The organism is Halopseudomonas litoralis, assembly GCF_900105005.1.
In the GTDB taxonomy this organism is placed as follows: Bacteria; Pseudomonadota; Gammaproteobacteria; order Pseudomonadales; family Pseudomonadaceae; genus Halopseudomonas; species Halopseudomonas litoralis.
Window position 1 is genome coordinate 2229049 of sequence record NZ_LT629748.1, and the last position, 57671, is coordinate 2286719.

Here is a 57671-nt window from a genome sequence, read left to right on the forward strand (position 1 = left end):
CATCATGGCACAGGCGAAGCAGACCACACCATCCATCGGACCCTCAGCTTCGGCCAGTCCGGTATTGGCCAGCGTCACCTCCGCGCCGCAGCGCTGCAACGCGCCCAGGGCCATCTCCCGGGCGACCTCTTCGCTGGTCAGGCCGTAGGTGTCAATGGTTTGTAGATTGACGCCTAGCATGTCACGTTTGGCGCGTACGGCATAAACCACATAACCACATTCCATAACCGCCCCGCTGCCGGAAATATCCGCCACCAGCGAGGCAATAAGCCCCGCGGTGCAGGACTCGGCCGTCGCCAGAATCAGGTTGTTGCGTTTGAGAAAATCCACTGTCTGCTGCAGGCTCTGCATGGTTGGCTCCAATTCTGCTCTGACTGACTCATATCGCTTCTCAGCGTAGACAACAGAGCGCTTCAGCGCCTGTTTCCAACGACAACTCCAGCGCAAGCCAGCGGCAAAAAAAGTCGAAACTTCTGTAAAACCAACCGGTCACTATTTTGAGGGATAGATAACAAGTCTTCTGATCTGTTACGGCGAGGGTGCCGGCAAAGGCGTCTGTGCGATAGAGGAACCGATCCTGATGGTTTCCAGAGGTTCCTCTCAAACCAGCGCTCTTCCAGAGAATCAGTGAACGGTGAGGAGGATGCCATGGGAAATGCTGCGGCGGCGGTTCTGCCGGAGGAATTGTTCAAGCGCGCAGCGACAGGGGTGAATTTGCGCCCCACACCGCCTGCTGAAACGGGTCACAATATACTTTTCGTTACCTCCGAAATCACCGACCTGCTCAAGGTTGGCGGGCTGGGCGATGTTTCCGCCGCCCTGCCCCGTGCGCTACAGCCACATCATTCGGTACGGGTGTTGATCCCCGGTTACCGCCAAGTGATTCAAAGTGGTCGCCCGATCCGAGTCGTCGGCAAACTCCCCGGCCACGCTGCCATCCCGCCCTGTCTGATCGGGCAGATGGCTCTGGATGACGGACTGATCGTGTATGTGGTGCTCTGCCAGGAACTGTACGATCGTGACGGCAATCCCTACGGCGACAGTGAAGGCATCGATTGGCCGGACAACCATATCCGCTTCGCCCGCCTCGCCCTGGCAGCGGCCAAGATTGCCGATGGTCTGGGCGTACGCAACTGGCGCCCCGATCTGGTCCATGCCAATGATTGGCCCGCCGGCCTTACCCCGGCCTACATGGCTTGGCGCGGGCAATCGACGCCCTGCGTATTCACCATCCATAATCTCGCCTACCAGGGCTTGTGCCCGCCCGCCTGCAGCATCGAACTCGGCTTGCCGGACGATGCGCTGCACCCGGAAGGTATGGAATATTACGGCAAGCTGTCCTTTCTCAAGGCGGGCATCAATTACGCCACGCAGATCACCACAGTCAGCCGTACTTATGCCCACGAAATCACCTCACCGGCCTTTGGTTGCGGGCTTGAAGGCCTGCTCAGGCGCAAGGCTGAAGAAGGTCTGCTCAGCGGGATCGTCAATGGTATCGACGACAGCTGGCAATCGAAGACCGACCCGCGGCTGATTCAGGGTTTTGCGCCGAACGACTGGAGCGGCAAGGTAGCCAATACCCGATACGTCGAACAAAGCTACGGCTTTGCCCGGGAAGACGGCCCGCTGTTTGCCGTGGTGTCGCGCCTGGTGCACCAGAAAGGCATTGATCTGACCATCGCCGCGGCGGATACCATAGTGGCCAACGGCGGGCGTGTGGCGGTCATCGGGCAGGGTGAGCGGGAGCTGGAACAGCGGATGCTGGAGCTTACCAGGCGTCACCCCGGTCGGATCGGCGTAAATCTCGATTTCGATGAAACCGAAGCGCGCCGCATCATTGCCGGCAGTGACTTCCTCTTGATGCCTTCACGTTACGAGCCCTGCGGGCTCAGCCAGATCTATGCCCAGTGTTACGGCTCGCTGCCGATCGCCCGGCGCACCGGCGGGCTGGCCGATACCATTGAAGATGGGGTTTCCGGCTTCCTGTTCCGCGAGCCGACGCTGGACAGCTACCTGCAGGCGATCCGCCGCGCGCTGAACGTGCATCGGCGCCCGCTCTTGCTCAACGCCATGCGCTGCAAGGCTATGGCAGCGCCGCTGTACTGGCACCAGTCGGTGCGGCCCTATGACCGCCTGTATCGAAGACTGATCGAAGGTACCTATGACTCTTTTGCCTTGACCGGCAGGAGATCACGCACATGTTCGAAATAACCAGACTGCATGGAGCAACTCTGCAAAGCGATGGTGCCACCTGCTTTTCACTCTGGGCACCAGATGCCGATACGGTGGCCGTTCGATTGGGGGATGGCAGCGTTCACACGCTGCACCACCAAGCCAGTGGCTGGTACAGCGCCCGTGTCCGCTGCGGCGCAGGGTCCGCCTATCGGTTCCTGATCAACGGCCAACTGTCGGTGCCGGACCCCGCTTCCCGCCATCAACCCCAGGGCGTGGACGGTCCCAGCTGCGTGGTGGACCCGGATGCCTTTGCCTGGCAGATTAATGAATGGCGGGGCCGACCCTGGCACGAGACTGTCATCTATGAACTGCACCCCGGCGCCTTCGGCGGCTTTGGCGGTATCCAGGCCAAGCTGCCGGAGCTGGTTGAACTCGGCGTAACGGCCATCGAGCTGATGCCGGTGAATGAATGCCCCGGCAAGCAGAACTGGGGTTATGACGGCGTCTTCCCCTTTGCGCCGCAATCCAGCTGCGGCACGCCAGACGAACTGAAACAGCTGATCGATGCGGCCCATGCCAATGGCCTGATGGTGTTCATGGATGTGGTCTACAACCATTTCGGCCCACACGGCAATTATCTCGGCGACTATGCCAGCAGCTTCTTCCGCCAGGACTTATCCACACCATGGGGACCGGCCATCGATTTTCGCAACCCCCAGGTCTGCGATTTCTTCTGTGAAAACGCGCTGATGTGGATTCTCGACTACCGCATCGATGGTCTGCGCCTGGACGCCGTGCACGCCATTAGCGAGATGGATTTTCTCATCAACTTCGAACGTCGGATTCGCAGCGCCGTACCCGAAGGGCGCCACGTGCATCTGATGCTGGAGAACGAGCACAATCAGGCCAACCTGCTCACTGAAGGCTACGATGCACAATGGAATGACGACGGTCATCACGCCTTGCATGTCCTGCTCACCGGCGAGAACGAAAGCTATTACAAGGATTTTGCCGAGGACACCACCATCAAGCTTGCCCGCTGCCTGAAGGAAGGTTTCATCTATCAGGGTGAAACCACCCGCAAGGGTGTCAACCGAGGCGAACCAAGCGGCCATCTGCCACCAACCGCCTTTATTCTGTTCCTGCAGAATCATGACCAGGTGGGCAATCGCGCCTTCGGTGAACGGCTGATCACCCTCGCCGACCACCGCGCAGTCAAGGCCGCCTTGGGACTGGTGCTGTTGTGTCCGATGATCCCGCTGCTGTTCATGGGTGAGGAATGGGGTTGCGAACAGCCGTTCCTGTTCTTCACCGATCATCATGATGAGTTGGGCCAGGCCGTGCGCGAGGGACGGCGCAACGAGTTTGCGGATTTTGCCGCGTTCGCCGATGAAATGATCCGCCAGCGCATCCCCGACCCCAATTCACACAGCACCTATGTCAGCTCGGTGCCTGATCGTACCGGCGGCAATCCCACCGTGCAGGACGACTGGCTGGCCTATTACCGAAGTCTGCTGCGCCTGCGCCATGCGCATATTATGCCGCGTCTGCCCGGCACTCTGTCCGATGGCACCAGCATCCCCGGCGAAAAAGCTGTGTCCGCCTGCTGGCGGTTGGGTGACGGCAGCAGGCTGCGTATCGATCTCAACCTGTCGGATACGCCGGTGGTGGTCACGGCTCCGGACCCCGGCACGACCATCATTCACGATTATCGCGCCAGTCTGTCCAAGGACGCGACCATCCTGCCGGGTTACAGCTCGCGAGCGATTCTGGATCAGGCTACATGATCACCGAATCATTGCAGAAGCTGGCCCAGGAAGCCGGCATCAGCTGCGAATGGACTGATGCCCACGGCAACCTTGCCAGCCTCGACGAATCCACTCTGCGCGGCGTGCTGGCGGCGCTTGATCTGCCCGCCGAGACGGATAGCCAGATCCGCGACAGCCTGGTGCAGACGCGCCAGTTCAGACAGGAAGCGGACGACGGCCCGTTACTCATCTGCGACGCCCAACAACCGATAGACCTGCGTGGCCGTCTCGCTGCCGGCAGCCGCTGCGATATCGTTCTGGAAGATGGCCAACAGCAGAGCCTGCAGGTAGATGCAGGCGGATGTCTGCCCGCCCTGCCCTGTGGGTATCATCAGTTGCAGTGTGGCGAGCAACAGCTTTTGCTCGCCTGCGCCCCCCATGCCGCGTTGTCGGTCGCCGAATTGACCGGCAACGACCAGCCTATCTGGGGATTGTCCGCGCAGGTCTATTCTCTGCGGCGAACCGGCGATGGCGGCCTCGGCGACACCGCGGCGCTGGAGTATCTGGCACTCGCTGCAGCGCACAAAGGCGCCGCAGCCCTGGCCATCAGCCCGCTGCACGCCATGTTCAGCGCTCGGCCAGAGCAATACAGCCCTTATTCACCGTCCAGCCGCTCGTTGTTCAATATTCTGCATGCAGCGCCAGCGCAGGTGCTCGGCGTCGATGCTGTGGAGCGCGCTATCCATGAATGCGGTCTGCAGTTCGACCTGCAGACAATGGAACAGTCGGAGCTGATCGACTGGCCCGCCGTCTCGGCGCTGCGCCTGCGTCTGCTACGGCAACTGCATACCGACTTCTCCCAGGCTCCCGACCGGCTGCAAGCCGATTTTCACCAGTTCCGCACCGCCGGGGGTGCTCGCCTTGAACAGCACTGCTGCCACGAAGCCCTGCAACAGCACAGACTCGATCAGGACCTGAGCGGAGATTGGCGGGAGTGGCCGACCACGCTGCGCGACCCGAACTCGCCACAGGTAGCTGAGTTCGCGCGCCAGCATGCCCCTGAACTGGACTTCCAAGCCTTTTGTCAGTGGTTGATCGACCGCTGTCTGGGCCATGTGCAAAGCCAATGTCGCGACGCCGGCATGGCGATCGGTCTGATCGCCGACATGGCTGTCGGTGCGGACCCCAGCGGCAGTTTCGGCTGGTCGCACCAACAGGAGTTATTGAACCAGGTCAGCATCGGCGCACCGCCGGATCTACTCAGCCGCGACGGCCAGAACTGGGGCGTGGCGGCGTTTTCGCCTCTCGGCCTGAAACGCAGCGGCTATCACGCCTTCATAGAAATGCTGCGCGCCAACCTGGCACATGCCGGCGGCATACGTATCGATCACATCATGGGTCTGCAACGCTTGTGGATCATCCCGGAAGGTGCCAACGCGCAGGACGGCGCGTACCTCAATTACCCGCTGGATGATTTTCTACGCCTGTTGGCGTTGGAATCCTGGCGGCACCGCGCACTGATCATCGGCGAGGATCTGGGTACCGTTCCCGAAGGGCTGCAGGACGCACTGGCCGAGCGCAATATCCTTGGAATGCGCGTGTTGCTGTTCGAACAACAGAACGATGAACTGCCGGCGCCGGCGCAATGGTCCGACCGCGCCCTGGCCACCACTACTACTCATGACCTGCCGACGCTGACCGGTTGGCAATCGGGACGCGACATTGCCTGGCGCGAGCACGTCGGCCAAAGCAGCGTCGAACAGGCCGAGCTGGACCGCCAACATCGTAGTGAGGAAGTCCAGGTATTGCGTGAGGCGCTGCAGCGTGAAGGCCTGCTCGGCACAGAGAAGGACCCGCAGGCGCAGCTTGATGCCAGCATCCGGTTTCTCGGCCGCACCCCTGCGCCGCTGGTATTGATACCTCTGGAAGATATTCTCGGCGCGACCGAGCAACCCAACCTGCCCGGCCCCGGCGATATGCACCCCAATTGGCGCCGACGCTGGTTGCAGCCAGCCGCACAGATGCTCGACGCGCCCGCACCCGTCCGCCGCCTGCAATATCTGCACGAAGCGCGCCTGGCCCATAAAAGGAATGCCCGCCATGGTTGAACTGCGTGCCACCGTGCGTCTGCAATTTCATGCCGGCTTCAGCCTCGACGATGCCGTGCCACTGGTGGATTATTTTGCCCGTCTGGGCATCAGCCATATCTATGCCTCCCCTTTACTCAAGGCGCGTCCCGGCTCTTCACATGGCTACGATGTGATCGACCCGACCTGCGTCAACCCGGAGCTGGGCGGGGAACCGGCGCTACGTCGTCTGAGCGCCGCCCTGCACCAGCGGGACATGGGCCTGATCATGGATATCGTGCCCAACCACATGGCCGTGGATAGCGCCAACCCCTGGTGGCAGGACGTTCTTGAGTGGGGCGCAGCAAGCCCCTATGCCGGATTCTTCGATATCACCTGGCGCTCCCAGGATGAGTTCATGCGCGACCGCCTGCTGTTGCCGATCCTGCGCAGCGATTATCTGGAAGTACTCAAGGCCGGCGAAATACAGCTGATGTTCGATGCCCCGTCCGGCCGTTTTTTCTTCACCCATTTCGATCACCGCATGCCACTGGCGATGGCCTGCTATGCCGAGATCCTCCAACGGACCGGCACTGATGCGCTGGCCCGCATCGCCGACCGCTGCGCGGCGCTGACTGAAGAGTTCGGCGCCCACGCGCTGGCGGTACAGATCCGCCAGGATCTGGCGGCCATCGCCGAGGATGAATCAGCAGCGGCAATTCAGCAGGCGCTTCAGCACTTCGACCCCGGTACAGCGGAAGGCTGCCAGCGCCTGCACGGCCTGCTGGAATGCCAGCATTACCGCCTGGCCAGCTGGCGCACGGCCAATGATGACATCAACTGGCGGCGTTTCTTCGATGTCAACGAACTGGTCAGCCTGCGCGCCGAGCAACCCAGAGTTTTCGAGGCCACTCACAGCAAGATATTCGAACTGGTCGAAGCGGGCATCATTGACGGACTGCGCATCGACCACATCGATGGCCTCGCCAACCCACGCGCTTACTGCCGCCGACTGCGCCGTCGTGTCGATCGACTGTTAGGCAGCGAACACCCGCATTTTCCCATTCATGTGGAGAAGATCCTCGCCGCCGACGAACGTCTGCCTCTCGACTGGATGGTCGATGGCACCACCGGTTACGAATTCATGAACCGGATTTCCCTGTTGCAGCATGACCCCAACGGCCAGACCGATCTGGCGGAACTCTGGGGCAGCCTCAGCGGCCGCAGTATCGATTTCACAGAAGAAGTTCGCGAAGCTCGCGGCCTGGTATTGAGCAACTCGCTGGCCGCCGACTTCGAGATTCTCTGTCAGGCGCTGCTGCGCCTTGCGCGCTGCAGCCTGCGCACCCGGGATCTGACCCTGGGCGCGATACGCCGAGCATTGCGGGCACTGATCGTGCATTACCCGGTCTACCGCACCTACACCAATGTGTGTGCGCGCTCCGCCACCGACCAGTACTTCTTCGACCGCGCCCTTGCCGGGGCACGCACCGAACTGAGCAGCAACGACTGGCCAGTGCTGGAGCAGATCGATCGCTGGCTGGGCGGCGAGCCACTGCATGCCAGCCCGCCGGGACCGAAACGCCGTGTCCAGCAACGCCTGCTGTCCCGCTTCCATCAACTGACCTCCCCGGTGGCAGCCAAAGCGGTCGAAGATACCGCCTGCTACCGCTCGGCCATTCTGCTGTCACGCAATGATGTCGGCTTCGACCCGCAGCGTTTCAGCGCCAGCCTGGACTGGTTTCACAGCCAATGCATTGAACAGGTGCAGCGTTTTCCGCTGGGCCTGTTGACCACCGCCAGCCATGACCACAAGCGCGGCGAGGATGCCCGCGCCAGGCTTGCCGTGATCAGTGAGCATGCACCCTGGTTCGGCATTCAGGTACGTTTCTGGCGCAATCTGGCGGAGCCATTGCGGTCGGTGGTCCACGATCAGCCGGCGCCCGCGCCAGCTGATGAACTGATGCTCTATCAGACCTTATTCAGCAGTTGGCCTCTGGGCCTGAGTGCCGATGACAGCAGTGGCTGCGCCGCCTTCGCTGAACGTGTTCTGGCCTGGCAGCGCAAGGCTTTGCGCGAAGCCAAACTGCGCAGCAGTTGGGCGGCACCTGACGATGCCTATGAAGAGGCGTGCCACGACTTCCTGCAGCGCTTGATGACCGGCCACGAGGCAGTTGAACTGCGTCGCGCGTTGGTGCACGCCGTGGAGCTGGCAGCCTGCAACGGTGCGCTGAACAGTCTGAGTCAATGCCTGCTGCGCATGACCGCACCCGGCGTACCCGATCTGTATCAGGGCTGCGAGTACTGGGACTTCAGCATGGTCGATCCCGACAACCGCCGGCCGGTTGATTACGCCTTGCGCGAAATGAGTCTGAGACAAAGCGACCCCGTCACCGACCTGCTGCGCCAGTGGCGCGACGGGCATATCAAGCAATGGTTGATCACCAGGGTACTGAATGCCCGGCGCCGTCAGCCCGAGCTGTTCCGCCAGGGCAGCTACCAGCCTCTCACCGTGCATGGCCGCCATGCCGATCGGCTGGTTGCCTTCTGTCGGCGCCATGGCGATCAGTTGGCCATCTGCATCGCCCCGCGCCTCGCCGCGCCATTGCTCGGCGACAGCGAGGTGCCGCTGATTCCGGCGCAGCGCTGGGATGACACCCTGATCGACCTTCCCGCAACCTATCTGACCAGCGTTCTGACCGGAGAAGCCGTAGCCAGCGGGCCTGCTGTACTGGTGAGTGAGCTGCTGTCCGCCGTCCCCGTGAATCTTCTTGTGACCACCCAGCATCAGGAATCCACACCATGACCAACGACGAACAACGTATCCGTGAACTCGCCCATCAGATCTGGGAAAGCGAAGGCAAACCCGAAGGCCAGAGTGAGCGTCACTGGCAGATGGCCTGCAAGTTGCTGCAGAGCGAACAGCAGGGAGACCTGCAACCCAGCCCCGCGAAGACCCGCAAGCCGCGCAAAAAGGCGGCGTCAGAGCTGCCCCCGGAAGACGAAACCCAACTGGAAAAACCTGCCCTGCTGGGCAAACCGGCCGGCGCAAAGAAACCCGAGCGAACGCCGCGCCAACCAGGCAGCACGGCGGCAAAAGCCACCAAGGCCAGCAAACCCGCTGCGAAGCGGAGCAAAGAGTAAACCATCATGAATGCGAAGAAACAGGCTGCGCAATCAGCTCCCCAGATCATGCAAACCTCCCGGGTCTCCGAGGGCAAACCTTTCCCCCTCGGCGCCACCTGGGACGGACTGGGAGTGAATTTTGCGCTGTTTTCCGCGCATGCCACCAAGGTGGAGCTCTGTCTTTTCGACAGCGATGGCAAGCAGGAGCTGGAGCGTATCGAACTGCCCGAATACACCAACGAGATCTGGCACGGCTATCTGCCTGACGCTCACCCCGGGATGGTCTACGGCTATCGCGTGTACGGTCCCTACGAACCGGATGCCGGGCACCGCTTCAATCCCAACAAACTGTTGATCGACCCCTACGCCAGACAGCTGGTTGGCGAAATAAAATGGTCGGACCGGCTGTTCGGTTATACCCTCGGCTCGGCCGATGCCGACCTCAGTTTCGACGACCGTGACAGCGCCGCTCATATCCCCAAGGCCAAGGTCATCGACCCGGCATTCACCTGGGGCCGACATACTCATCGCCACACGCCCTGGGCTGAAACCATCATCTACGAAGGCCATGTGCGCGGCCTGAGCATGACCCATCCAGCCGTGCCAGAATCGGTGCGTGGTACCTTCGCCGGACTCAAACACCCGGAATTGCTCAAGCACATCCGCTCGCTCGGCGTCACCAGTGTCGAGCTGCTGCCGGTGCATGCCTTCGTCAATGACCAACATCTGCTCGACAAGCAATTGAGCAACTACTGGGGCTACAACAGCATTGCCTTCTTCGCCCCGCACCAGGCCTACCTGGCTACCGGCAATATCAATGAATTCAAGGAAATGGTCGCTCACCTGCATGCCGCGGGACTGGAGTTGATCATGGACGTGGTCTACAACCACACCGCCGAAGGTAATGAGCTGGGCCCGACCCTGTCCATGCGTGGCATCGACAATGCCACTTATTATCGGCTGATGCCCGATGAGAAGCGCTACTACATCAACGACTCAGGCACCGGTAACACCTTGGATCTGAGTCATCCCTGCGTGCTGCAGATGGTCACCGACTCGCTGCGCTACTGGGCCACCGAAATGCAGGTCGACGGCTTCCGTTTCGACCTGGCGACCATTCTCGCCCGCCATGCCCACGGCTTTGATGAGCGCCACGGATTTTTGGTCGCCTGCCGGCAGGACCCGGTATTGAGTCAGTGCAAATTGATTGCCGAGCCCTGGGACTGCGGCCCCGGTGGTTATCAGGTCGGCGGCTTCCCACCCGGCTGGGTGGAATGGAATGACCGTTTCCGCGATACCGCGCGGGCATTCTGGATGGGTGAGGAAGGCCAGATAGCCGATCTGGCAAACCGTCTCACGGCCTCCGGTGACCATTACAACCAGCGCGGCCGCCGCCCCTATGCCTCGGTCAACTTCGTCACCGCGCATGACGGCTTCACCCTGCGCGATGTGGTCAGCTATGAACAGAAACACAACGAGGCCAACGGCGAAGACAACCAGGACGGCAGCGATCACAACATCTCGCGCAATCACGGCTGCGAGGGGCCGACTGAAGATCCCGAGATCAATGGTCTGCGCATGCGCCAGATGCGCAACCTGCTCGGCACTTTGATCTTCTCCCAGGGCACGCCCATGCTGCTGGCTGGCGACGAGTTCAGCCGCACCCAGCAGGGCAACAATAACGTCTATTGTCAGGACAATGAGCTGGGTTGGATTGATTGGAATATCGACCAGGACGGCCGCGACTTGCTCAAGTTCACCCGCCGGTTGATAGCGCTGCGCCGCAGCTATCCGATCCTGCGGCGCGGACGTTTTCTGGTTGGCGAATACAATGAGGAGCTGGGCGTCAAGGATGTGACCTGGCTCTGCCCTACCGGCGAAGAGATGACCGCAGAGCAATGGGACGATCCCCATGCCCGCTGCCTCGGGATGCTGCTTGACGGTCGCGCTCAGCCCACCGGCATCCGCCGCAGCGGGGATGATGCCACCCTGCTGCTGTTGTTCAACGCTCACCATGATGCGGTCAATTTCTGCCTGCCCGAGGTCGCCCAGGGCAGCTGTTGGCACTGCCTGATCGATACGCACCGCCCCGAGCTGCGCAAGCGGGAAATCCATGAGTTCAACAGCGAGTTTCTGATGACCGGTCACTCCCTGCTGTTGTTCGTATTGGAGTTGGAGGATGACAGCTGACCAGTCTGCCGCTGTTGCCGCTTCGTAAAAAGGCTGAACCAAGCGACTACCGTTCAGTCGGAACAAGTAAGACCTGAAAACGCAGCGCAGCAGTTTCCAGCCCCCAAGGGAGGACAGAGTATGAAGGCCGTCGTATTTCATGATGTCGGTGATATTCGCCTGGAAGAAGTCGCCGACCCGGTGTTGCATGAGCCCACAGACGCCATCATCCGCCTGACCGCCTCCGCCATCTGCGGTACCGACCTGCATTTCGTGCGCGGCAGCATCAGCGGTATGCGCAAGGGCACCATTCTGGGTCACGAAGGGGTGGGGGTGGTCGAAACTCTGGGTACTGATGTACGCAATCTGAAGGTCGGCGACCGGGTGATCGTTGCCTCAACCATCGCCTGCGGCAACTGCTCATATTGCCGCGCCGGCTATTATGCACAGTGCGACACAGCCAATCCCCAAGGCCCTCAAGCCGGCACCGCCTTCTTCGGTGGTCCGGAAGCCAACGGCAGTTTCGATGGGCTGCAGGCGGAAAAAGCCCGTATTCCTCACGCCAACATCGGCCTGATCAAGATTCCCGATGCGATATCCGATGACCAGGCGATTCTGCTGTCCGACGTATTTCCCACCGGCTATTTCGGCGCGGAAATGGCGGAAATCACCCCTGGCGATACCGTTGCGGTATTCGGTTGTGGCCCGGTCGGTCAATTCGCCATTGCCAGCGCACTGCTATTGGGCGCGGCGCGGGTGTTCGCCATCGATCATCTACCCGACAGGCTGGACATGGCGCGCTGTCAGGGTGCCGAAGTCATCGACTTTGATAAGGAGGATCCGGTCGCTACTCTGCAACGCCTGACCGGCGGTATCGGTGTGGATCGAGCCATCGATGCTGTCGGCGTGGACGCTGAACATTCCTGCCTGGATGCCGACTTGATGCACAAAGGTCATTTTCGCCAGGAAATGGCCGACAATGCGCCGCGAACCAATCCGGACGGTAATAACTGGCACCCCGGCGATGCGCCGAGCCAGGCACTGCAATGGGCCGTAGCCGGGCTGGCCAAAGCCGGTACCCTGTCAATCATCGGTCTGTACGCACCGCAATCGCGCACCTTCCCGATCGGCCTGGCCGCCAGCCGCAATCTGACCGTGAACATGGGCAATTGCCATCACCGGCGCTATATCCCGCAGCTGCTGGAACTGGTACTCAGCGGCCGGGTCGATCCTGCCCAGATCCTCACCAAGGTCGAGCCCATGACGGACAGCATCGAAGCCTTCAAGGCCTTTGACCGTCGCGCCTGTGGCTGGGTCAAAGTAGCCCTGCAGCCGGAGGGCAGTCATGCCGAAGAGCAACTGGACGAAGCTCTGGATGAGTCATTCCCGGCCAGTGATCCGCCTGCCATGGCGTCCCCGAAAGGCTGAATGGACAATCAATGAGTAATGGAATCCGTATCGGTATTTCCGGCTGGCGTTATGAGCCCTGGCGCGGCGATTTCTATCCCGAGGGGCTGGTGCAGCGCCGCGAGCTGGAATACGCCTCACGCACGGTCAGCAGCATCGAGATCAATGGCTCCTTCTATGCCTTGCAGACACCGGAGCGCTATATCAATTGGGGCGACGCCACGCCGGATGATTTCGTCTTCAGCGTCAAGGCCCCACGCTATATCACCCATATCAAACGTCTGCGGGAGCTGACCGAGCCACTGGCCAACTTCTTCGCCTCCGGCCCCTTGCAGCTGGAACATAAACTCGGCGCGTTCCTCTGGCAGTTTCCGCCCAGCTTCAAATATGACCCCGCATTATTTGCCGAGCTGTTCGAGCGGCTGCCTTGCACCTTCGGCGAGGCCGAGAAATGTGCGGCGGGCAGTCCGCGTGTTGTCGAACAGCCGAGTTTAACCACGGCGGCCGATACCAGGCTGCGCCATGCGGTGGAAATCCGCCATCAGAGTTTCATGCAGGAGGACTTCATCGAGCTACTGCGCAAGCACCGTATTGCCCTGGTGGTCGCGGACACGGCCGGCAAATGGCCGTTGATAGAGGAGCTGACTGCCGAGTTCATGTACCTGCGTCTCCATGGTGACAAGGAGCTGTACAGCAGCGGCTATGACGAAGCTGCCCTGAGCGACTGGGCGCGCCGCATTCGCGCCTGGAGCAAGGGGCAACAACCAAAAGATGCCCGACGCCTGTCCGACCATGAGGACAGCTCAACCGCTTCTCGGGATATTTATTGCTATTTCGATAACGACATCAAGGTCCGTGCGCCCTACGACGCCCGCCGGCTACTGGAAAAGCTCAACAAGGCCGGCTCACTCGAGATCATGCCGGGCCAATTGCCGGAGAGTTTTTTGTGACACCACTCAGCTCCACCCAGGAGCACCTGACCAATCAGGCCCCACCGGTTCACTCGATCAGAGTGCTCACGGTCAATACCCACAAGGGTTTCAGCTGGCTCAACCGACGTTTCATTCTGCCGGAGCTGCGCGAGGCTGTGCGTACCCAGTCGTCCGATCTGGTATTTCTGCAGGAAGTGCTGGGCGTTCATGAGCGCCACGGCCAGGCAATCGATAACTGGCCGGAGGCACCGCACTATGAGTTCCTCGCCGATACCATGTGGCCGGAATTCGCCTATGGCCGCAATGCGGTTTACCCCGATGGGCACCATGGCAATGCGCTGCTGTCAAAATTTCCGATACTGCATTACGAGAATCTCGACGTGTCGATCAGCGGCACTGAGGAGCGCGGCTTGCTGCATGCCATTCTAGACGTGCCGGGTCAGGCGGATCTGCACGCCATCTGCGTTCATCTGGGCCTGCGTGAGCGTCATCGTCGGCGCCAGCTGCGCCTGTTGTGCCGCTTGCTCGACCGCTTGCCACCGGACGATCCAGTGATTATCGCCGGCGACTTCAATGACTGGCTGCAGCGCGCCGGGCCACGCTTGAGCCGCTGCGGACTCAAGGAAGCATTTGTCACCGCCAATGGATCACCGGCGAAAAGTTTCCCGGCGCAATGGCCGTTGCTGTGTCTGGACCGGATCTATGTCCGCAACCTGACCACCCATGGACCGGAAACCCTGATTCGGCGCCCCTGGTCGCACTTGTCCGACCATGCGCCACTGTCTGTCGAGGTACGTTTCTGATGAGACCCATCTGGCGTGAAGGCAATGAAGCGGAATTGCTGATCAACGGCGAAGAATTCTTTCCCCGCGTATTCGAAAAGATTCGTCAGGCGCGGCAGGAAGTCCTCCTGGAGACCTTCATCGTGCTGGAAGACAAGGTCGGCAAGGAATTGCAGCGGGCTTTGATCTGCGCGGCGAACAATGGCGCCCACGTGGAAGTCATCGTCGATGGCTACGGTACCGTCGATCTGAGCGATGCCTACCTCGGTGAAATGCTGGCGGCAGGCATTCATGTGCACGTGTTCGATCCACAGCCGAGGCTGCTCGGCATGCGCACCAACCTGTTCCGCCGTCTGCATCGCAAGATCGTCGTCGTGGATAGCGAAATCGCCTATGTCGGCGGTATCAACTTCACAGCAGTGCATCTGGGTGACTATGGTCCCGGCGCCAAACAGGACTATGCCGTTGAGGTGCGTGGGCCGGTTGTGCACGATATCCGCCATGCCAGTCTCAATCTGTTTCGTCATGCCCGCCGCGAATTGCCTCTGCCTTTGAATCTCGGGCGCGGAATTCAGTCCCGCCATGCCGGCAGTGCCCGGATCATGCTGGCAATCCGCGATAACAACCGCCATACGTCGGACATCGAAGATCATTATCTGCGAGCGATCCGCTCAGCCAATTATCGACTGGTGATCGCCAATGCCTATTTCTTCCCCGGTTATCGCATGCTGCGGGAGCTGCGTAACGCCGCTCGCCGTGGCGTGCATGTCACGCTGATTCTGCAGGGCGAACCGGATATGCCCTGGGCGCGTCACTTCTCAACCTTCCTGTACAGCTATCTGCTGCGTAGCGGCGTGGTCATCCACGAATACTGCGAGCGCCCCTTGCACGGCAAGGTGGCCCTGATGGACCGCGAGTGGGTAACCGTCGGCTCAAGCAATCTCGACCCACTGAGCCTGGCATTGAATCTGGAAGGCAACCTGTTCATTCGGGACCCGAAGCTCAACCAGCAGTTGTATGATCATCTGCATTCGCTGGCCGGCCAGCATTGCAGTGAGATCACCGAAGCCAAGGCCACACGCGGATTCTGGTGGCGAGCGCCGATGACCTTTCTGTTCTTCCACTTCCTGCGGCACTTCCCGGCCATCGCCGGCAACCTGCCTGCCCATACCCCACGCCTGGAGCCGTTGCTGCCGGTGGAGGAAGAACCTGAAGATGAACAGCTCGCACCGCTGGAACAGGAGAAGTTGCTATGAGCGACGCTAAGGAATCCAAGCCAGCCAACCGCCGCATGCGCTGGGCCAAGGGCGCGCTGACACTGTTCTTTTTCATCGCCATTCCGGTATTGCTGTATTTCCAGCTACGCAATATCGACTGGCAGGAGGTGTCGGGGGCACTGCGCGATTATCCGATCTGGTTGTTGGTCGGGGCTTTCGGTGTGGCCCTGCTCAGTTATCTGACCTACTGCTGCTATGACCTGCTCGGCCGTTATTACACAGGGCACAAGCTGCCGGTACGCCAGGTGATTCCGCTGGTATTTGTCTGTTACGCATTCAACCTCAATCTTAATGCGCTGGTGGGCGGCGTGGCCCTGCGTTTTCGACTGTATTCACGCCTGGGGCTGGATGTACCCACCATCGCGCGGGTGTTCAGCCTGAGCATCATCACCAACTGGGTGGGCTATCTGTGGTTGGCCGGCGCGGTGTTCGCGCTGGGCATGGTCCAGCTGCCGGAAGGCTGGGCCATCGGCAACGTCGGCCTGCGCCTGATCGGCGTGGCCATGGTCATCGCCGCTGTCATGTATGTGCTGGCCTGCGCCTTTTCCACTCGGCGCAGCTGGCAGATCCGCGACCAGACCATTGAGCTGCCGTCATGGAAGCTGGCATTGGTGCAGGCTGCTGTCGGTGCACTCAATTGGTCACTGATGGCTGTGATCATCTGGCTGCTGCTGCCCGCTGAAGCCTTTTATCCCAGCGTGCTCGGGGTGCTGCTGATCAGCAGCATCGCCGGCGTCATCACCCACATCCCCGCCGGTCTCGGCGTGCTGGAAATGATCTTTCTCACCCTGCTGCAGGATCAGATGCCGAAAAGCAGCCTGCTCGCCGCCTTGATCGGCTACCGGGCCATCTACTTCCTGATGCCACTGGGCATAGCCCTGTGTGTGTACCTGGTACTGGAAAAGCGCGCCAAGACGATGCGCAGTGCCAATACAGTACCGGATGGTTGATCGGGTCAGCCTCAGGCGATGTCGGCGTTTTGTGGGAACGTCCTTGGGCGCGAGGGTTTTCTACAGACCATTCGCGGTCAAGACCGCTCACGCATAAGTCCGTTGCGCTTCAATCAGATCCCGCGGGCTCAAGGATCAGCGTTGCCAGTGGCGGTAGGTCCAGGCGCAGGGAGCTGGGTTGGCCGTGGCTGTCCTGCTCTTCTGCCACGAGCTCGCCATGACTGCCAGCACCTGAACCGGAGAACATGTGGGCGTCGCTGTTGAGCAGTACTCGCCACTGCCCGGACCGGGGCACGCCGACCCGATAATCACTGCGTACCACCGGGGTGAAGTTGTGTACCACCAGCACCATGGCTCCGTCGTCACCCCGCCGCAGCCAGGCGTATACGCTGTTGCTGCTGTCGTCACCGATCAGCCATTGGAAGCCGTCCGCACTGTCGTCACGTTGATGCAGCGCCGGATGTTCGCGGTAGAGCCGGTTGAGGTCGCGCAGCAGATCATGGGTCCCGCGATGCTCGTCATAATTGAGCAGGTACCAGTCCAGCTGCCGGTCATGGCTCCATTCGCGCCACTGGCCGAACTCACACCCCATGAACAGCAGCTTCTTGCCCGGATGGCTCCACATGAATGAAAGATACAGGCGCAGGTTGGCGAATTGTTGCCAGCGATCGCCAGGCATCTTGCCGAGCAGCGAGCCCTTGCCATGTACCACCTCATCGTGTGACACCGGCAGAATGAAATGTTCGGTGAAGGCATATAACAGGCCGAAGGTGATCTGCTGATGATGGTAGCGCCGGTTCAGCGGGTCTTCGCCTATATAGCTGAGGGTGTCATGCATCCAGCCCATATTCCATTTGCCGGCAAAGCCCAGACCGCCCTCCCGGGTAGGCTGACTGACACCCGGCCAAGCGGTGGACTCTTCGGCGATCATGAGTGCGCCCGGAACCTCGGTGGCAACCACATCGTTCAGGTGACGCAGAAAGTCGATAGCCTCCAGATTCTCCCGTCCACCATGCCGGTTGGGAATCCACTCGCCGCTCTTGCGTGAATAGTCCCGGTACAGCATGGAAGCCACCGCATCGACGCGCAAACCATCAATGTGGTATTCGCGCAGCCAGTGCAGCGCCGAAGCCAGCATGAAGCCATGCACTTCAGTGCGTCCGAGGTTGTAGATGTGCGTATCCCAATCCGGATGCCAGCCCTCGAAGGGATGCGCGTACTCATAAAGCGCCGTGCCGTCAAACCGGCCCAGGCCGTGAGCATCGCCGGGAAAATGCGCCGGCACCCAATCGAGAATGACGCCAATGCCAGCTTGGTGGCAGGCGTTGATGAAGCCGGCGAAATCCTCCGGGGTGCCATAGCGCGCTGTCGGTGCAAACTGCGATAGCGGTTGGTAGCCCCAGGAACCACCGAAGGGATGTTCCATCACCGGCAGCAGTTCGATATGGGTAAAGCCCATGTCCTGCACGTAAGGAATCAACTGCTCGCTCAATTCTGCCCAGCTCAGCGGCTCACCATCGATATCGTTGCGGTGTCGCCAGGAGCCGGCGTGAACTTCATAGATCGACAGTGGCTTGGTACGCGATTGCGCGTCGTTACGCTGCGCCATCCACTGCTGATCATCCCACTGGAAATTCACTCCGGCGGCGACCACCGAGCCGGTCGCGGGCGGTTTTTCGGTAGCCTGAGCCACCGGATCGGCCTTGAGCGGCAGCAGCCCTTCACGGCCAAGAATCTCGTATTTGTAGACCTCGCCCGGCCCGAGCCGGGGAATGAACAGCTCCCAGATACCCCCGCTCGGATGCAGGCGCATGGGGTGCCGGCGGCCATCCCAGCTGTTGAAATGCCCTACCACGGAAACCCGACGTGCGTTCGGCGCCCAGACCACGAAGCGCACCCCGGGAATGCCGTCTGCCTGCCATGGTTGGGCACCAAAGCAGCGACCGAGATGACGGTGATTACCTTCACCGAACAGATAGATATCCAAGTCGCCCAGCTGCGGACCGAAGGCGTAAGGGTCTTCGGTTTCCTGCACGCCACCGCTCCAGTGAATGCGCAGGCGATAGGGTCGACGCTGCTCGATGGTGCGGGTGAACAAGCCTGGCGTGTGTTCGTCCATGCGGCCCACTGATTGACCGTTTTCATCCAGCAGCTCTACGTCCAGCGCACCCGGCTGCCAGGTACGGATGATGATGGATCCGTGCTGCTCGTGCGGGCCGAGAAAGGCAAAGGGATTGCCGTGCTCGGCGCGGATCAGCGCCTGAATATCCAAGTTCGGGTCATGCGCATTATCAGTACCGGTCGTCCCGTTGTTCATCAGTGCCGTTCTCCATCAGCGATTTGCATAACATCGTCAGTCCATCAAGAGGAACATCCAGCCATTCCGGACGATAACTGGCCTCGTAGCGTATTTCATAAGCTGCCTTTTCGATGCTGAACAGGGTCAGCGCAGCCTGTTCGCCCTGCTCCGCTCGCCAATCGTGTGGCAGCTCGGCACTGGCCTCCATGTAGGCTGCCAGAAACGTCTGAGCAGCCTGCTCTCGATAAGTCGTGCAGATATGCTGTCGCGCCTGCTGCGCCTCATCGGAATGGTCGGTGCCATGCACACTGCGCAGCGCCATCTCGGCAGCATAATCGAACGAGCGCAGCATGCCGGTGACATCTTTCATCGGGCTCAGCCGCCTGCGTCGTTCTTCCAGACTTCGGGTTGGCTCGCCTTCAAAGTCAATGAAACAGGCATCACCCTGCACTACCAACACCTGCCCCAGATGCAGGTCCCCGTGCACCCGAATGCGCGCACCGCCTTCGCAGCGCCGCGCCAGCGCAGCCACTGCTTCATTCAAGTCCTGACGCCGCGCCAACAGCCAATCGGCGTTGTCGGCGGCAGCGGCATCGAGTTGATCGCGGTGGCCATCAATGTCATCCAGCGCAACCAGCAACTGCTCGCCTATCTGCTCGGCCCAGCGTTCACAATCGGCCTGCGTGGTGACAGCGAAACCGAAACCCTCACCACCCTGCGGATCTGCCAGCAACAGATGCATTTGGCCCAGTCGCTGGCCAAGAGTTCCGGCAAAACTTTGCAGCTCGGCCAGGGCGGTGTACTGGTTCTCCTGTTCCGAGAAGCCGCCCACCAGCTGGTCGCGGATGGCGCGCTCCAGCGTATCGCGCGTCCATTGCCAGGCATCGCCCTGACTGTCGACATAGCCCTGCAGGATCATCAGAGTGTGCGCCGCCCCGGCATCGTCGACGCGGCGCACCTCACCAAGCAGGGGCGCAATGGCCGGGAACTCGCGCTCGGTGAGAAACCCACCCATCTCGATCTCCGGATGTGCGCCGGGCATCACCCGGCGGATGACTTTCAGCATCATCCGCTCGCCGATGAGGATCGAGGTATTGGACTGCTCCACCGCCAACGCCTGGATGTCTTCCTCGGGATGCTCTTCCAGCTGCAGCAATTTCGGTCCCGGCAAAAATTGGATTTCGCCTCCCTGCGCCGGCAGCACCGCGCTCTGGCGCAGGCTGCTCAATACCTTGCGAGTGAATCCGGACAGGGTCGAGGCATCGGTCAACAGCCCCAGCCGCGGACCACGGCGCAAGCGCGCCAATGCAAAGGCGGCGGCCGAATGGCCGGACGGCTCGGTAGCGTCGGTATTCTGCAGATAACCCATAGGCACCTGATAATGCTCTTCCCCCACGGTCACTTCACAGAGCACACAGGGCTCACTCTGCTCGCAGAAGGGAACTGCATACAGCAACCGGATCGGCGCCTCGTCCTCCGCCGTTCCCGAGAACCAGCGACGTTTGGCCAACCACTGCAGCAGGATTTCATGCTCCAGTACCCGACGACAGGCCGGCTTCAGCAGCTCCGACATGTCCTGCTTGATGACCAGGGTCGCCAGCTCCGGCAATGCCTGCACCGGTTCGATGTGCCAGCTGGGCATCTGACTCTCGTCTGCCAGCACGAACCAGTAGAAGCCATAGGGCGGCAGGGTCAGCAGATAGTGCAATTGGCCGATGGGCGGGAAACTGCTGCCGCCGAGCATCTCCACCGGGACCTTGCCTGACCAGGCGGATAGCTCCAGCTCGGTTGCCTGGGCGGCGCGGGACAGGTTGGCGACACAGAGAATGATCTCCTGCCGGCCAGCATCGGTAGTGAATTCACGCAGATAGGCGATGGTCTTGCGGTTGGCCGGCGACAGCATCTTCAAGGTACCGCGACCGAACGCCTGCTGCTGTTTACGCACCGCCAGCATGCGCCGGGTCCAATTCAGCAGCGAATGTGGGTCACGGGCCTGAGCCTCGATGTTGATGGTCTGATAGCCATACAGCGGGTCCATGATCGGCGGCAGTACCATGCTCGCCGGATCGGCGCGGGAGAAACCGCCATTACGGTCTGTCGACCACTGCATAGGTGTGCGCACCCCATCCCGATCGCCGAGAAAGATGTTGTCGCCCATGCCGATCTCGTCACCGTAATACAGCGTCGGCGTGCCCGGCATGGACAGCAGGAGACTGTTGAGCAGTTCGATACGCCGGCGGTCACGTTCCACCAGCGGCGCCAGTCGCCGGCGAATGCCCAGATTGATCCGTGCCCGGCGGTCTGCGGCATAGTAATTCCACAGATAATCGCGCTCCTGATCGGTGACCATTTCCAGGGTCAATTCATCATGGTTGCGCAGGAAGATCGCCCACTGGCAGTTGTCGGGAATCTCCGGTGTCTGGCGCAGAATATCGGTAATCGGAAAGCGGTCTTCCTGGGCGATGGCCATGTACATGCGGGGCATCAGCGGAAAGTGGAAGGCCATGTGGCACTCGTCACCGGGGCCACCATCCTCGCCGCCGAAGTACAGTTGAGTGTCCTCGGGCCACTGATTGGCTTCGGCCAGCAGCATGCGATCGGGATAGGTGGCATCCAGTTCGGCGCGGATCTTTTTCAGCACCACGTGGGTTTCGGGCAGATTCTCGTTATTGGTGCCGTCACGCTCGATCAGATAGGGAATCGCATCCAGACGCATGCCGTCCACGCCCATATCCAGCCAGAAACGCATGACCGACAGCACCGCCTTGAGCACCTGCGGATTATCGAAATTCAGGTCGGGCTGATGGGAATAAAAGCGATGCCAGAAAAACTGCCCGGCGACCGGGTCCCAGGTCCAGTTGGACTTTTCGGTATCAAGAAAGATGATACGTGTGCCCTGATACAACTGATCGGTGTCGGACCACACGTAGAAGTTCCGCTCCTTCGAGCCCTTCGGCGCCAGCCGCGCCCGCTGAAACCAGGGGTGCTGGTCGGAGGTATGGTTGACGACCAGCTCGGTAATCACTCGCAACCCGCGCTTATGCGCCTCACGGATGAACCGGCGTACATCCGCCATGCTGCCGTAGTCCGGATGCACGCCACGGTAATCGGCAATATCGTAGCCATCGTCACGCCGTGGCGACGGGTAGAACGGCAGCAACCAGACCGTGTTCACACCCAAATCGACTATGTAATCCAACTTCTCGATCAGACCGGGGAAGTCACCGATGCCGTCGTTGTTGGCGTCGAAGAAGGACTTCACGTGAATCTGATAGATGATCGCATCTTTGTACCAGCACGGGTCATTGATAAATGCCGATGCTCGCGTTCGCCTTGCCATAATCACCTCAGGCCATGGAGCGGATACGCCAGATACCGAACGGCAGATGCCAGGGTTCGATGCGCATCCATTGGTTTTTTCCGTGCCATGTCCAGGTATGGCCGTTCATCAGGTCTTCGCCGTGGGTACTGGCCCCGTCCTCCAGCCCCATTTCCCACAGCGGCAATTCGAAATGAGCTTCCTGTGCATTGAACGGGTCCAGACAAACGGCCACCAGAATGAAATTGGACAGGTCCTGCGTACGTTTGCCGAAGTACAGAATGTTGTCGTTCCATACAGTGTAGGACTGAAATCCAAGATGCGTCTGCAAGGCAGGATTGTGCCGACGTATGCGATTGAGCCGGGTAATCTCGGCGACAATATTGCCTGGGGCATGCCAATCGCGCGGCCGCAGCTGGTACTTCTCCGAATTCAGATACTCCTCGCGCCCCGGCAGCGGCTCCGCCTCGCACAGCTCGAACCCCGAATACATGCCCCACAGCCCGGAGCCCATGGTCGCCAATGCGGCGCGGATCAGGAACCCGGCGCGCCCGGAGCGCTGCAGAAAGTACGGGTTGATATCCGGTGTATTGACGAAGAAGTTCGGGCGGTAGCAATCACGCCATGGCGGCTGATTCAGTTCGGTGAAATAGCTTTCCAGTTCCGGTTTGGTATCGCGCCAGGTGAAGTAGGTGTAGCTCTGGCTGAAGCCGATCTTGCCCAGGCGCGCCATCATCGCCGGACGGGTGAAGGCTTCGGCGAGAAAGATCACGTCAGGATGCTGCTGACGGATATCGGCGATCAGCCACTCCCAGAACGGCAGCGGCTTGGTATGTGGATTGTCGACCCGAAACAGGGTCACGCCCTGCTCGACCCAGAACAGCACCACGTCGCGCAGAGCCAGCCATAGACCCGGCATGGCCTCTTCGGTGTAGAACTCCACATTGACGATGTCTTCGTATTTTTTCGGCGGGTTCTCCGCGTAGCGGATGCTGCCATCCGGACGCCAGTTGAACCAGCCGGGGTGTTCACGTAACCAGGGATGATCCGGCGAGCACTGGATGGCGAAGTCCAAGGCGATCTCCAGATCATGGCTCCGGGCCGCAGTGACCAGCCGGTGAAAGTCATCAAGGTTACCCAACAGCGGATGCAGCGCATCGTGCCCACCCTCGGCACTGCCGATGGCATAGGGGCTGCCGGGGTCATTCGGGCCGGCCTGCAGACTGTTGTTCGGCCCTTTACGATGAGTCAGGCCGATGGGATGAATCGGCGGAAAATACAATACATCAAAGCCCATGCGTGCAATGTCCGGCATCCGTCGAACGACGTCATCGAAGGTCCCGTGACGATGCGCATCTTCGGTCTGCGAGCGAGGAAAGAGTTCATACCAGCTGGCGAACTCTGCCAGCTGCCGCTCCACATCCAGTGGATACTCAGCGCTGCGAACCCGATGCCGGCGCTGCGCCGCCAACCCCATGATGTGCTGCGTATGACTGCTGAGCAACAGCGCTACCTGCGCATCCACACCGCCTGGCTGCGCCAGCTCCACCAGCAGCTCCTGGAGCATATCGATATGTTCGGGTGCAGCCCGTTCCAGGGTCTCCTGCAGCAGCCGCTCACCCTCCTGCAGCTCCAGATCGACAGACACGCCGGCCTGGTATTTCTTGCTCAATTCATCACAATAGCTGGCCCAGACATCCACCCAGGCCTCTACTGCAAAATACAGTTTGCCAGCCTGACGGGGTGTCAGTTCGGCCTGCCAAAGATCGTTACCCAGCGGCAACATGGTGACGCGCTGCCAGATCTCCTGTGCGGAACGGCGCCAGATGATCTCTGCCGCCAATTTGCCGTGACCGTCACAGATCAGCACCGCCGACAGGGCCAACTGCCTCCCCACCAGAGCCTTGGCCGCGCAGCGGCCCTGATCCACTATCGGCGTTATCGTCTCTATAGCGATCCGCGGCAGGCTGACGGCCTGCTCGACTGACAGTGATTCAGCCATTGACGACCGTGCCTCCGTTGATATGGATTACCTGGCCGCTGACATAGGACGAGTCGGAACAGGCCAGATAGACATAGGCCGGCGCCAGCTCCGATGGTTGACCGGGGCGCTTCATCGGGGTGCTGCCGCCGAACTCGGAAACCTGTTCCTCCGAGAAGGTCGAGGGGATGAGTGGCGTCCAGATAGGTCCCGGCGCCACGCCATTGACGCGGATGCCGCGGCTGCTGAGATTCATCGCCAATGAGCGGGTAAAACTGACAATCGCGCCTTTGGTGGCCGAATAATCGATCAATACCGGGTTGCCCTTGTAGGCGGTGATCGAAGTGGTATTGATGATCGAGCCGCCCTCGGGAATATGCGGCAACGCGGCCTTGGTCAGCAGGAACATGCCGAAGATATTGGTGCGGAAGGTCTGCTGCCACTGCTCGTCGCTGATATCCTCGAGCTTTTCCTGGGGGTGCTGTTCGCCGGCGTTGTTCACCAGTACATCAATCGCCCCCCATTTACCGGTTACCTCGTCCACCACCCGGCGACAGAACTCAGCATCCGCCACATCACCGGCCAAAGTCAGCACTTCGCCACCGGCCTTGCGGATTTCCTCTTCGGTCTTGCGCGCATCTTCATGGGAATCAAGATAGAGCAGCGCCACCTTGGCGCCCTCACGGGCATAGTGCACCACGACCGCGCGGCCTATGCCACTGTCGGCACCGGTGACCACAGCGACTTTGCCTTGCAGTTTGCCGCCTGATCGGTAATGTTCGGAGATGAACTCCGGTTGCGGGTACATCTGCTCTTCGGAACCGGGTTCGTCCTGATGCTGCGGGGGTGGTGTCTGCTTGTCGCTCATGAGAAATCTCCTCAGCTTCCGCTCACGCCCAGCTCGCGGGCCAGCAGCGAACGAATGGTGTTCAGGTGACGTTGTTCTTCGGTCAGCGCATGGGTGAAGGTGCTGCCGATACTGGCGTGACCACCGTCGTCAGCCAGTTTGATCAGCAGTTCCCAGGCAGCGTGATCGGTCAGCTCAATGGTCAGCATGGCGTTCAACGCCTGGGCCAGGTTGGTACGCGGGTCGGTAATCACCTTGAGTGCGCCCGAGCCGACCACGCCGGCCAGGTCCGCGCAGGGAGTCTGCGCCGTGGGATCTGCACCCAGCGCTTCCAGAGCATCGACCAACAGAAACATATGCGCTTCTTCCTCGTCGCGGATCTGCTTGAAAGTCGGAATCAGTTCTGCGCCGGTTTCACAGGCGGCAGCCTTGGCCATCAGCGCCTCATACAGGCGCACACCGGTCCGCTCGAAGGCCAGGCGTTCGCCCAATTTATCGATCAACAGCTCGGGATTGTTGCCCAGCATTTTGTCGAAGCTGCTTTTCAGCACCCCTTTGACCGAACCTGGAACAGGCACCGAACCTACATCGCCCTCCTCTCGATTCATCTGCTCACGGGCTTGCGCGAGGGCAGATGCGTCGCCCGGCAGGTCAGCAGGACGCTCATCGACATAGTCGACCATCTTGCGCGTATCTTCGGGCGACATTTGTGCCCCGGTAAAGTTATGTCCGAGTTTGGCGACTTTATTCATTGTTATGTCCTCACGGAGTTTTACGGTTCAATTCAGTACCCGGCGTCCAGTTGTAACCTGCAGATACGATGTCCGAAGCAATACCCTGGGAATTGATGTGCCCGCGATATTCGAGCGACAGCGGGCTCTCCTGCTCCTTCGGCACATAGACGGTGCCGGAGGTGCGCAAGTCGGTCTCTTCAGCGAGCACCTTACGCACAAAGTCACGCTGACTCTTGAACTGAATCATGGTAGGGAGCGGGCCACCGAGCACCTCCGCCGGGTCGCGCCGTTCGATCTGCTTGAAGATATCGCAGGCCAGGTTCAACTGCCCCAGCTCGTAATCCAGAAAGCGTTCCCACAGCGCCTTGATCCGTGGGTTCTCCTCCTGCTCGGCGCAGCTGGAATAGGCATAGACCTCCATCGCCTCATGCACCAGCCATTTTTCCATCACGCTTTCGGAAGGATCCATGAGCGATTCGTACTGGGTGACATGCTGCTCCTCCACCGATGCGATTTCCGCATACAGCATGCGCGCCACCGGATCAGTGAAGGTAGGGCCGATGTTCATGTAATAGTCGTGGGTCTGATATTCAGCGCCGGTAATCAAGGCTGCATGGATCTTGGTGATCAGCTCAGCGTTGTTCTTGTCGTAGTTGTCGCGCAGGTCGCTTTCCGGCGCCCGGTGGTGTTCGGAGGTCTTTCGCCCGGGTACCAGGTCGGTATAACCCTGCAGGATGTTGTTGGCATCCTTGCCTTCCAGCCGATCAAGCATCGCCGCATAGCGATACAGGTGATCGAAATCTTCCAGCAGGCCGAACCGGTAGGTCTGGGCCTGATAGGGATCGGGCTCGGACTGGGCCACGGCGGCTGTCACTTCAATAGCCACCTGCTCATAGGCGATGGTCGTTTCCAGCGGCGAGTGGTCCGCAGACAGCAGCCAGTTGACCACGGTAGCCTGGTGTTGCTCGACGCGGCGGATTTGCGCCAGCGGCAACTGGAGGCGCTTGTCGAAGCGGGCGAGCAGATGCTTTACCCGCAATGCGTCAAGCTCCACGCCGTTCATCAGAATGATTCGTACCCGAGTGAAGGCATCGTCATCCAGCTTACTCATCGGCCGGCTGGCCATTTCCTTCCAGGTAAACTGTTGCTTCTCGAGTGGGGTGCCCTGATTATCAAGAATTCCGGAAAGACCGTGCATAATGCCTCCTGTCGCGGGAGAGTAATGCTGTGAAGAAACTCTGGGCAAACACTCTTCAACAACCGAAGAATGCTTATCAAGAGATTCTGGTGCAGGACAAAAAAGCGGCGGAAGAATCAACTCCCGCCGCTGTTCACATCAACTGCGCCGACTTCTCTCGCCGCCTTTCTGACCGGTCTCCGACGCACGCTGTGGATCTTCGGCGAAGTTACCTTTACCACCACGATGTTCAGTCATGTCAGTTTTCCCGTTTCGTTTCATTTCGAAGTTAGAAGTGAGCCCCACGCGGGCGCTCACTATGAATAGGCAGGACGGACACCAAGTCGTTCATATCTTTCTTATATCCAATAATCATCATGTCATTACCAGATATAACCACCCTTCAAACTACCGCTTCGCTTCAGTATCGGGGTTCGCCGAGCGTGCCAGAAACGCCTGAGTTACTTCATGCATCGAAGTTCAGACATTCATCATTCGCCGAAGTTAGATATGGAAAGTTTATGTCTAACGTCTCGCCTGGCATATGCCGAGATCACTGCAACATCATATTAGTGGCTAATGAGGCATACCCAGGGACATTCTGATAAACCGTATCAAGCGGTAACATCCAGGGTCTCCGCACTCCTTCCATCGGATAAGCGTCCTCTCAATTTGTAATATCAGTCGCCTCGTCTAAATTTACTCAACCACTCATCATCCTGGAGGATACAATGCTTACCAATTTGCCCGTATGGCGTGCGGCATTACCGGATTGCGATATCTCCGCAGATGAACGACCTGACGGAAGCCTTGTTCTGATAGTAAAGTCGGCAGATGGAAAGGAACTCAGACGTGTTCTGCCCAGTGATATGAAGAATGCTGATCACGTCATTCGCCGGGTGCGGCTGGATCTGATGCTGGCCAAGGGTCAGGCGCCTACCCGTGAAGTCATAGGCACTATCGACGTCTCCACTCTCCCCACCTACAACAATGGCCAGCTGTACAAGACTCGCGCTGCCAGTTTGTGGGAAAGACGCCGCCTGGCGATGAAAGCCTCAATGAACTGAGCCCTCGCCAAACAACGCACCTTCAAGCCCTCTGACTTCAGGGGGCTTTTGCGTTCAACTGCTCCCAGTAGCTCTGCTTGATACGTTGACGATTGCGATATCCAGACCAGGGATCCTCCGCCAATTGTTCAAGGCGCTCGTGCAGATTACCGATATGCCATTGCGCCGCGCTGCGCAGTTCCTGCAGTTCGTCCCTTGCGATGGGTACCGATACCGCAAGCCCCGGACGTGCCCTGACCGAATAGGCCGCCACGGTACTGGCGCCATGCTGGTTACGCAGGTAATCAATGAATATCTTACCGACCCGGTTACGCGGCCCCATCTTGTCGGTGAAGCGATCCGGCAGCTGCCGGGTGACAAAGCTGGAGATTGCTTTGCTGAATGCCTTGGCCGTATCCCAATCAGCATGCCGGGCAAGCGGAATGACGATATGCATGCCCTTGCCGCCACTGGTTTTCAACCAGCTTTCCAAACCCAGCTCATCCAGCACAGCGAGCACCAACTCGGTGGCTTCGATCATGCTTCTCCAGGGCAGACCCTCACCCGGGTCCAGATCCAGAGTGATGCGATCGGGCTTGTCGATATTATTGCTGCTTGATCCCCAGGTATGAAATTCGATGGTGCCCATCTGCACCGCCCCGATCAGCGCGCGGACATTATTCACCTCCATGTAGCTGCCATGTTCGGGATCCAGCGCCGGGTCGAGATGGCGGATATTCGGTATGGCCAGGCGTTCCGCATGCTTCTGGAAGAACTGCTCGCCCTCCACCCCTTCCGGCGCACGCAATAGCGATACCGGCCGACCAGCCAGGTGCGGTACGGCCCAATCAGCAATGCTCTCGTAGAAAGCCGCAAGATCGCCCTTGGTGGCGCCGCTCAGCTGATCAATCACCCGCTGCGCATTGCTTATCCTGACGCCGGCCACCTTGCCGGATACGCGTTTGCTTCCCATGACCTTCTCCACCTGCTCAGGCGCGACGGGCTCTTCGCGCACGACTTCCCGGGCCGGCTTGTCAGTGCGCAGGGAGATGAATACCGGCTGGCGGATGATGTTCGCGCCGGTCCATTCGGCAAATTCCACTTCGCATACCAGTTGCGGCTTGACCCAGGTGACGGTGCGCGCGTCGGGAACGGTTCCCTTGACTGGCTGCCGGTCCTGCCGGATTGCCTTGAGCTGTTTATGAATGGCGCTGATGCGCGCCTGGTTGAAGCCGGTACCGACTCGACCAGCGTAGACCAGCCTATCGTCATCTTTGGCATTCACACCCAGCAACAAGGAGCCGAAGCCGGTACGGCTGCCCTTAGGTGCGGTAAACCCGATGATCACGAATTCCTGGCGTTGCTTGCACTTGAGCTTGATCCAGTCAGCACTGCGCCGCGACACATAGAGACTGCCGGCCCGTTTGCCAATAATCCCTTCCAGAGACATATCGCAGGCGCTCTTGAAGATCGAGACATAATCCGCTTCGAAGGTATGGGAAAACCGCAGCAGCTCACCTGTCTGCCCGGAGAGCATCTGTTCCAAAGCGGCGCGTCGTGCTTCCAGCGGCTGCCGACGCAGGTCTTCACCTTTCAGAAAGGGCGCGTCAAACAGGTAGAGCAGCATCCGCTGGCTGCGCTCGGTATCAAAGGCGTTCTGCAACGCCTGAAAGTCCGGCATGCCGTCCTCATTGAGAACCACCAGTTCACCATCCAGCCAGCTGTTTTTCAGTTTCAGCGCGGCCAGTTCCCGGCATTGCTCGGGCAGCTTGTGACTCCAGTCGTGGCCGTTGCGAGTAAAGATGTTTACCTTGCCCTTGGCATCAATGCGCACCATCAGGCGGTAGCCATCGAACTTGATCTCGTAGCGCCAATCGCCTGCCGGCGGCTGGCTTGCCAGAGTGGCCAATTGTGGGCCGAGCATCTCGGGGAATCTTTCACTGCCAGCCTTGGCGCTGGCTTTGTTTTTTTTCGCTTTCGCAGCAGACTTGGCTGCGGCCTTGGTCGCCTTGGGTTCGGCCGGCTGATCAACAGCCATGGTGCGCCCGGTTTTCTCATCGATTACCGAACCGGATATCACACTTTCGGGGCGTTCGCGCAGCACATCGAATTCATCGGCATCCCGGGCGGCATGGTCCTTTTCCTTGATCAGCAGCCACTGTTCCTTGTCTCCACTGCCAGGCAGCCGGGTGCGTACCAGTGTCCAGTTCCCGGTCAATTTTTCACCGATCAGGGTGAATTTCATTTTGCCGTCGCGGTAGGCCTTGCTGGGGTCGCCCTCGGGTTGCCAGATACCCTGATCCCAGACGATGACATCGCCACCGCCGTATTGCCCCTTGGGAATGCTGCCCTCGAAACTGCCATAGCTCAGTGGGTGGTCTTCCACATGCACTGCCAGTCGCTTGTCCTTCGGGTCCAGGCTCGGCCCCTTGGGCACGGCCCAGCTCACCAGGGTGCCATCCAGCTCCAGGCGGAAATCGTAATGCAGGCGCCGTGCGGCATGCTTCTGGATGACAAAGCTCAGCGAACCGGCATCCGCACGCTCGCCTTGCGCGGTCTGGCCCTGCGGCTCGCGTGTCTTCTGGAAATCGCGTTTGCGGTTGTATTCGGTGAGAGGTCTGGGCATTGCCGATTCTCCACGCGGTGGTTATCCGGCGCTCAGCCGGATTTCTTTTTGCGGGCCGGGGCAGAGTCTGCATCATCGGACTTGCGCGAGCGGCTCTTGCCGCCTTTGGCAGTCTTGCTACCGCCCAGGCTGCGCTTCAGCAGCTCGGTCAGGTCCACCACATCGGCCGTCTGCCGCTCCTCGTCCGTGTCCTCGGCCTCGACCGCCTGAATCTCGCCGGCATTGGCCTTTTCTTCAACCAGCGCCATGATGTCGTCCTCGAAGGTATTACGGTATTCGTCCGGCTCCCATTCGGCGTCCATGTCTTCCACCAGCCGCTTGGCCATATCCAGCTCCTTCTTGCTGAGTTTGGCCTCCGTTACATCAGCTTTCAGGTCGAGATGCGAAACCCCACGCACTTCGGATGGCCAGCGCAGCATGATCAGTACCAACGCCGATTCCAACGGCATCAGCGCCGCCAGATTCTGCTTGGTTCGCACCACCACATTGGCCAGCGCCACCTTGCCGGTGCTGATCAGGGTTTCGCGCAGCAAGGCATACACCTTCTCACCCCGGCGATCAGGACTCAGGAAGTAGGGCTTGTAGATATTCAGTAGCGGGATGGCTGCGCTGTCGATAAAGGAAAAGATATCAATGGTGCGCGTGGCCTCGGGAAGTGCTGCCTTGATCTCGTCCTCGCTGATGATGACGTAACGGCCTTTCTCGAACTCCACACCCTTGACGATGTGTTCGGACGCCACTTCCTTGCCGGTCGCCTTGTTGATCCGCTTGTATCCGACCGGATCCATGGTCCTTTCGTCGAGCCAGTCGAAATCGATCCCGCTGGAACTGGTGGCGGAGACCAGCGATACCGGAATATGTACCAGACCAAAACTGATTGCGCCTTTCCAGATTGCCCGTGCCATAACCTTGCTACTCCCGGCTATTGTCTACGGATGACCCGGTAGCCAACGCAAAAGTTCAGGTAGCCGCTCGCCGGAAAAAACAATGAACCATCTCCCCGTAGCCGGGGGTCTGTATTTTCATATGGGTCACTCATAGAGGCACGCCGAGACTCGGGGCGAACCTGAACGGGAGAACAATCCAAATGAGCCAGAAGCACCGGTTTCTCATCAGCTACATTCTCGACAACCAACCCATGAATATCGAAGTGCAAGGCAGTGCCGAGCATATGACGCCCGAGCAGGCCAGGGCGCACGTCGAGGCGCGCCATGACGGGAGTTCATCGGAGCAGATTACCGATATCCGCATCACACCCGTCCTGCATCCTGATTCGGAGCCCGGCCACAACTATCAACCCTGATCACTACCGCCTGGAGAACCCGCATGCGCGCACTCACCTACCATGGCTGTCATGACGTCCGTGTCCATAGCGTGCCGGATCCGACCATTCTCGAAGATGATCACCGCCGTGACTAAGGACGACAAGGTGATCCTGACGCCGTAACCCAAACGAACGGGAGAATCGACATGCCACAAGGTGATAAAGACAAGTACACCGACAAACAGGAACGCAAGGCCGAGCACATCGAAAAAAGCTACGAGCGCAAAGGTGTCTCGAAGAAGGAAGCCGAGTCCCGCGCCTGGGCTACCGTCAACAAGCAATCCGGCGGCGGTAACCGTACGGGTGGTTCCGGCCAGAAAAAATCCGCCAGCAGCAAGGAGGCGTCGCGCAGTGATTCAGCCAAACAGGCTGCCGCCACGCGCAAGGCCGGGTCCCGTTCTGCTTCCTTGCAGGACCAGACCAAGGACCAACTGATGGCCAAGGCAAGATCCAAGAACATCCATGGCCGTTCCACCATGCGCAAGCAGGAGCTGGTCAACGCGCTGCGCAAGGCCAACTGAAGGAGAAACACATGTATCGAATACTACGTGAGCTGACCAGAAAACCGGCGGCGAAGAATGTGAGCAGCACCGAGAAGTGGGTGTCGATTGGTGGCGGGTTGCTGTTGATCGGCAAAGGCCTCGCCCGACCGGGGCCGATGCGCTTTATCAATCTCGCGCTGGGAGCGGCGGCAGTCTACCGGGGAGCGCGGGGCTATAGTCCGACCAAGCAGCGATTGCGTAACGTGCGGGCACAGCGCGTGACGCCCCCCGCCAATCAGCCCAAGTAATGCGTGCGATACAGAGCACATCGATATCCGGGGGAGCGCTCATTGGATACCTTCACCTCGTCAGGCAAATCCGCCGTGGCGCTGCTCGCCACAGGGGAGCCGACATCAGCACATGAACAGCATGTGCATAAGCATCTGGGGACCAGGATTGCCGCCCTGCTCGGTATCGAGTTTGCCGAGCTGCGCGACGCTGGCCAGGTAATTCCGCCGGGGCTGTACGTTATTCCCTATACCACCCTGGTCGCGCCGCAACCGACCATCAGTACCGACAATGACCTGTTCGGCGGTCTGGTAGCCCAGCCGTTCATGGCGACCAAGGCCATTTCCCACCCTCTGGTCAGCGATAACGCCACCGCGCCTACGGGCTGGACCGAGCGTTTCATGGAGGTGGCGGGAGATGTTGTGCTGCGTGGCTTCAGCGCGTTTGATGTGGACGATGCCCTGCGCGCCGGACAGATCCTGCTTCAACAGGGGCCGCTGCGCGCCAAGGAAGTGCTCGGCCGGGCCGGACGCGGGCAGCGGGTCATTCAATCAGTGGCCGAACTGGAAGCCTGGCTCGGCCAGCAGAATGCCTCCCTGGTTCGAAAGGACGGTGTGGTACTGGAGCAGAACCTGCTGTCGGTCAAAACCTACAGCGTTGGCCAGGTGCGCATTGCCGGCATCACAGCCAGCTACTTCGGAACCCAGAATCTGACCAGAGCCAATGACGGCGAAGCAGTGTATGGCGGTTCGGACCTGTGGTTGGTGCGCGGTGATTACGCTGCACTGTTGCAACAGATGAACGAGCCACTGGCGCGCGCAGCCATCAGGCAGGCGGCCCTCTATGAGCAGGCCGCCGAAGCCGCCTTTCCCGGCTTCATCGCCTCACGACGCAATTGCGATGTAGCCGTGGGAATCGACCCGACCGGGCAGCAGCGCAGTGGTGTGCTGGAGCAATCCTGGCGCATCGGCGGTGCCAGCAGTGCGGAAATCCATGCCCTGGAAGCCTTCGCCGCCGACCCGACATTGCAGCGGCTGCAGGCTTCCAGCTGGGAGGCCTACGGCGATACACCGATCATTCCGCAAGGGGTGTCGGTGCTGTATCTGGGTGATGCCCCGTCGACCGGCCCCATCACCATCGGAGTGAGGATCAGCCCATGGCAGCAACCAGCGAAACCATAGAGCTCACCGTGGAGAATGAGCAGATTGCCGGCACCCTGCTCGCCCCCCACCATCAGATGCCCGGCATTCTCTTCGTGCATGGCTGGGGTGGCAGCCAGACCCGCGACATGATGCGCGCCAAGGGCATTGCCGGCCTCGGCTGCGTGTGCCTGACCTTCGACCTGCGCGGTCACGAGAAAACCCTGCTGCAGAAGCAGACTGTGACCCGAGGACACAACCTGGAAGACATTCTCGTCGCCTACGATCGCCTCGCTGAACACCCTTCCACAGACCCAGACCGCATAGCTGTCATCGGCACCAGCTATGGCGGCTACCTGGCAACCATTCTCACCACCTTGCGGCCGGTACGCTGGCTGGCGATGCGGGTACCGGCGCTGTATTGGGATGAGCAATGGAATCTACCCAAGCAACAGCTGGACCGTCAGCAGCTGATGCAATATCGACAAAGCATCCTCGGCCCGCTGGACAATCGTGCACTTGGCGCGTGCGCCACCTTCGAGGGCGATGTGCTGATCGTCGAGTCCGAACATGATGAACATGTACCGCACGACACCATCATGAATTACCGCTCGTCCTTCCGAAAAGCACACTCGATGACCCATCGCATCATCGACGGTGCCGACCATGGCTTGTCCAGCGAGCGATGCCAGCAGGCCTACACCACCATCCTGAACAATTGGATCAGCGAGATGATCATTGGCGACCGGATTGGTCACTTGTCGTGATGATTTAGGTTGAACCTTGGTGGCCGGTTTTTTCTCTATTCAAATACATACCCGAAAGTAGAGGTGAGATATGCATAACGCAAAACCGACACACTTGAAGCTCCTGGCCTGCGCCGTGATGTCAGTGGCTCTGGGTTGCGGAACCGCAGTCGCCCAGACGACCAGCAACGAACCGACACATGGGATAGACCGATCCACCCAGACTTCCGGCCCGACCGGTACACCAGCCACCACTGGTGATGGCGGCAGCGCTGATACCACCGGCGCCATTCGCAGCCACGATGAGGTCGATGGTGGTATGGCGGGTATGAATACTGATAACGACACCATTGATGCAGAGGATTTCCTCGAGGAAGCCTCGGCCAAGGGTGTAGCGGAAATTGAAACCGGCCAGAAAGCCCTGGAAGAGTCTCAATCAGCTGAAGTCAAGAAATTCGCCGAGAGGATGATCAAGGATCATGCGGCGGCCAATGAGAAGATGGCCGAACTCGCTGCATCCAAGAATCTGGAAATCTCCGATGAAGCAACCCTGATGGACAAGGCCAAGACCATGATCCTGGAGGCCCGTGAGGGTGAGTCATTCGATGCGGCCTACGCCAACAATCAGGTTGCCGCGCATGAACAGACCATTGAGCTATTCGAAAAAGCCGCACGCTCGGATGATGCCGAAGTAGCCGCCTTCGCCAAGGAGACCCTGCCGAAACTCAAGGATCACCTGAAGCAGGCCCAGGCGCTGGTCGAGGCCACCCCAGAAGACTGACATCGAATGCTCCTTCGATGATTCGGGGCCCGGACTATTCCGGGCCTTTTTTTGTCTCTCAGCTGGCCGCCGCCGGTGCAGCCGCCTCGAAACTGTCCGCCCGCGCCATCGACCACATCCGCTGATAGAACTCCCCCTCTACTTCCCCGCTGAGCAGCGCGCCCGGCTTGAGGTAGACATGCATCTGGGAATACAGTTTGATCTCGGTAGCGGACAACCTGTGCACCAGAAAGCGCGGCTCCAACTGGGCTGGGTGAGACAAGCCCGCCGCCGCCAGCATCTCGGATAACGCAATCATGGTGTTGCGATGGAAGTGATACACCCGCTGCGCCTTGTCCGGGACCACCAGCGCACGCTGGCGCAGCGGGTCTTGGGTGGCAACACCGGTCGGACAGGTATTTGTGTGGCAGCTGCGTGATTGGATGCAGCCGATGGCAAACATGAAGCCCCGAGCAGAGTTTACCCAGTCAGCTCCTATCGCCAACACCGAAGCAACATCGAATGCGCTGATGATCTTGCCACTGGCGCCGATACGGATCTGATCGCGCAACCCGACGCCCACCAGCGTGTTGTGCACGAACATCACTCCCTCGCGCAGCGGCGCACCAATATGGTTGGTGAACTCCAGCGGCGCCGCTCCGGTCCCGCCCTCCTTGCCGTCGACCACGATGAAGTCCGGCACTATGCCGGTGTCCAGCATGGCCTTGGCGATGGCCATGAACTCCCACGGGTGCCCCAGGCACAGCTTGAACCCGACCGGCTTGCCTTCAGCCAGATCCCGCAGGCGCTGAATGAACTGCAGCAGCTCCACCGGTGTGGAAAAGGTCGTGTGCCGCGCCGGCGAAATACAGTCCTGGCCCTGCGGAATGCCCCGGGTAGCGGCAATTTCCGCACTGATCTTGTGCTTGGGCAGAATCCCACCATGCCCGGGCTTGGCGCCCTGGCTCAGCTTGATCTCGATCATCTTCACCTGAGGTCGGCGCGCTTGAGTCGCAAAACGCTCCGGATCAAAGGCGCCATTCTCATCCCGACAACCGAAATAGCCGCTGCCCAACTCCCAGATCAAATCCCCGCCGTGCTCAAGGTGATAGGGGCTGATGCTGCCCTCCCCAGTGTCATGCGCAAAGTTGCCCAACCGCGCGCCTTTGTTCAGCGCCTCGATGGCATTGGCGCTGAGCGAGCCGAAGCTCATGGCGGAGATATTGAATACCGATGCCGAATATGGCTGCAGACACTGCGGCCCACCGATCGCTACGCGAAACTCATCCGGATTGCCGTGCACCACCGGCAACATGGAATGGCTGATGAATTCATAACCGACCTGATTGACATCCTTCAGGGTGCCGAAGGGCGTATCCGCTGTCTGATTCTTGGCGCGGGCATACACCAGCGAACGCTGCGCCCGGGAAAACGGCAGCTGCTCGTTATCACTCTCGATCAGATATTGGCGGATTTCCGGGCGGATGCTTTCCACCAGATAACGAACGTTGCCGAGAATCGGATAATTGCGCCGCACGGCATGCTTGTGCTGTAGCAGATCAAACACCCCGAGCAGGCTGAGCGCACCGGTGAGCAGGGTAAACGGCCACAGCCAGCCCTCCACGAACAGAAACGGCAGACTGACAAGGGTGAACAGGACACACACAGCGAAGAAGGTGTAGCGATTGAACAATGACAGATTCATTCCAGCTCCCGGCGACAGATCAGTCCCCGAGTCTAGCAGGAGCGCACAACGAAAAAACCCTCGCATCTTGCGATGCGAGGGTTTTGAATATGGCGCAGTGGACGGGACTCGAACCCGCGACCCCCGGCGTGACAGGCCGGTATTCTAACCAACTGAACTACCACTGCGCGTTACCTCGAGTGGTGGGTGATGACGGGATCGAACCGCCGACCCTCTGCTTGTAAGGCAGATGCTCTCCCAGCTGAGCTAATCACCCATATGCTCTCGAAGTGGAGCGCATTCTAGACAGGTTTTTTGCTTCTGGCAATCACTACCGTTGTTCAAATGTGTGAACAGAGCCCAACCAGTCCAAAAAAGAAATGCGGGCAGCAAGCGAACCCCTGCTGCCCGGTGGCGAATTACTCGCCGGCGCTGCGCGATTGCTCGTCAGCAAGAAAATCCTCTTCCAGCAAAGCATCCTGATCCGCTGGGTCCACTGGCTCGGGAGCCAGCTGTGGAGAAACGCGTTTGGCGCGTAATTTACCGTATAGGGTGGTCAGCGAGGTGTTGAGCTTTTCGATGGCCCCATCGACCGCCAGGTGAACCGATTCCGCCTTATGCGTGACGGAGACGGGCTGCTGACCCTTGGGCCGCGCTTCTATCTGGCAACGCTTGTCGTGGGGGCCAGCCTTGTCGCCATTCTCGTCGGCGATATGCACGACGACCCGGGTCACCACATCATCAAAGCGCTCCAGCTTGCTGCTGATACTGGCACTCACCCACTCCGCCAGTTGAGCACTGCCTTCAACGTGATTGTCGCCATGAACCTGAATTTGCATAAGCTTTCCCTCTTCATCTTGATTCGGAAACCTGCACTTAACTACAGTATGACCAGACTACGCCATCCTGCCCAGGATTGGCATGATTCATATCAACTTATGCCATAACGCGCCTTTCGGCCCCCTTCAGAAATAACATTCCCGAAGCACAGGTGAAACCGACCTGTAACCTCAGTGAGGTTAACTACACCCCAGTGACGTTCATCTTTACGAGGTGTGGGACATGTATGCAGAAAAGGCGGTGGTGCAGGTGCATGGCGACCTGAAGGTGCAAACGCGCTTCTACCCCAACCCGCGTAGCGACAGCACCATCATCCTGGTCAACGGCTCACTGGCGACCAGCGCCTCCTTCCACCAGGCCCTGCGCTTTTTGCAGCCGCTGTTCAATGTGGTGCTGTTCGACCAGCCCTATTGCGGCATGTCGCGCCCACACAATAAATCCCTGCGCATGCTCGGCAAGGAAGATGAAGCGCTGATTCTGCTCGATCTGATCGAGCATTTCCGTGCCGATCAGGTGATGTCGTTCTCTTGGGGTGCGGTATCGACGCTGCTGGCGCTGGCGCAACGACCGGCACGCATCAAACGGGCGGTCATCAGCTCGTTCTCACCGGTGCTGAACCGGTCAATGATGGATTATCTGATAACCGGCCAGGAATACCTGGCAGCCTGTGATCGACACAAAATCGCCACCTTGGTCAATGACACCATCGGCAAGCATCTACCACCGCTGTTCAAGCGCTGCAATTTCCGACATATATCCACACTGGAAGTGCACGAATACGCCCAGATGCTTCACCACATCCGTCAGGTTCTGAACCTGGATCCCGACCGCTATATGCAGTGCGTGGGCAACATAGATGTGCCGCTGCTGTTTCTCAATGGCGAGCTGGATGAGTACACCACCCCGACGGACGCGCTGTATTTTGCTGATCTGGCGCGCCGCTCGGAATATGTGACCATCCGCAATGCCGGGCACTTTCTGGAAAGCGAACATCAGACCGCCTGGGAAGATGTGCGTGAAGCCACGGAGCGGTTTCTATTGGCGCCTGACGCCGAGGATGTACGCCTGGCGATGGTCAGCTGAGTCGTCCCTGACTGAAACAAGGCGCGCGCGGCGACACCTCAGAGCCCATCACCTCTGGGCTCTGTCGTTGTATCACTGTCAACACCCGGGTCAACCTGCTCATTAGGCAACCCACCCGGCTCGGTACCCAACCCGGGATCCCTGTCCAGCTCGTCGCGCAGATTATCGTCCTCCGGCATCATCGGCTCATTGGTGGGCGCAGGGGTGTCATTCATCGGGAGGTCGGCAGGGTCAGCCGGCGTACCGTAGGCTTCTTCCGCTGGCACCTCGTTGTCCATAGGTAAAGTCGTGTCAGGATCGTCGTCGCCACAGCCTGCCAACACCAAAGCAAACAGGGGAATGCTCAGATAAGTAAGTCGCATGGAATTCTCCACATGTAATGGGTCCATGCGTTTGGACAGGCCTTGAACGCACAAGTGCCAATTTAAACCGACACCGGCCCCGTCCTCACCCTGCAAATAACTTCCCTTCCACATCCAACCCCGCATCCCGCATCTGCGCCAGCTTGTAACGCAGCGTCCGTGGGCTGATACCAAGTCGTTCGGCGGTTTCCTTGCGGCGGCCGCGTTCGCTGCGCAGGGTATCAATGATCAGCTGATACTCGCGCTGTTTCACATCATGCCCCAGGCCACTGCCGACCGCAGGTATAGGCGATGCCACAGCCGGCTGACTGGCCACCGCAGGCGCAGTAACAGGCGGCACCCAGGCATCATTCGGCATGATCGCCGTGCCAGGCGCAGTCGCCAGACACAGATCCAACGCCCGAATCACCCCACCCTGCTGCAGTATCAGTGCCCGCTGCACGGCGTTGTCCAGTTCACGCACGTTGCCCGGCCAGGCATGTTGCTGCAGTGCCTGGCAGGCATCTGCAGCAAAGCGCACCGGGCTCTGGTTCATCTTGCCGATATGCTTGGCCAACAGCCGCTCGGCAATCGGCAGAATATCCGCCGGACGCTCGCGCAACGGCTGCCACTGCAGCGGGAACACACCCAGGCGATAATACAGATCCTCACGGAAACGCCCGGCAGCCACTTCGCCAGGCATGTCCCGGTTGGTGGTAGCGATAATGCGGATATCCAGCTGGATCAGCTTGCGCCCCCCCACCCGCTCAACCTCACGCTCCTGAATCACCCGCAACAGCTTGGCCTGCAACGCCAGCGGCATTTCCGAGATTTCATCCAGCAGCAGCGTACCGCCATTGGCCTGCTCAAACTTGCCCGGCGCCGCAGCAACCGCACCGGTAAAAGCGCCCTTCTCATGCCCAAACAATGTCGCCTCGAGCATGTTCTCCGGAATCGCCGCGCAGTTGATGGCGATATACGGCTGACTGGCACGGGGTGACTGCTGGTGAATGTAGCGCGCCAGCACCTCCTTGCCCGTGCCGGATTCACCGGAAATCAACACGGTCGAATCACTGGCCGCCACCCGCTGCGCCAACTGCAACAACTGCTGACTGGATGGATCAACCGCCACCGGCCCATTATCCGCCCCACCCCGCAACCGGCCCTGGGCATGCAGGGCAACCAGATCTAACAATGCAGACGGCTCGAAAGGCTTGACCAGATAGTCCACCGCACCCTCACGCATGGCTTCCACGGCATTCTGCACCGTGCCATAGGCGGTCATCAGCAGCACCGGCAATTGCGGGTGACGCTCGCGCAATACGCGCAGCAGCGCATGCCCGTCCATGCCCGGCATGTTCACATCACTGATGACCATAGCCACGTTGTGCCGCTGCAGCACCGCCAGCGCCTGCTCACCATCCGCCGCTTCCAGATAGTCGTAACCGCCCAACAACAGGGTATCGGCCAGCGCCTCACGCAGCGCCTTGTCGTCTTCCACCAATAGAATGCGTGGGCCTGTCATACCAAAGCTCCTCCAGCGATCACCAAGGACTGAACCGGCAAGACCAGTTCAGCCCAGGTGCCCTGCCCTGCCCGGCTGCGCAACAGAAACGCGCCACCATGGGCATGGGCAACCGACTTCACCACAGACACACCCAGCCCGGTGCCCTGGGCACGGGTGGTATAGAAAGGTTCACCGATCCTGGCCAATTCAGCCGGCGTCATGCCGCGTCCGACATCCACCACGCTCAGGCTCAACCGCCCTTCCTGCAGGCGCTGGCAGACCTTCAGCCGGGCCGCCGGCGTACCCGCCTGAATGGCATTATCGATCAGGTTGAGTGCCGCGCCGATCAGGGTTTCCCGGTTGCAATGCAACTGCACGCCGGGCGGACAGCGATCCACCCAGCGACAATCTGCCCCGGACTCGCCGATCAGCGTTTCGGCCTGCTGTTGCAGGTCGGCAAAGAATTCATGTGCGGATAACCGATCCGTCAGCGGCAGATCGCCCTTGGCAAACAGCAGCATGTCACGCACCTGCTGCTCAATGGTCTGCAGACGGTCCTTTAGCCGCTGGCTGAAGCGCTGCCGGTGCGTCACCGACAGGTCCGGCTGGTGCAGATGGCTGGCATACAGCAAGGCGGTCGACAGTGGTGTACGGATCTGATGAGCCAGCGAAGCGACCATGCGCCCAAGCGCAGACAGCCGCTCATTGCGCGCCACCTGAGTTTGCAACTGGCGGGTTTCGGTCAGGTCGGTCAGCAGAATGATCTGGCCCGGCTCGTCACGCAGGGAACGGGTCGCCAACGAAACGCGACGGCCACTGCGCAGAGAGACTTCATGGTAATCGTCATCACGGGGAGCAAAACGGTCACGGATCAGTTCGCGCCAGAGCTGGCCTTCGAGGGGTTCACCGAGCAGTTCGCGGGCGGCCGGATTGGCCTCGCGCACCACACCGCGCCCATCCAGCACGATCACGCCACCGGGCAGCAGATCCAGCAGGTTCTGCAGACGGCCGGCCAGGCAGGCCTTTTCCGCCAGCTCGCGGGTGCGCTGGGCATTGACCTCAGCCAACTGCGCCTGCAACTGCTCGACCTGTTGTTCGAGCAGCCCGTGGGATTCACGCAGCTGGTCGGACATCCGACTGAACAGGTCATGGGCCTGCTCCAGTTTTTCCCTGTCCTGCGCGTTCTGCGACAGGTTCCTAGCGGTAACAGCCATCGGGGCTCCCCTGATATACACACTACTGCAGGGGATGAAAGCAAGGCTTATGCCATAACCAGAAATTACTTAAAAATCAAAATCTTAACGATAAACCAAACCAGGCGACGTCAGTCTTCTGACAGTTCCCGCCCAGCTCCGCCATCGATATCGCGCTGAATGCCATATTTGCGCATCTTCTCCACCAGGGTAGTCCGACGAATCCGTAGCCGCTCCGCCGCACGCGCCACCACATAATTAGCCTCGTTCAGCGCCTGCTGGATCAGGGTTTGTTCCAGGCCACCCAGATATTCCTTGAGATCCAACCCCTCGGGCGGCAGTCCGGCCAGATCGTTGAACCCGGGCATGCCGGGATTCCAGGGGTTTTCATCGCCCTCATTGCCATTACCGTTATCACGCAGTTGGCGCAGATCTTCCTGGTCATCCTCGACATAACGGAACTTGCGCGGCAACTCGCCAACACCGATCACCCCATGGGGATGCATGATCGCCATGCGCTCGACCAGGTTGGCCAACTCGCGCACGTTGCCTGGCCAGGGGTGCTGACACAGGGACATGATCGCCGCACTGCTGAAGCGGATCGAGCCGCGCTTCTCGTTTTCCAGCCGGGTGATCAGCTCGTTGAGCAGCAACGGCAGGTCTTCGATGCGCTCGCGCAGGGGCGGCATCTCGATCGGGAAGACGTGCAGGCGGTAGTACAGATCCTCGCGGAAGGTGCCATCGAGGATCATCTGCTCCAGGTTCTTGTGCGTGGCGGCAATGACGCGAACGTCTGCCTGTTGTGGCTTGTTACTGCCGACCCGCTCGAAGGTGCGCTCCTGCAGCACGCGCAGCAGTTTCACCTGCATGCTCATCGGCATGTCGCCGATTTCATCGAGAAACAGCGTGCCGCCGCTGGCCAGCTCAAAGCGCCCCGCCCGGCTGTTGATCGCTCCGGTGAATGCGCCCTTCTCGTGGCCGAACAGCTCGCTCTCCAGCAGCTCGGCCGGAATCGCCCCGCAATTGACGGGCACAAAAGGCGCGTCCTTGCGTTGCGAATGGTAATGCAGATTGCGCGCCACCACTTCCTTGCCGGTACCCGAGTCACCCAGAATCAGTACAGTAGCCTCGGTATCGGCCACCTGCTTCATCATCTGTCGCACCAACTGGATCGGGCGACTGGTGCCCACCAGACTGCGGAACAGATTCGGCTCGCGCTGGCGTTTGCGTTTGCGTTGGTGACCCTCGGCAAACACTTCACGATAGACCTGCGCCCGGTGCAGGGTATCCAGCAACTGGTTATAACTCAGCGGCGGCTCGATCACGCTCAGCAGGCGCTGGCGCAGATGCTCGGGCCAGCTGGCCGTCTGTTCCCGGCCCAGCATGACTACCGGCAGGTGCGCATCCCATTTATCGATCTGCTCCAGCAGCCCATCTGCGCCAACCGGATGCTGACACTGGCCCAACACCACACATTTTACCGCCGCGGCAGAAGGCAGATGCGCGTCCACGTCCTGCTGCCACGCGGAAGACGTAGTAAACAGCGTGTCTTCTCCGAGAAATTCGAGAATCAGGTTGAGGTTGTGGCGGCTTTGAGAACAATCGTCAATCAGGAGAATATGGCTATTGAGCTGCATGAGAGGCAGAGAGTCCTTTTGGTTTACACGCACAAAGCAATAGCGCTGGCACAGCGCCATAATTGCGGGTACAGGACACAAGGTAGAGCGATTAGACGCACCAGTCAAATACTTGGCGCACTTTCTGGCGTTATCGGTCGGATAACTTATTAGCAGCAGGAACTAATGTTACTTTTTGATGTCATGGTGCCAGAAAAGCTCATCTTGATCCCACCGTCAAGTAAACATCTGATAAACCTTGGCGCCCTGTTTGCTACGCTGCACACCCTGCAGCTCCTCAGCCAGCTTGCCCTGCACCGCCTGGCACAGACCGATAACCTCACGGTAGGTTTCTGACAGCGAACCCAGCAACTCGGCAAGCAGTGCCTCGTCACGGTCAGGTTGCGCCATGGCCTGCTGCACCAGCTCGCGGCACAACCGGTCCAGCTCACCCACCTGCTGCCAGTCACCTGCCTGCACAGCGGTGATCAGCGCCTTGTGGGTCTCCTGCAATTGTTCAACGGCAACGGCCATGGATAATCTCCTACAGAGCTCAGGACTGGCGAATGCCATCCCAGCCTTCTTTGATTTCACGCAACAGTCTGGCGACATCATCCAGCATGCTCGGGTCATTCTTCAGGTTAGCCTGACTCAGCCGCTGCTGCATGAAAGCGTAGAGATTATCCAGATTCGCCGCAATCTCGCCACCCTTCTCGGTATCCACCGCCTCACGCAGGCCACCAATAATGCCCATCGCCTTGCCAATCAGCTCACCCTTGAGCGCGATATTACCGTACTCCATCGCACCCTTGGCCTGCGCAATGCGCTGCAACCCGCCTTCCAGCAGCATCTGGATCAAACGATGCGGGTCAGCCTCACTCACCTGAGCGTTAACGTTGACGGTCTGGTACTGCTTCATTGCGTAGGCATTCATATGACAGGTTTCCTGAAGATCTGTTGCAGATACTTCAGTTATCGGCAGCGGGTGGGAAACTTGAGGGGGAATTTTGAAGCTAGCGGGCTTCCGGGCTGTAGCGCGCCTGCGCTACGCCTTACGGCCTAGCCCTCGACGCCCACAATACCACTGCTGAATCGGGACGTAGAGCGTGTGGAGCGATCAAAACGCCTTACTTCGGCTCGATCGCATCCCAGCCTTCCTTAATCTCTTCCAGCAACACCTGCACCTCATCCAACGACCGCGGCGTCTCATCCAATGCCACCCCTGCCAGCTTGCGGGTCATGTAGTCATACAAACCATCCAGATTCTCGGCAATCTCCCCACCCAGCTCCTTGTCCAGCGACGCCTGCAGCGCACCGATAATGCTGATGGTACTGCTCACCGCCACACCCCGACGCTCCGGATTACCGGTCGCCTGGGCATGACGCGCAAGCTTGATGCGCTCAATGGCACCATTAAGCAGCAGCTGAACCGCGCGGTACTGGGAGACTTCCTGGGCCAGGTTGACTTGTTTGTAGGTGTCGATGGGGCTTTTCATTATTTATCCTGTTTTACGACGCCAGGCAGGCTGTCGAGTTGGGCGGTCAGGAAGGAGCTGGTGCTGCTCATTTGCGATACCAGCGAGTCCATGGCGTTGAATTGTGCGAACAGGCGCGACTCCAGCTTGGTCAAGCGCATCGTCAGCGCCTCACGCTGATCATCCACGCTGGATATGGTGTTCTGCAGCGCCTTGGTGCGGTTGTCCAATACGCCACCGCTTTCGGTATACGGCTTCACCTTGTTTTCCAGCCGCGCCATCAACCCCTGCTCGCCGGTAAAGAAGGCGTTCACCTGCTCGAAGTTATTGTCCAGCGCCTTGTTCATTTTGGTGTTATCCAACGCCAAGGTGCCGTCGCGCTGTGTACTGACACCCAAGTCAGCCAGAATGCGGATACCCTGACCACTGGCCGGCGAACCCAGCTCACTTCGCATGGCGCTCATGAATGAACGTACCGATGCGTCGCCTACCAGCGCGGCAGCCAGTGGCTCGGTATCGTCGCCACCCACCTCTGTCACACTGGTCAGCGTATTCACGCTCCCCAGCATCTTGTTATAAGCATCGACAAAGTCGTTGATCGATTTACGAACGCCGGCCTTGTCCTCGGTCACACCCAGATTGATTGTCTCGGCATTGTCCTGGGCCTCTTCCGACTGCGCCTTGTTCAATGTCAGCGTCACACCTTCAATGGCGTCTTCAACGGTATTGCTGGCACTGCTCAGGTTGATACCATCAATCGCCAGATTGGCATCGCGTGAATAGCTGATGACCCGTGCTGCCCGGGGATCATCCGGGGTGATCGGTTCAAAATCAGCCTCAGTACCCGATGGCGGCGCAAACGCCAGCGTGTCCAGCTCACCAGTGGCATTCGATACCGCCACGCTGATGTCATTACCGGTGCCCGCCTCACTCGAACTCAACACCAACCGCGCCCCGCCCTCACCGTTCGGGTCATTGACGATGGTCGCACTCAGCCCGCTGTCCTTGCCCGCTGCGTTGATCGCATCGCGGATATCGGTCAGGCTGGCGTCGGACACGTCGATACTCAGCGACTCCTCGCCTGCATTGATGGTCAGAGTACCGCTGCCGATGGCGTCACTGGCACTATCAAAACCGGCCAGCGCCACCTTGCTGCTCTGCGCCAGGTTGAATACCTGCACGTTGTAATTGCCGGCAACGGCCTTGGAGTCCGCTGTGATGCTGACAATATCCGCTGCGCTGGAAGTAGCACTGCGCTTTTCAAACAGCGCCGGATCATTGAGCTTTTCGAGGGCAGTCTGAAAGGTCGACAACGCACTGCGGAACTGCCCCAGCGCAGATACCTTGGAGGTAGTGGTTTTTTCCAGCCGATCAAGCTGCGCCGTCTTCGGTGCCGCTTCCGCGTTCACCAGCGCCTTGACCATGCCGTTGACGTCCATACCTGAACCGATACCGGTAATTGCCATAACCCTACCCTCTGCGACCGTTTATTGACGCTTCGCTTGCAAAAATGAAAACCTCAAGCAATAAAGCACAGATCGTGCCAATACGCCCCCCTCTCCCCTCGCGGGAGAGGGGCCAGGGGAGAGGGGGAACCAACCCTCAAACCTCTCCCCGAAACAAAACACTGTTCATCTCAGCCAGATTCTCCGCCAGCCGCAACGCTTCCTCTGAAGGCATCTGCCGAATAACATCGCCAGTACTCGCCTCCGTCACCTTCACTACCATGCGCCCACTTTCATCATCCAGCTGAAACTGGATATTCCTAGCAGCCACATCCACATATTCCTGCATCTCCTCCACCGCCGCCAGCACCTGCTCGCGGTCCGGTTCGGTCATGCTGTCATTCTCCCGCGTCTCGCTCGCCGGTTGGGCGACAGTCACGGCTGTTATCTCGTTCGTTCTGGCAGCAGGCGCAACAGCCCCCACCCCAGCCCTGTTGTTGAGCGATCCCATATCCATGGTTTTTCCTCCACACAGGACAAAGCGGGAGAAGAGTCGCCCCTTCCCCCGCCAGTCATACTGCTAGCTTACCTTAGCCCAGCAGGCTGAGGACCGCTTGCGGCAGTTGGTTGGCCTGAGCCAGCATCGCAGTACCCGCCTGCTGCATGATCTGGTTCTTGGCCAGGTTGGCAGACTCTGCAGCATAGTCGGTGTCCATGATGCGACCGCGGGCGGCAGAAGCGTTCTCAGCAATGTTCTGCAGGTTGCTGATGGTGGAGTCGAAGCGGTTCTGCACCGCACCCAGCTTGGCGCGTTCGCTGTCGATTTGCTGCATGGCACCGTCGAGGACCTGGATGGCTTGTTGTGCGCCTTCGGCTGAGGTGATGTCGAGGTTAGAGACAGAGACCTCTTCCTCCACACCCTCAAACTTGCCTTCAGGTGCCGCTTCAACTGTGGTCTTCAATCCTAGCGCGGCCAGACCGGTACCGTCAGCACCGTCCTTGACCGTAAAGGACTCATTGCCCGAGAACAGCTCAAGCGTACCGTCACTCTTTACACTGGCGCTGACGCCGGTGCTGGCAGTGTTGATTGCAGTAGCAACCGCTTCCATATCGCTATTAGCAGCCAGCTTGACTTCAGTACCGTTCAGGTTGATCGAGGTGGCTTCCTGCAGCTTGGCTGAGGTGGTGCCAGAGGTCAGACCGATAGTACTCAGCGAGCCCGCAACATCATCAGCCAGCTCGATGCTCTCGCCCTTACCATCAGAGGAAGACAGCACCACGCGCCCGTTCTCGTCTTTAGCCGTCACGCCGGTTTCCGAAGTCTGATCGTTGATCGACTTCACCACCGCCGTAATATCATCACCCTTATTGAAGGAGATGGTGACATCGTTGAGCTTGAAGCTGCCATCTTTGGCTGCGCCGCCGTTGGAGGCTGCACCTGCTTCGACCGGCCTAGGGGTGGATCCCTCAGTCAGCCCCAGAGCATTGCTGGTAGCGCTGGCGACAATGTTGAAATCAACCTTCGAACCCAGTGCGAGTTCGCCCTGATCATTCACCGACGCTGTCACACCAGTAGTAGTGGTGTGCTCATTAATCTTCCCGACTACATCAGTCAGCGTATCGCCTGCGTCTAGCGTGATGCCGGTTTCACCAATGGTGAGGTCACCTGCGGCACCTACGTCAAGAATTGCGTCACGCAGGTTTGTGGTGCCGGTGACACTACTCCGAGAGGCAGCTCCAGTGGCATCGGCAACCAAGCCAGTGTTATTGCCAGCACCAGTAACATTAAAGGCTGAAGTACCTTGCAGCTTCAGAGCACCGGTCTCAGCATCCACACTCGCGGTTACGCCGGTATTTGTGGTGTGCGCATTGATCTGCTCAAGAACACCGCCGGCACCTTCAAGGCGACCGGTTCCACCTTCTGTTGGCGCCAGTTCAATATCGGTTACCGTACCACCAACATTCAGGCTAAGAGTGCCGCTGACTTTTGGCAGTGTAAACGCGCCTGCTGACCTGTCCTCAGCAGGCGTATTGCCAGTTGTCAATCCCAACGCCTCACTGGTAACGCTAGCAGTGACGGCAATGCTGTAATCCGAACTCAACTGAATATTACCATCGTCAGTAAGCTCAGCGTTTACACCAGTGGTAGAGGCTCGTTCGTTAATTTTTCCAACTACCGCTTCTGCATCGTCTCCTTCTGCCAGAGCTATATTGATGCCATTCAGATTCAGATCACCTGCGGTTGTGTCGCTCAGGGTAGCAGGTGGGGTCCCCACGATCGACGCATCACTCGACACTGCTATAGAAGCACCCGTCGCAGTAGACGGCGCGAATTTGTTGGCTGCACCTGTAACCGATGCACTCAGCATGCTTTCCCCACCGCTGACCTTGGCCGAGCTGAAGCTGCCTTTCAGCGCAGAAGCACTCACACTGCTCAGACCAAAGGACACTGTCTCGTTGGCATTGGAGCCGATCTGGAAGCTGGTATTACCCATGGAGCCGTCAAGCAGCTTCTTGCCACCGAAGGCAGTGGTTTCGGAGATACGGGTCAGCTCACCGGACAGCGAGGAGAATTCCTGTTGCAGAGCGGCACGCTCGGTTTCGCTGTTGGAACCGTTGGCCGATTGCAGAGCCAGGTCACGCATACGCTGCATGATGTTGGTCGATTCCTGCATCGCACCTTCAGCAGTCTGAGCGATGGAAACGCCGTCGTTGGCGTTCTTCACCGCCACGTTCAGACCATTGATCTGGTTGGTCAAACGGTTGGAAATCTGCAGGCCAGCCGCATCATCTTTCGCGCTATTGATCTGCGAACCGGTGGACAGACGCTCCAGCGAAGTAGCCAGTGCGTTGGTAGAACCACTCAGGTTACGCTGAGCGTTCAGGGAAGCAATATTGCTGTTTACTGTAAGAGCCATGAAGTAGTTCTCCGTTGACCAAAATCAATGTTTGCCTGAGCTTGCGACTCATGGGCCGGTCATCCCCAGGCACCCATAATGTTCGCGTTCAATCTCGTTATCGGCGTAGTGGCCAGGAGCTTTAATCTTTTTCAGGAAAATTTTTCTGACACCTTGACAGCCCCAAAAGCAACCGCCGCCGACACTCAAGGTATCGGACGTCAGGACAAAACCTTTAGCCCTCCTTTGGGGCAGGTTTAATTGGGGTCAGATGAGTGTTTAGCCCGGGCGCGCTTCAGGAAAAAAGGGTCAGGTACATCTACGCACTGACCCGGTGGATGCGGTGATGAAGGCCTTAGGAGTGGACAGAAATTGAACGAAGTCAAACGATGTCAATAGCGTTCATGGCAATGTGGAATGAATCAACTTACCTATGGCATTCTACTCAGTTAATACATGAGAAATGCCCCACTGAGGTTAAGCATGCCAAGCCAGCGTCCATTAAAGAAATTTGAAGTTACCTATAGCAATAAGAGTGGCGATGTGCGCCCTAAGGAAGGTCTGAAATACCGGCCATATGGGCGGCGATTATGACCTCGGCTCACAAAAAAAACATTTCAGGAACGATTTCATCGCCCTCAGTCGCGTTTTCAGCTCGTTGCAGCCCCTTTTCGGCCATCCAGGCCGCTGTACCCAGTACTCCGGGCGGATTTATCCTGCACTTAACAGCTGTTTTCGGGCCATCCATAGGTTGGCCAGGGCGAACAAGGTATGCAACTGGGCCGTGTTCTTCGCCAGGCCCTTGTAGCGCACCTTGGTGAATCCGAACTGGCATTTGATCACTCGAAACGGATGCTCGACCTTGGCTCGTGTACTGGCTTTGGCCCGCTCGATTCGGCGCAAGCCTTTCTCGATCAGCTTGGTTTTGCTCAATGTCTTGAGCTTGCCTGGGCGCATCGCAATCGACCAGACCACCTGCTTGCGCCCTTTGTGTTCATCCCGTTTCTGAACGCCGGTATAGCCGGCGTCACCGCATACATGGGTTTCTTCGCCATGCAGAAGCTTGTCTACCTGAGTAACATCGCCCGCATTGGCCGCCGTCCCCACGAGACTGTGAACCAGCCCTGACTCAGCATCAACGCCAATGTGGGCCTTCATGCCAAAATAATACTGGTTACCCTTCTTGGTCTGATGCATCTCGGGATCGCGCTTACCTTCTTTGTTCTTGGTCGAACTGGGTGCATGAATGATGGTTGCATCGACCACGGTGCCGTGGCGCAGCATTAGCCCGTGCTCACCCAGGTAACGATTGACCACTTCGAACAACGCCGTGGACAGGCCGTAGCGTTCCAGCAGCCGACGGAATTTGAGAATAGTGGTTTCATCCGGAATGCGATCAAGTTGAAGGCCCGCGAAGAGTCGCAAGATGGTGGTTTCATACAGCGCTTCTTCCATCGCTGGATCGCTGTACCCAAACCAGTTCTGCATCAGATGAACTCGCAGCATCGCGTCGAGCGGGTAAGCAGGTCGACCACCTTCGCCCTTGGGATAGTGCGGCTCGATCAGCGCCAGCAATGGCTTCCAGGGAACCACTCGATCCATTTCCAGCAGAAAGCGCTCACGGCGGGTCTGCTTACGTTTACCAGCGTATTCGGCGTCTGCAAAGCTCATCTGTTTCATGCGGTGGTCTCGAAAATGGCGCTGACGCATTTTACCTTTTCAGGAAGTCTTTTTCAGACCTTCCCTAAAACCACTATCGCCGTCGGCCCTGACAATCGCTCCGTGAGGATTAGATTTGAAAGCAAAAAGGGGTCAGGTACATTTTCCGCCAAAAAACGACGGCAAGCTGAATGAACAGCGTTTCCCTAACACACTGGCCTGTATCAATCAGACACCGCTATCATCCAAACAGCATCAAATATTCATCCAGTTGCAACAGGCCGTGAGCAGCAAGGGCTTTGCTCACGGACGCTGCGCTGGAGGTAATTTGATGACACAAGTGGCGCAGATGCGACAGGCCGCACCGGCCATCCCGCCCTCACCGCTGATCGAACTCACCACATGCCCTGACGCTCTGGCGGGAGCCCAGGCCCTGCGCTACTGGGTGTTTGCCGAGGAATGCGGAGCCAGACTATCCACTCCCGTGGACGGGCTGGATATCGATGAGTTTGATACGCACTGCGAACATCTGCTGGTGCGTGACCGGCTCACCGGTAACGTTGTGGCCACCACCCGGCTGCTGGATAGCGAAGGCTCCAAGCGTACTGGCAGCTTCTACAGCGGAGTTTATTTCTTTCTGACCCTATCTATAGCGCTCCCGCCAATAGCCGGGCTTACGGGAGTGATGAGCCACCGCAATTACGATAACCTCACCCGGTAGTTCAATCGCGACTATATCGTATGGGAAGCGATCCAGAATTAGTCGTTTTACCCCGGTATCAACAGCCTCTTTGCACAGCGGCGATAAGGGGATGAAGTTTTCTTCGATAACGTCGATGGCGGCTTCAATAGTAGCGAAAAACTCGGCTCCAAGTCCGGGCTGTTCATATTCGTACCATGCCGCAGCCTCCATGGCTTCCTGGGAGGCTTCTTCCAGTATCCTTACTGTACGCACCATTACTGGCCTATTCTCGCTCGCATCCTTGTCCGGAACTCATCGCGACTGAGCAACGTGGCCTTTCCGCTTTTGACCTTAGCCACCCGGCGAATAATTTCACCGTTCCAGGCTTGCTCAACAGAGTCGTCGCCGGGGCCGTCCAGACTCATTATGAGTTCGCGAGCCAATGCTGCACGCTCCGACGCGGAGAGCGTGGAGATTTGGGAGCGCAGGTGGTCCAAAGTTTCGGTAGTCATGGCGACTCCACAGGTGGCGATGCAGTTATGCAGCAAAAAGGGGTCAGGTACATTTTCCGCCAAAAAACGACGGCAAGCTGAATTGATCAGCGTTTCCCTAACATACTGGCCTGTATCAATCAGACACCGCTATCATCCAAACAGCATCAAATATTCATCCAGTTGCAACAGGCCGTGAGCAGCATGGGCTTTGCTCACGGACGCTGCGCTGGAGGTAATTTGATGACACAAGTGGCGCAGATGCGACAGCCCGCACCGGCCATCCCGCCCTCACTGCTGATCGAACTCACCACATGCCCTGACGCTCTGGCGGAAGCCCAGGCCCTGCGCTACCGCAAAAAGGGGTCAGGTACATTTTCCGCCAAAGACGACGGCAAGCTGAATTGATCAGCGTTTCCCTAACATACTGGCCTGTATCAATCAGACACCGCTATCATCCAAACAGCATCAAATATTCATCCAGTTGCAACAGGCCGTGAGCAGCATGGGCTTTGCTCACGGACGCTGCGCTGGAGGTAATTTGATGCCACAAGTGGCATAGATGCGACAGGCCGCACCGGCCATCCCGCCCTCACTGCTGATCGAACTCACCACATGCCCTGACGCTCTGGCGGAAGCCCAGGCCCTGCGCTACCGGGTGTTTGCCGAGGAATGCGGAGCCAGACTATCCACTCCCGTGGCCGGGCTGGATATCGATGAGTTTGATACGCACTGCGAGCATCTGCTGGTGCGTGACCAGCTCACCGGTAACGTTGTGGCCACCACCCGGCTGCTGGATAGCGAAGGCTCCAAGTGTGCTGGCGGCTTCTACAGCGGAGTTTATTTCTTCTGACCCTATCTATAGCGCTCCCGCCAATAGCCGGGCTTACGGGAGTGATGAGCCACCGCAATTACGATAACCTCATCCGGTAGTTCAATCGCGACTATATCGTATGGGAAGCGATCCAGAATTAGTCGTTTTACCCCGGTATCAACAGCCTCTTTGCAGAGCGGCGATAAGGGGATGAAGTTTTCTTCGATAACGTCGATGGCGGCTTCACTAGTAGCGAAAAACTCGGCTCCAAGTCCGGGCTGTTCATATTCGTACCATGCCGCAGCCTCCATGGCTTCCTGCGAGGCTTCTTCCAGTATCCTTACTGTACGCACCATTACTGGCCTATTCTCGCTCGCATCCTTGTCCGGAACTCATCGCGACTGAGCAACTTGGCCTTTCCGCTTTTGACCTTAGCCACCCGGCGAATAATTTCACCGTTCCAGGCTTGCTCAACAGAGTCGTCGCCGGGGCCGTCCAGACTCATTATGAGTTCGCGAGCCAATGCTGCACGCTCCGACGCGGAGAGCGTGGAGATTTGGGAGCGCAGGTGGTCCAAAGTTTCGGTAGTCATGGCGACTCCACAGGTGGCGATGCAGTTATGCTATCCCGATTCAGACCCCCTAACAAGGCGACCAAAAAGGGGTCAGGTACATTTTCCGCCAAAAGACGACGGCAAGCTGAATTGATCAGCGTTTCCCTAAGGAAGGTCTGAAAAAGACTTCCTGAAAAGGTAAAATGCGTCAGCGCCATTTTCGAGACCACCGCATGAAACAGATGAGCTTTGCAGACGCCGAATACGCTGGTAAACGTAAGCAGACCCGCCGTGAGCGCTTTCTGCTGGAAATGGATCGAGTGGTTCCCTGGAAGCCATTGCTGGCGCTGATCGAGCCGCACTATCCCAAGGGCGAAGGTGGTCGACCTGCTTACCCGCTCGACGCGATGCTGCGAGTTCATCTGATGCAGAACTGGTTTGGGTACAGCGATCCAGCGATGGAAGAAGCGCTGTATGAAACCACCATCTTGCGACTCTTCGCGGGCCTTCAACTTGATCGCATTCCGGATGAAACCACTATTCTCAAATTCCGTCGGCTGCTGGAACGCTACGGCCTGTCCACGGCGTTGTTCGAAGTGGTCAATCGTTACCTGGGTGAGCACGGGCTAATGCTGCGCCACGGCACCGTGGTCGATGCAACCATCATTCATGCACCCAGTTCGACCAAGAACAAAGAAGGTAAGCGCGATCCCGAGATGCATCAGACCAAGAAGGGTAACCAGTATTATTTTGGCATGAAGGCCCACATTGGCGTTGATGCTGAGTCAGGGCTGGTTCACAGTCTCGTGGGGACGGCGGCCAATGCGGGCGATGTTACTCAGGTAGACAAGCTTCTGCATGGCGAAGAAACCCATGTATGCGGTGACGCCGGCTATACCGGCGTTCAGAAACGGGATGAACACAAAGGGCGCAAGCAGGTGGTCTGGTCGATTGCGATGCGCCCAGGCAAGCTCAAGACATTGAGCAAAACCAAGCTGATCGAGAAAGGCTTGCGCCGAATCGAGCGGGCCAAAGCCAGTACACGAGCCAAGGTCGAGCATCCGTTTCGAGTGATCAAATGCCAGTTCGGATTCACCAAGGTGCGCTACAAGGGCCTGGCGAAGAACACGGCCCAGTTGCATACCTTGTTCGCCCTGGCCAACCTATGGATGGCCCGAAAACAGCTGTTAAGTGCAGGATAAATCCGCCCGGAGTACTGGGTACAGCGGCCTGGATGGCCGAAAAGGGGCTGCAACGAGCTGAAAACGCGACTGAGGGCGATGAAATCGTTCCTGAAATGTTTTTTTTGTGAGCCGAGGTCATAATCGCCGCCCATATGGCCGGTATTTCAGACCTTCCCTAACATACTGACCTGTATCAATCAGACACCGCTATCATTCAAACAGCATCAAATATTCATCCAGTTGCAACAGGCCGTGAGCAGCATGGGCTTTGCTCACGGACGCTGCGCTGGAGGTAATTTGATGACACAAGTGGCACAGATGCGACAGGCCGCACCGGGCATCCCGCCCTCACTGCCGATCGAACTCACCACATGCCCTGACGCTCTGGCAGAAGCCCAGGCCCTGCGCTACCGGGTGTTTGCCGAGGAATGCGGAGCCAGACTATCCACTCCCGTGGCCGGGCTGGATATCGATGAGTTTGATACGCACTGCGAACATCTGCTGGTGCGTGACCGGCTCACCGGTAACGTTGTGGCCACCACCCGGCTGCTGGATAGCGAAGGCGCCAAGCGTGCTGGCGGCTTCTACAGCGAAGGGGAGTTCCATCTGGTCGGACTGGCGCAGTTACGCGGCCCGATTCTGGAAATCGGTCGCACCTGCGTGCATCCGGACTACCGCAACGGCGCTACTATCTCGACCCTCTGGTCGGGGCTGGCGCAATTGATGCGCGAACGCAATTACAGTTTTCTGATGGGCTGTGCCAGCATCGGCATGGGCGATGACGGTATCCAGGCGCAGGCTGTCATGCAGCGGCTGCGCCAGCGCTATCTCAACCGGGAATGGCTGAACGCGGTACCCCGCCGTCCGCTGGCGGACATGCCCTTACCGGATAACGTGATTGCCCAGATTCCTCCACTTCTGAAAGCCTATGTACGGCTGGGCGCCACCCTCTGCGGCGAACCCTGCTGGGATCCGGAATTCAACGTCGCGGATGTGCTCATTCTGCTTCACAGCCAGCAGCTGTGTCCCCGCTACGCCCGCCACTTCAAGGCCGTTAGCTGAGAGCCGTTATTTGAAACCTTTGCTGCGCCGCATATGGCGGCTCCCCTTGGTGACCAGCTGGGTACTGCTCGGCCTGCTGCTGGCAGGCCTGCTGCCGCTCTGGCCGCAAGCCAGGCGTCATGCCCTGTGCGAAGGCATGACCCTGTTCTGGATGCGCGGCCTGCTGCGTCTGTTACCACTGCGCATCCAGCGCCATGGCCAACCGATCGGCCACCCTGCTGTCTGGGTGGGCAATCACATTTCCTGGCTGGATATCATTCTGCTCGGCGCGGTGTCCCCGGTTCGCTTTATTGCCAAGGCGGAGGTGCGCCAATGGCCGCTGCTGGGCTGGCTGGCAGCAAGCGCCGGCACCCTGTTTGTGCGGCGTGGCCAGGCCAGTGGCGGTGACCTGTATCAGCAGATGACCGCTGCACTGCAACAGCAGCAAAGCCTGATGATCTTTGCTGAAGGCACCACCACGCCCGGAGCCGGGGTACGCACCTTCCATGGCCGCCTGTTGAGTTGCGCGGTGGAGCAACAAGTACCGGTACAGCCGGTAGCCCTGCGCTATTGCGAGCAGGGACAGCTATCCCGGACCGCCGCTTTTATCGATGACGACGAGTTCTCCAGCCATCTGTGGCAATTATTGGGCAGCCCGACCATAGATGTGGAGCTGCATTTTCTGCCCGCGATCGACAGCTGCAATATCGAGCGTAACCCACTGGCCAGGCGTACCCGCCAGGCGGTGGTTCAGGCTCTGGGGCTGGACGACAGCAAGCCCGGCCAATCTGCCGACGCCGCCGCCTGAGATTCGGCAAAACGGATCACCTGTGGCATGAATGCCAAGGAGTCAGGTACATTTTACCGGTATTCGGCATGGACCCCGGCTCTTCAGATACTGAGAACGCCCGCACATTCCTGCACCAGTCCACTTGATCCCATCACCAATACCGCCAATGCTGTCCTTCCACCTTTCTCATGCTATCCGAAGCAGCCCTCGGGTGAGCTTCCGGTATAGCCGCCAAACTTTTTTGTAGATACAATTAACCGTGAACATTGAGTTCGATCCAGCCAAGAATCAACGCAACATTATAGAGCGTGGGCTCCCTTTCGAGGAGGTAGCAGATTTCGAGTTCGAGAGCGCTTTGTTCTGGATAGATGATCGCAAGGACTATGGCGAGCAGCGCATCCGAGCCTTGGGCTATATCGGCAAGCGGCTCCACGCCTTGGTGTTTGCTGAGACGATGACCGGCATCCGGATCATTAGTTTTCGCAAAGCTAACAGACGCGAGATAAAACATTATGAATCGCAAACCTGACCCCGAGCGGCTCGATGCTGACAATCCCGAGTGGACTGCGGACGAAGTAGCCAACGCCAAGAGCTTCTCCGACCTGAACACGAGCCTACGCAAGAAACTGGCTAGCCGCACCCGCGGCCCACAGAAAGCGCCAACCAAGACTCAGGTATCTGTACGCCTGAGTACCGAAGTGCTTGACTACTTCAAAGCCAGCGGTAACGGCTGGCAGACGCGTTTGGATGAGGCATTAAAGGAGTATGTAAGGGAGCATCAGTGAAAAGGGGTCTGAAAAGGGGTCAGGTACATTTGACCGTAAGGAGTTTGACGCAACGGTACGAGCATGAGCCCTGGATTACAGCCTGAAACGCTGAGTAGCGCTGACGCGCTACCTGGATGACGGTGCTGTGCCCCTCGACAACACTGGGTTGAAAACCAGGTCCGGCCTTGGGCCCTCGGCAGCAGCAACTG

53 protein-coding genes, 2 tRNA genes and 2 pseudogenes (2 of these 57 only partly in view) are annotated in these 57671 nt (G+C 59.0%); 29 read left to right on the top strand and 28 right to left on the bottom strand.

Translation table 11 applies throughout. The features are described from left to right. A protein-coding gene (locus tag BLU11_RS10860; protein ID WP_090273360.1) for a CinA family protein crosses the window boundary here: on the bottom strand, positions 1-351 show its 5' portion. 147 nt of this gene lie to the left of the window's left edge; the window shows 351 of its 498 coding nt (coding positions 1-351); it begins with the start codon at positions 349-351; the stop codon falls past the left edge of the window. 297 nt (positions 352-648) lie between these two features. Here BLU11_RS10860 and glgA point away from each other — a divergent pair, with 297 nt between their 5' ends. The 11 genes from glgA to BLU11_RS10915 all read left to right on the top strand — a co-directional run bounded on the left by glgA (position 649) and on the right by BLU11_RS10915 (position 16632). Beyond that, positions 649-2211: a glycogen synthase GlgA gene (glgA, locus tag BLU11_RS10865; protein WP_090273361.1), complete on the top strand. Its 1563-nt coding sequence runs from the start codon at positions 649-651 to the stop codon at positions 2209-2211. After that, entirely contained in the window at positions 2199-3962 is a 1764-nt protein-coding gene (gene treZ, locus BLU11_RS10870; RefSeq protein WP_090273362.1) for a malto-oligosyltrehalose trehalohydrolase, read from the top strand. The genes glgA and treZ overlap by 13 nt, the downstream gene beginning before the upstream one ends. Next, positions 3959-6031 carry a 4-alpha-glucanotransferase gene (gene malQ / locus BLU11_RS10875; protein ID WP_090273363.1) on the top strand — a complete coding sequence of 691 codons (2073 nt, stop codon included), beginning with the start codon at positions 3959-3961 and terminating at the stop codon, positions 6029-6031. The genes treZ and malQ overlap by 4 nt, the downstream gene beginning before the upstream one ends. Beyond that, a complete protein-coding gene (locus BLU11_RS10880) occupies positions 6024-8795 on the top strand; it encodes a malto-oligosyltrehalose synthase (protein WP_090273364.1) in 2772 nt (923 codons plus the stop codon). Before malQ ends, BLU11_RS10880 begins: the two co-directional genes overlap by 8 nt. Continuing rightward, positions 8792-9133 (top strand): DUF2934 domain-containing protein, encoded by a 342-nt coding sequence (locus tag BLU11_RS10885; protein ID WP_090273365.1) that lies wholly within the window; start codon positions 8792-8794, stop codon positions 9131-9133. The genes BLU11_RS10880 and BLU11_RS10885 overlap by 4 nt, the downstream gene beginning before the upstream one ends. Positions 9134-9181: 48 nt before the next feature. Further along, positions 9182-11305, top strand: coding sequence for a glycogen debranching protein GlgX (glgX, locus tag BLU11_RS10890; RefSeq protein WP_090276413.1), 2124 nt, complete (start codon positions 9182-9184; stop codon positions 11303-11305). A 120-nt stretch (positions 11306-11425) separates the two neighbouring features. After that, positions 11426-12712, top strand: coding sequence for a zinc-dependent alcohol dehydrogenase (locus BLU11_RS10895; protein WP_090273366.1), 1287 nt, complete (start codon positions 11426-11428; stop codon positions 12710-12712). 11 nt (positions 12713-12723) lie between these two features. Continuing rightward, positions 12724-13641 carry a DUF72 domain-containing protein gene (locus BLU11_RS10900; RefSeq protein ID WP_090273367.1) on the top strand — a complete coding sequence of 306 codons (918 nt, stop codon included), beginning with the start codon at positions 12724-12726 and terminating at the stop codon, positions 13639-13641. Then, positions 13638-14426 carry an endonuclease/exonuclease/phosphatase family protein gene (locus BLU11_RS10905; protein ID WP_090273368.1) on the top strand — a complete coding sequence of 263 codons (789 nt, stop codon included), beginning with the start codon at positions 13638-13640 and terminating at the stop codon, positions 14424-14426. Before BLU11_RS10900 ends, BLU11_RS10905 begins: the two co-directional genes overlap by 4 nt. Then, entirely contained in the window at positions 14426-15661 is a 1236-nt protein-coding gene (gene clsB / locus BLU11_RS10910; protein WP_090273369.1) for a cardiolipin synthase ClsB, read from the top strand. The genes BLU11_RS10905 and clsB overlap by 1 nt, the downstream gene beginning before the upstream one ends. Continuing rightward, a complete protein-coding gene (locus BLU11_RS10915; protein WP_090273370.1) occupies positions 15658-16632 on the top strand; it encodes a lysylphosphatidylglycerol synthase domain-containing protein in 975 nt (324 codons plus the stop codon). The genes clsB and BLU11_RS10915 overlap by 4 nt, the downstream gene beginning before the upstream one ends. A 109-nt stretch (positions 16633-16741) precedes the next feature. On the opposite strand, the gene glgB is transcribed toward BLU11_RS10915, so the two are convergent. From glgB to BLU11_RS10950, 7 genes and pseudogenes are all read right to left on the bottom strand, one after another. Continuing rightward, a complete protein-coding gene (gene glgB / locus BLU11_RS10920; protein ID WP_090273371.1) occupies positions 16742-18949 on the bottom strand; it encodes a 1,4-alpha-glucan branching protein GlgB in 2208 nt (735 codons plus the stop codon). Further along, a complete protein-coding gene (treS, locus tag BLU11_RS10925) occupies positions 18924-22271 on the bottom strand; it encodes a maltose alpha-D-glucosyltransferase (RefSeq protein ID WP_090273372.1) in 3348 nt (1115 codons plus the stop codon). Before treS ends, glgB begins: the two co-directional genes overlap by 26 nt. Before the next feature lie 7 nt (positions 22272-22278). After that, positions 22279-24252 (bottom strand): alpha-1,4-glucan--maltose-1-phosphate maltosyltransferase, encoded by a 1974-nt coding sequence (locus tag BLU11_RS10930; protein ID WP_090273373.1) that lies wholly within the window; start codon positions 24250-24252, stop codon positions 22279-22281. Beyond that, a complete protein-coding gene (locus tag BLU11_RS10935) occupies positions 24245-25099 on the bottom strand; it encodes an SDR family oxidoreductase (protein WP_090273374.1) in 855 nt (284 codons plus the stop codon). The genes BLU11_RS10930 and BLU11_RS10935 overlap by 8 nt, the downstream gene beginning before the upstream one ends. 11 nt (positions 25100-25110) lie before the next feature. After that, entirely contained in the window at positions 25111-25830 is a 720-nt protein-coding gene (locus BLU11_RS10940) for a DUF892 family protein (RefSeq protein WP_090273375.1), read from the bottom strand. Positions 25831-25840: 10 nt separating this feature from the next. After that, positions 25841-27010, bottom strand: coding sequence for a hypothetical protein (locus tag BLU11_RS10945; RefSeq protein WP_090273376.1), 1170 nt, complete (start codon positions 27008-27010; stop codon positions 25841-25843). A 150-nt stretch (positions 27011-27160) separates the two neighbouring features. Further along, positions 27161-27247: pseudogene (locus BLU11_RS10950) on the bottom strand (KGG domain-containing protein); the annotation flags it as partial. A 473-nt stretch (positions 27248-27720) separates the two neighbouring features. On the opposite strand from BLU11_RS10950, the gene BLU11_RS10955 reads away from it, so the two are divergent. Next, positions 27721-28056 (top strand): DUF3509 domain-containing protein, encoded by a 336-nt coding sequence (locus BLU11_RS10955; RefSeq protein ID WP_090273378.1) that lies wholly within the window; start codon positions 27721-27723, stop codon positions 28054-28056. Between the two features lie 37 nt (positions 28057-28093). Here BLU11_RS10955 and ligD read toward each other — a convergent pair whose 3' ends face one another. Together ligD and ku are read right to left on the bottom strand one after the other, a co-directional pair. Further along, positions 28094-30661: a DNA ligase D gene (gene ligD / locus BLU11_RS10960; RefSeq protein WP_090273379.1), complete on the bottom strand. Its 2568-nt coding sequence runs from the start codon at positions 30659-30661 to the stop codon at positions 28094-28096. 32 nt (positions 30662-30693) lie between these two features. Beyond that, positions 30694-31566 carry a non-homologous end joining protein Ku gene (gene ku, locus BLU11_RS10965; RefSeq protein WP_090273380.1) on the bottom strand — a complete coding sequence of 291 codons (873 nt, stop codon included), beginning with the start codon at positions 31564-31566 and terminating at the stop codon, positions 30694-30696. A gap of 182 nt (positions 31567-31748) precedes the next feature. On the opposite strand from ku, the gene BLU11_RS10970 reads away from it, so the two are divergent. The 6 genes from BLU11_RS10970 to BLU11_RS11000 all read left to right on the top strand — a co-directional run bounded on the left by BLU11_RS10970 (position 31749) and on the right by BLU11_RS11000 (position 35421). Next, positions 31749-31964: a hypothetical protein gene (locus tag BLU11_RS10970; protein ID WP_090273381.1), complete on the top strand. Its 216-nt coding sequence runs from the start codon at positions 31749-31751 to the stop codon at positions 31962-31964. Positions 31965-32131: 167 nt separating this feature from the next. Beyond that, positions 32132-32506: a Rho termination factor N-terminal domain-containing protein gene (locus tag BLU11_RS10980; protein WP_090273383.1), complete on the top strand. Its 375-nt coding sequence runs from the start codon at positions 32132-32134 to the stop codon at positions 32504-32506. Between the two features lie 11 nt (positions 32507-32517). Next, entirely contained in the window at positions 32518-32775 is a 258-nt protein-coding gene (locus BLU11_RS10985) for a DUF2892 domain-containing protein (RefSeq protein ID WP_090273384.1), read from the top strand. 42 nt (positions 32776-32817) lie between these two features. Continuing rightward, entirely contained in the window at positions 32818-33936 is a 1119-nt protein-coding gene (locus tag BLU11_RS10990; RefSeq protein ID WP_090273385.1) for a DUF3182 family protein, read from the top strand. Continuing rightward, positions 33912-34661: an alpha/beta hydrolase family protein gene (locus tag BLU11_RS10995; protein WP_090273386.1), complete on the top strand. Its 750-nt coding sequence runs from the start codon at positions 33912-33914 to the stop codon at positions 34659-34661. The genes BLU11_RS10990 and BLU11_RS10995 overlap by 25 nt, the downstream gene beginning before the upstream one ends. 70 nt (positions 34662-34731) lie before the next feature. Next, positions 34732-35421, top strand: coding sequence for a DUF4142 domain-containing protein (locus BLU11_RS11000; RefSeq protein WP_231702192.1), 690 nt, complete (start codon positions 34732-34734; stop codon positions 35419-35421). A 58-nt stretch (positions 35422-35479) separates the two neighbouring features. Here the strand turns inward: BLU11_RS11000 and BLU11_RS11005 are convergent, their stop codons facing one another. The 4 genes from BLU11_RS11005 to BLU11_RS11020 form a co-directional block, all read right to left on the bottom strand. After that, positions 35480-37105 carry an FMN-binding glutamate synthase family protein gene (locus BLU11_RS11005; protein WP_090273387.1) on the bottom strand — a complete coding sequence of 542 codons (1626 nt, stop codon included), beginning with the start codon at positions 37103-37105 and terminating at the stop codon, positions 35480-35482. A gap of 90 nt (positions 37106-37195) precedes the next feature. Further along, positions 37196-37272: transfer RNA gene (locus BLU11_RS11010), tRNA-Asp, on the bottom strand. 13 nt (positions 37273-37285) lie between these two features. Beyond that, positions 37286-37361, bottom strand: a tRNA-Val gene (locus BLU11_RS11015). A gap of 142 nt (positions 37362-37503) precedes the next feature. Then, positions 37504-37923 (bottom strand): HPF/RaiA family ribosome-associated protein, encoded by a 420-nt coding sequence (locus BLU11_RS11020; protein WP_090273388.1) that lies wholly within the window; start codon positions 37921-37923, stop codon positions 37504-37506. A 223-nt stretch (positions 37924-38146) separates the two neighbouring features. Here BLU11_RS11020 and BLU11_RS11025 point away from each other — a divergent pair, with 223 nt between their 5' ends. After that, entirely contained in the window at positions 38147-39007 is an 861-nt protein-coding gene (locus BLU11_RS11025) for an alpha/beta fold hydrolase (protein ID WP_090273389.1), read from the top strand. Positions 39008-39045: 38 nt separating this feature from the next. Here BLU11_RS11025 and BLU11_RS11030 read toward each other — a convergent pair whose 3' ends face one another. From BLU11_RS11030 to BLU11_RS11075, 10 genes are all read right to left on the bottom strand, one after another. Then, positions 39046-39369 carry a hypothetical protein gene (locus BLU11_RS11030; protein ID WP_090273390.1) on the bottom strand — a complete coding sequence of 108 codons (324 nt, stop codon included), beginning with the start codon at positions 39367-39369 and terminating at the stop codon, positions 39046-39048. Between the two features lie 85 nt (positions 39370-39454). Then, on the bottom strand, positions 39455-40873 hold the full coding sequence (locus BLU11_RS11035; RefSeq protein ID WP_090273391.1) for a sigma-54-dependent transcriptional regulator: 1419 nt from the start codon (positions 40871-40873) through the stop codon (positions 39455-39457). Then, the gene (locus BLU11_RS11040) at positions 40870-42069 is read right to left on the bottom strand and encodes a sensor histidine kinase (protein WP_090273392.1); all 1200 of its coding nucleotides are present in this window, start codon (positions 42067-42069) and stop codon (positions 40870-40872) included. The genes BLU11_RS11035 and BLU11_RS11040 overlap by 4 nt, the downstream gene beginning before the upstream one ends. Positions 42070-42179: 110 nt before the next feature. Continuing rightward, positions 42180-43685 (bottom strand): sigma-54 dependent transcriptional regulator, encoded by a 1506-nt coding sequence (locus BLU11_RS11045; protein ID WP_090273393.1) that lies wholly within the window; start codon positions 43683-43685, stop codon positions 42180-42182. Between the two features lie 216 nt (positions 43686-43901). Beyond that, entirely contained in the window at positions 43902-44198 is a 297-nt protein-coding gene (locus tag BLU11_RS11050) for a flagellar protein FliT (protein ID WP_157718660.1), read from the bottom strand. 19 nt (positions 44199-44217) lie between these two features. After that, positions 44218-44598: a flagellar export chaperone FliS gene (fliS, locus tag BLU11_RS11055; RefSeq protein ID WP_090273395.1), complete on the bottom strand. Its 381-nt coding sequence runs from the start codon at positions 44596-44598 to the stop codon at positions 44218-44220. A 193-nt stretch (positions 44599-44791) separates the two neighbouring features. Further along, positions 44792-45160 (bottom strand): flagellar export chaperone FliS, encoded by a 369-nt coding sequence (gene fliS, locus BLU11_RS11060; RefSeq protein WP_090273396.1) that lies wholly within the window; start codon positions 45158-45160, stop codon positions 44792-44794. Next, a complete protein-coding gene (gene fliD, locus BLU11_RS11065; RefSeq protein WP_090273397.1) occupies positions 45160-46605 on the bottom strand; it encodes a flagellar filament capping protein FliD in 1446 nt (481 codons plus the stop codon). The genes fliS (BLU11_RS11060) and fliD overlap by 1 nt, the downstream gene beginning before the upstream one ends. 136 nt (positions 46606-46741) lie before the next feature. Next, positions 46742-47101, bottom strand: a complete 360-nt coding sequence (locus tag BLU11_RS11070; protein WP_090273398.1) for a flagellar protein FlaG — start codon at positions 47099-47101, stop codon at positions 46742-46744. A 73-nt stretch (positions 47102-47174) separates the two neighbouring features. Further along, a complete protein-coding gene (locus tag BLU11_RS11075; RefSeq protein ID WP_090273399.1) occupies positions 47175-49502 on the bottom strand; it encodes a flagellin N-terminal helical domain-containing protein in 2328 nt (775 codons plus the stop codon). Positions 49503-49580: 78 nt separating this feature from the next. Between BLU11_RS11075 and BLU11_RS19280 the strand changes: the two genes are divergently transcribed. Beyond that, positions 49581-49742, top strand: a complete 162-nt coding sequence (locus BLU11_RS19280; RefSeq protein WP_157718661.1) for a hypothetical protein — start codon at positions 49581-49583, stop codon at positions 49740-49742. A gap of 450 nt (positions 49743-50192) precedes the next feature. Here BLU11_RS19280 and BLU11_RS11080 read toward each other — a convergent pair whose 3' ends face one another. Beyond that, positions 50193-51161, bottom strand: a complete 969-nt coding sequence (locus tag BLU11_RS11080) for an IS5 family transposase (protein WP_090276301.1) — start codon at positions 51159-51161, stop codon at positions 50193-50195. A gap of 310 nt (positions 51162-51471) precedes the next feature. On the opposite strand from BLU11_RS11080, the gene BLU11_RS11085 reads away from it, so the two are divergent. Beyond that, positions 51472-51861: a GNAT family N-acetyltransferase gene (locus tag BLU11_RS11085; protein ID WP_090276417.1), complete on the top strand. Its 390-nt coding sequence runs from the start codon at positions 51472-51474 to the stop codon at positions 51859-51861. 236 nt (positions 51862-52097) lie between these two features. Here BLU11_RS11085 and BLU11_RS11095 read toward each other — a convergent pair whose 3' ends face one another. Beyond that, positions 52098-52334 carry an addiction module protein gene (locus BLU11_RS11095; RefSeq protein ID WP_090273400.1) on the bottom strand — a complete coding sequence of 79 codons (237 nt, stop codon included), beginning with the start codon at positions 52332-52334 and terminating at the stop codon, positions 52098-52100. 222 nt (positions 52335-52556) lie between these two features. On the opposite strand from BLU11_RS11095, the gene BLU11_RS19285 reads away from it, so the two are divergent. Together BLU11_RS19285 and BLU11_RS19550 are read left to right on the top strand one after the other, a co-directional pair. Next, entirely contained in the window at positions 52557-52721 is a 165-nt protein-coding gene (locus BLU11_RS19285; RefSeq protein WP_157718662.1) for a hypothetical protein, read from the top strand. A gap of 154 nt (positions 52722-52875) precedes the next feature. After that, a complete protein-coding gene (locus BLU11_RS19550; RefSeq protein ID WP_090273401.1) occupies positions 52876-53166 on the top strand; it encodes a GNAT family N-acetyltransferase in 291 nt (96 codons plus the stop codon). Positions 53167-53168: 2 nt separating this feature from the next. Here the strand turns inward: BLU11_RS19550 and BLU11_RS11105 are convergent, their stop codons facing one another. After that, positions 53169-53483, bottom strand: coding sequence for a hypothetical protein (locus tag BLU11_RS11105; RefSeq protein ID WP_197674189.1), 315 nt, complete (start codon positions 53481-53483; stop codon positions 53169-53171). Further along, the gene (locus BLU11_RS11110; RefSeq protein ID WP_090273402.1) at positions 53483-53719 is read right to left on the bottom strand and encodes an addiction module protein; all 237 of its coding nucleotides are present in this window, start codon (positions 53717-53719) and stop codon (positions 53483-53485) included. The genes BLU11_RS11105 and BLU11_RS11110 overlap by 1 nt, the downstream gene beginning before the upstream one ends. A gap of 194 nt (positions 53720-53913) precedes the next feature. Here BLU11_RS11110 and BLU11_RS11115 point away from each other — a divergent pair, with 194 nt between their 5' ends. From BLU11_RS11115 to BLU11_RS11140, 6 genes and pseudogenes are all read left to right on the top strand, one after another. Further along, positions 53914-54882, top strand: coding sequence for an IS5 family transposase (locus tag BLU11_RS11115; RefSeq protein ID WP_090276301.1), 969 nt, complete (start codon positions 53914-53916; stop codon positions 54880-54882). Positions 54883-55164: 282 nt separating this feature from the next. After that, positions 55165-55926, top strand: coding sequence for a GNAT family N-acetyltransferase (locus BLU11_RS11120; RefSeq protein WP_090273403.1), 762 nt, complete (start codon positions 55165-55167; stop codon positions 55924-55926). Between the two features lie 49 nt (positions 55927-55975). Further along, complete coding sequence (locus BLU11_RS11125; RefSeq protein WP_157718663.1) at positions 55976-56713, top strand: lysophospholipid acyltransferase family protein; 738 nt, start codon at positions 55976-55978, stop codon at positions 56711-56713. Between the two features lie 241 nt (positions 56714-56954). Then, positions 56955-57224, top strand: coding sequence for a BrnT family toxin (locus BLU11_RS11130; RefSeq protein ID WP_090273405.1), 270 nt, complete (start codon positions 56955-56957; stop codon positions 57222-57224). Then, complete coding sequence (locus BLU11_RS11135) at positions 57208-57480, top strand: BrnA antitoxin family protein (RefSeq protein ID WP_090273406.1); 273 nt, start codon at positions 57208-57210, stop codon at positions 57478-57480. The genes BLU11_RS11130 and BLU11_RS11135 overlap by 17 nt, the downstream gene beginning before the upstream one ends. Positions 57481-57547: 67 nt before the next feature. Continuing rightward, positions 57548-57671: pseudogene (locus BLU11_RS11140) on the top strand (IS66 family transposase); its annotated part runs 94 nt beyond the window's last position; the annotation flags it as partial.

What these genes read in the sequence shown, in the direction of transcription:
- glgA (WP_090273361.1), top strand. Translation starts at nt 649, where the DNA reads ATGGGAAATGCTGCGGCGGCGGTTCTGCCGGAGGAATTGTTCAAGCGC.
- treZ (WP_090273362.1), top strand. Translation starts at nt 2,199, where the DNA reads ATGTTCGAAATAACCAGACTGCATGGAGCAACTCTGCAAAGCGATGGT.
- malQ (WP_090273363.1), top strand. Translation starts at nt 3,959, where the DNA reads ATGATCACCGAATCATTGCAGAAGCTGGCCCAGGAAGCCGGCATCAGC.
- BLU11_RS10880 (WP_090273364.1), top strand. Translation starts at nt 6,024, where the DNA reads ATGGTTGAACTGCGTGCCACCGTGCGTCTGCAATTTCATGCCGGCTTC.
- BLU11_RS10885 (WP_090273365.1), top strand. Translation starts at nt 8,792, where the DNA reads ATGACCAACGACGAACAACGTATCCGTGAACTCGCCCATCAGATCTGG.
- glgX (WP_090276413.1), top strand. Translation starts at nt 9,182, where the DNA reads ATGCAAACCTCCCGGGTCTCCGAGGGCAAACCTTTCCCCCTCGGCGCC.
- BLU11_RS10895 (WP_090273366.1), top strand. Translation starts at nt 11,426, where the DNA reads ATGAAGGCCGTCGTATTTCATGATGTCGGTGATATTCGCCTGGAAGAA.
- BLU11_RS10900 (WP_090273367.1), top strand. Translation starts at nt 12,724, where the DNA reads ATGAGTAATGGAATCCGTATCGGTATTTCCGGCTGGCGTTATGAGCCC.
- clsB (WP_090273369.1), top strand. Translation starts at nt 14,426, where the DNA reads ATGAGACCCATCTGGCGTGAAGGCAATGAAGCGGAATTGCTGATCAAC.
- BLU11_RS10915 (WP_090273370.1), top strand. Translation starts at nt 15,658, where the DNA reads ATGAGCGACGCTAAGGAATCCAAGCCAGCCAACCGCCGCATGCGCTGG.
- glgB (WP_090273371.1), bottom strand. Translation starts at nt 18,949, where the DNA reads ATGAACAACGGGACGACCGGTACTGATAATGCGCATGACCCGAACTTG.
- treS (WP_090273372.1), bottom strand. Translation starts at nt 22,271, where the DNA reads ATGGCAAGGCGAACGCGAGCATCGGCATTTATCAATGACCCGTGCTGG.
- BLU11_RS10930 (WP_090273373.1), bottom strand. Translation starts at nt 24,252, where the DNA reads ATGGCTGAATCACTGTCAGTCGAGCAGGCCGTCAGCCTGCCGCGGATC.
- BLU11_RS10935 (WP_090273374.1), bottom strand. Translation starts at nt 25,099, where the DNA reads ATGAGCGACAAGCAGACACCACCCCCGCAGCATCAGGACGAACCCGGT.
- BLU11_RS10940 (WP_090273375.1), bottom strand. Translation starts at nt 25,830, where the DNA reads ATGAATAAAGTCGCCAAACTCGGACATAACTTTACCGGGGCACAAATG.
- BLU11_RS10945 (WP_090273376.1), bottom strand. Translation starts at nt 27,010, where the DNA reads ATGCACGGTCTTTCCGGAATTCTTGATAATCAGGGCACCCCACTCGAG.
- BLU11_RS10955 (WP_090273378.1), top strand. Translation starts at nt 27,721, where the DNA reads ATGCTTACCAATTTGCCCGTATGGCGTGCGGCATTACCGGATTGCGAT.
- ligD (WP_090273379.1), bottom strand. Translation starts at nt 30,661, where the DNA reads ATGCCCAGACCTCTCACCGAATACAACCGCAAACGCGATTTCCAGAAG.
- ku (WP_090273380.1), bottom strand. Translation starts at nt 31,566, where the DNA reads ATGGCACGGGCAATCTGGAAAGGCGCAATCAGTTTTGGTCTGGTACAT.
- BLU11_RS10970 (WP_090273381.1), top strand. Translation starts at nt 31,749, where the DNA reads ATGAGCCAGAAGCACCGGTTTCTCATCAGCTACATTCTCGACAACCAA.
- BLU11_RS10980 (WP_090273383.1), top strand. Translation starts at nt 32,132, where the DNA reads ATGCCACAAGGTGATAAAGACAAGTACACCGACAAACAGGAACGCAAG.
- BLU11_RS10985 (WP_090273384.1), top strand. Translation starts at nt 32,518, where the DNA reads ATGTATCGAATACTACGTGAGCTGACCAGAAAACCGGCGGCGAAGAAT.
- BLU11_RS10995 (WP_090273386.1), top strand. Translation starts at nt 33,912, where the DNA reads ATGGCAGCAACCAGCGAAACCATAGAGCTCACCGTGGAGAATGAGCAG.
- BLU11_RS11000 (WP_231702192.1), top strand. Translation starts at nt 34,732, where the DNA reads ATGCATAACGCAAAACCGACACACTTGAAGCTCCTGGCCTGCGCCGTG.
- BLU11_RS11005 (WP_090273387.1), bottom strand. Translation starts at nt 37,105, where the DNA reads ATGAATCTGTCATTGTTCAATCGCTACACCTTCTTCGCTGTGTGTGTC.
- BLU11_RS11020 (WP_090273388.1), bottom strand. Translation starts at nt 37,923, where the DNA reads ATGCAAATTCAGGTTCATGGCGACAATCACGTTGAAGGCAGTGCTCAA.
- BLU11_RS11025 (WP_090273389.1), top strand. Translation starts at nt 38,147, where the DNA reads ATGTATGCAGAAAAGGCGGTGGTGCAGGTGCATGGCGACCTGAAGGTG.
- BLU11_RS11030 (WP_090273390.1), bottom strand. Translation starts at nt 39,369, where the DNA reads ATGCGACTTACTTATCTGAGCATTCCCCTGTTTGCTTTGGTGTTGGCA.
- BLU11_RS11035 (WP_090273391.1), bottom strand. Translation starts at nt 40,873, where the DNA reads ATGACAGGCCCACGCATTCTATTGGTGGAAGACGACAAGGCGCTGCGT.
- BLU11_RS11040 (WP_090273392.1), bottom strand. Translation starts at nt 42,069, where the DNA reads ATGGCTGTTACCGCTAGGAACCTGTCGCAGAACGCGCAGGACAGGGAA.
- BLU11_RS11045 (WP_090273393.1), bottom strand. Translation starts at nt 43,685, where the DNA reads ATGCAGCTCAATAGCCATATTCTCCTGATTGACGATTGTTCTCAAAGC.
- BLU11_RS11050 (WP_157718660.1), bottom strand. Translation starts at nt 44,198, where the DNA reads ATGGCCGTTGCCGTTGAACAATTGCAGGAGACCCACAAGGCGCTGATC.
- fliS (WP_090273395.1), bottom strand. Translation starts at nt 44,598, where the DNA reads ATGAATGCCTACGCAATGAAGCAGTACCAGACCGTCAACGTTAACGCT.
- fliS (WP_090273396.1), bottom strand. Translation starts at nt 45,160, where the DNA reads ATGAAAAGCCCCATCGACACCTACAAACAAGTCAACCTGGCCCAGGAA.
- fliD (WP_090273397.1), bottom strand. Translation starts at nt 46,605, where the DNA reads ATGGCAATTACCGGTATCGGTTCAGGTATGGACGTCAACGGCATGGTC.
- BLU11_RS11070 (WP_090273398.1), bottom strand. Translation starts at nt 47,101, where the DNA reads ATGGATATGGGATCGCTCAACAACAGGGCTGGGGTGGGGGCTGTTGCG.
- BLU11_RS11075 (WP_090273399.1), bottom strand. Translation starts at nt 49,502, where the DNA reads ATGGCTCTTACAGTAAACAGCAATATTGCTTCCCTGAACGCTCAGCGT.
- BLU11_RS19280 (WP_157718661.1), top strand. Translation starts at nt 49,581, where the DNA reads ATGTTCGCGTTCAATCTCGTTATCGGCGTAGTGGCCAGGAGCTTTAAT.
- BLU11_RS11080 (WP_090276301.1), bottom strand. Translation starts at nt 51,161, where the DNA reads ATGAAACAGATGAGCTTTGCAGACGCCGAATACGCTGGTAAACGTAAG.
- BLU11_RS11085 (WP_090276417.1), top strand. Translation starts at nt 51,472, where the DNA reads ATGACACAAGTGGCGCAGATGCGACAGGCCGCACCGGCCATCCCGCCC.
- BLU11_RS11095 (WP_090273400.1), bottom strand. Translation starts at nt 52,334, where the DNA reads ATGACTACCGAAACTTTGGACCACCTGCGCTCCCAAATCTCCACGCTC.
- BLU11_RS19285 (WP_157718662.1), top strand. Translation starts at nt 52,557, where the DNA reads ATGACACAAGTGGCGCAGATGCGACAGCCCGCACCGGCCATCCCGCCC.
- BLU11_RS19550 (WP_090273401.1), top strand. Translation starts at nt 52,876, where the DNA reads ATGCGACAGGCCGCACCGGCCATCCCGCCCTCACTGCTGATCGAACTC.
- BLU11_RS11105 (WP_197674189.1), bottom strand. Translation starts at nt 53,483, where the DNA reads ATGGTGCGTACAGTAAGGATACTGGAAGAAGCCTCGCAGGAAGCCATG.
- BLU11_RS11110 (WP_090273402.1), bottom strand. Translation starts at nt 53,719, where the DNA reads ATGACTACCGAAACTTTGGACCACCTGCGCTCCCAAATCTCCACGCTC.
- BLU11_RS11115 (WP_090276301.1), top strand. Translation starts at nt 53,914, where the DNA reads ATGAAACAGATGAGCTTTGCAGACGCCGAATACGCTGGTAAACGTAAG.
- BLU11_RS11120 (WP_090273403.1), top strand. Translation starts at nt 55,165, where the DNA reads ATGACACAAGTGGCACAGATGCGACAGGCCGCACCGGGCATCCCGCCC.
- BLU11_RS11135 (WP_090273406.1), top strand. Translation starts at nt 57,208, where the DNA reads ATGAATCGCAAACCTGACCCCGAGCGGCTCGATGCTGACAATCCCGAG.